Consider the following 56,912-nt stretch of genomic DNA (forward strand, 5'->3'; position numbering starts at 1 on the left):
CTGATGGCGCCGAGCTTGCCCTCGATGCCGCGGATGCCGAAGCCACCCGGGATCAGCACGCCGTGCACGTCGCCGAGTGCGGCGGCCGCACCCTGCTCGGTCTCGCAGTCGTCGGAGGCGACCCAGCGGATCTCGACCTTCGAGTGGTGGGCGAACCCACCGGCGCGCAGCGCCTCGGCCACCGACAGGTACGCGTCGGACAGGTCGATGTACTTGCCCACCAAGGCGATTCGCACCGTCTCCTTGGGCTCGTGCACGCGGCGCAGCAGGTCGTCCCACTCCGACCAGTCCACGTCGCGGAACGGCAGGTTGAGCCGGCGCACCACGTAGGCGTCGAGTTCCTCGCGGTGCAGCACCTTGGGGATGTCGTAGATCGACGGGGCGTCCGGCGTCGAGATGACGCCGTCGATGTCGACGTCGCACATCAGCGCGATCTTGTTCTTCAGCGGCTCCGGCACATCGCGGTCGCAGCGCAGGATCAGCGCGTCCGGCGTGATACCGATGCTGCGCAGCGCGGCCACCGAGTGCTGGGTGGGCTTGGTCTTCAGCTCGCCCGACGGGGCCAGGTACGGCACCAGCGATACGTGCAGGAAGAAGACGTTCTCCCGGCCGACGTCGTGGCGGACCTGGCGGGCCGCCTCCAGGAACGGCTGCGACTCGATATCGCCTACGGTGCCGCCGATTTCGGTGATCACCACGTCGGGGCGCTTGCCCTGGGCATCGGGCAGCGCCATCTCGAGGATGCGGCTCTTGATCTCGTCGGTGATGTGCGGGATCACCTGGACGGTGTCGCCGAGGTAGTCGCCGCGACGCTCCTTGGCGATGACCTCGGAGTACACCTGGCCGGTGGTGACGTTCGCCGACCGCGACAGGTTGCGGTCCAGGAAGCGCTCGTAGTGGCCGATGTCCAGGTCGGTCTCGGCGCCGTCCTCGGTGACGAACACCTCGCCGTGCTGGAACGGGTTCATGGTGCCGGGGTCGACGTTGAGGTACGGGTCCAGCTTCTGCATCGTCACGTGCAGACCACGCGCGGTGAGCAATTGGCCAAGACTGCTGGCGGTCAGACCCTTACCGAGCGAGGAAGCGACCCCGCCGCTGACAAAAATGTGCTTCGTCGCGGCCTGTGGGTGCCTGCGTAGCGATGCCAAGAACGACCTCCGTGGTGATGGGGCAACGTAGCGGTTGAGCTACCTGGGGCCTGCCGACCCACGGAATTTCACCCTATCACCGACCGGCCCGAGCTGGGACTGACGCGCCGGTGACGGTCACCACGGCGCACTGCGGCGCGAATTACTGCAGGACCGTCACCGAGCTGGCGCCACGACCGATACCGAGCTGCGCCGGATGGCCGCCGGCGATGAGTTGCTGCAGCGACAGGACCGTGGTGATCCGGCCGGCCTGGCTGTTGACGTCGTCGACGGTGCCGACCGCGCCGGACAGACCGGCATCCGAACGCACGACGGCGACGGCCGCGGTGCCCGACGCGCAGCCGTCCCGGCCGGCCACGAGCGTGCCCGCACCGTGCGGCGCCAGGCCCGAGGCCAGGCGGGCCACCGTCGCCCCGCGATTGCCGGCGTCATCGCCCAGGGCGCCGCCGGTGACGATCAGTGCGCTGTCCGCGACCCCGATGCGCTGCGAGCCGTAGGTGACGAACCCGGTGTCGCGCAGCGTCGCGAGCACGGTGTCGCGCTGCATGTCGTCGACGGGCAGGACCGCCGGGTTGCGGTCGCGCAGCAGCGTGATGCCCAGCAGGTCACCGGCCTGCGAGCCCTGGTCGACGGTCCGGGTGCTCAGCTGACGTCCGGCCGGCACGATCGGCGAGTTCACCACCGACAGCAGCTTCTCCGAGGCGTTGGCGTCCACGAACTGCTGCGTCAGCGCGATGGTCCCCGTCACCGAACCCCCGGCGGCCGCAATCAGTTTCGCGGCCGCGTCGACGTCGTCGGTGGCGGCGTCCGGGGTGCGGAACACCACGACAGATTTCCCCGCCAGCGCGTCACGCACCATGCGCGGCGACATCTGGGCATCGAACTCGCCTGCCGCACTGAGCTTCTGGTTCAGTGCGTTCTTCTCGTCGGTGAGGGCGTTGATCTGGTTCTGCAACTCGTGTTTGTCGTCACGCAGTCCGGACAGCAGCGTGTTGGACAGCAGACCGGAACCGAGCATCACCCCGATGGCCAGCGCCAGGAACACCGCGGCCAGTGAGATCGCATGCGAGCGTAGGGAAATCATCGCCGGAGCTAGCTCACCAATCCCTGGGCCCACAGCAGGAAGCGGTTCCAGTAGTCGGTCACCAGGTGCAGGACGGTGGCGTCGGCGCGCGCGACGTACAGCGCCACGATGACGGCGACCAGCATCGCCAGGACCAGCAGTGCGATGGCGCCGCCGGAGACGCGGCTGCGGTACAGCGTCGCAACGGCTTTCGCGTCGACCAGCTTCTCCCCCACCTTCAGGCGGGTCAGGAACGTCGACGGGGTGCTGGACTGCCGTGTGCGGTCGAAGAACTCTTCGATGTTGGCGCGGTGGCCGGCGGTGACGATCAGCGCGGCGCCGTGGTGGTCGACGAGCAGCAGCGCCAGGTCCGCGGCCGAGCCGGCGGCCGGGAACGTCATGGCACCGACGCCCAGATCCTGAATGCGCTCAAGACCTTTCGCGTGGCCGTCGGCGTCGGCCGGCAGCACCACCTGGGCACCGGACCGCAGCACATCGGCGCTCATCTCCTCGGGATCGCCGACGATCAGCGCGGGACGGTAGCCGGCCTTGCGCAGCGTGTCGGCGCCGGCGCCGACACCGACGAGCACCGGCTGGTACTCCTTGATGAACGGCTTGATGGCCTTCAGGTCAGCCTCGGCGCTCGGGTCGTCGGTGACCACCACGACGTGCCGGCGGTTCACGTCGACGTCGATGTCCGGGATGCCCATGCCGTCGATCAGCAGCGGGCTCTCACTGCGGATGAACTCGATCGTGTTGCCGGCGAACGCCTCCAGGTGCGCCACGAGGCCACTCTTGGCCTCGTGCATCATCTCGTGGATCTGCTCGTCGTTGCGCTCGTTGCCGAGGACCAGACGGCGATCGCCGTTGTAGATGCCGCCGTTGTGCAGCCGCACCTTGGCGCCGTCCTTGACCTTCTTGAAGACCTCTGGGCCGGTCTCGTCGATCAACGTAACCCCGTTGGCGACAAGCACTTCCGGCCCCAGGTTCGGGTAGCGGCCGGAGATCGACGACGAGGCGTTCACCACGGCGGCGACCTCGGCCTCCACCAGCGCGTCGGCGGTGATGCGGTCGAGGTCGAGTGCATCGAGAACGACGATGTCCCCCGGGCCGACGCGTCGCAGCAGTCGGTCGATGTCACGGTCAACGCGGGCGGTTCCAGTCACGCCCGGCTTCGGTCCGGCATTTCGGGTGAGCAGCGCTGCCATCTTCATGCGTCGATTCTGTCGATGAACCCTCAAGTAGAGGTGGAGGCGCGCCGTAACAACAGCCTCAGAAGTTTTCTTTTGTCACATCCGTAACAGCCGAATGGTCTCAATCTCGCTTCGCCGCATAGTGCCGGGCGGCCTTGGCACGGTTGCCGCACGTGGTCATCGAGTGCCAGCGCCGGGCGCCGTTCTTCGACGTGTCGTAGAACCACAGCACGCAGTGCGGGTGCGCGCACTGCTTGATCCGGCCGGCCGATTCCGCCAGCAGCTGCAGCAGGTTGTCGGCCGCGAGCCAACCGGGCAGCCATTCGGATCGGGGCACGTCCACATCGTCGTGCGGCCCGGACTCCGCGAGGGACCGCCGGATACGGCCATGGTCCAGGACAGCGTTCAACTCGTCGGCCGCGCCGTCGGTGACCACCTGCAGGATGGCTTCGCGCGCCCGCAGCAGGGCCGCGCGGGTCTTCTCATCGGATTCACAACGATCGTCGAGACCGTTGGCCACCAACCAACATCGGAGTCCCGCCACGTCGGTCAGGAGATCCCGGGGCCCCTCCGCCGACATCCACCGGGTGTTCAGCAGATCCAGCGCGAGAGGTTCGCCGACGTGCGGGCGCGGATCACGCATAGCTGAGATTAACCGCCTCTCCTGCATCGACAGCCTCCCGACAGTCCACTAACCATCTATTTTCATTTTGGTGGTTGACACGTTGCGCCTCCGATTCTAACCTTCAAATGTCAGATCAACAGTTACAACGGAGGAACCGATGACCACCGCCATCACCCCCAAGCTCGCCCCCGGCCACGTCGGGCTCAACGTCACCGACCTGTCGCGATCCGTCGACTTCTACCGGCGTGCTTTGGGTTTCGAACAGCTCGGCATCAGCGACGAGGGCGACCACCGCTTCGCCTTCCTGGGTTCCGAGGGCACCCTGCGGCTGACGTTGTGGCAGCAGAGCGACGGCGCGTTCTCCACCCGCAGCCCGGGTCTGCACCACCTGTCGTTCCAGGTCGACACCATCGAGCAGGTTCAGACGGTGGAGGCCGCACTCAAAGAGCTGGGCGTGACGTTCGCCCACGACGGCGTGGTGGCACACGGCGAGGGCGCGGCCTCGGGCGGCATCTTCTTCACCGACCCCGACGGCATCCGGCTGGAGATCTACGCTCCGAGCGGCGCCGAGACCGCTCCGGCACCGAGCGGCGCCGCCCCCACCTGCGGATTCTTCTGAGCCGCGCCATGACTGCCTACCACGCCGGTGAGCTGGAAGTGCAGCGGCGCATGGGCCAGGCGGAGATCGCTGTCCGCGTCGGCCGGATGATCCGTACGGAGATTCCGGCCGCCGCGGCGGCCTTCCTGGCCGAGCAGCCCATGGTGGTCCTCGCCGCGACAGACGACGCGGGCCGCGTCTGGGCCAGTTTGGTCACCGGCCCCGCCGGGTTCGTGCACGCCGACGACGACCACACCATCGTGGTCGACGCCCTGCCCGTGCCTGGCGATCCGCTGCACGATGTCGTACGCCGGCCGGGCCAGCAGGTCGGCATGATCGCGATCGAACCGCAGACCCGGCGCCGCATGCGGGTCAACGGCGTCGCCCAACCGACCGATGACGGGCTCCGTATCCACCCCGACCAGGTGTACTCGAACTGCCCGAAGTACATCTCGCGCAGGTACATCGACGGTGTCGCCGAGGAGACGCATCGTCCGGAAGTCCGTCACGCCGACGTCCTCGATGAGCGTCTGCAGCGCGTAGTCGCCCGCACCGACACCTTCTTCATCGGGTCGGCCGATCCGGACGGGAACGCCGATGCGTCGCACCGCGGCGGCAATCCCGGCTTCCTGCAGGTGCTTTCGCCGAACCGGCTGCGCTGGCCGGACTACCGAGGCAATTCGATGTTCATGACGCTGGGCAACATCAGCGCCAACCCGCGCGCCGGACTGCTGATCCCCGACTGGCAGACCGGGACCACGCTGCAGCTGACCGGCACCGCCGAGATCATCTGGGACGACGGCCCGCAATGTTCGGTGGAATTCACCGTGGATGAGGTGATCGAGCTGACAGACGTCAGTCCACTCAGATGGGGACAGGCCGAGCTGTCGCCCGCCAACCCCTAAGGCGCCGCATGCTCCTGCTGCGCCGCCTCGAGCAGCTCGCGAGCATGCGCACGACCACTGTCGGTGTCGCCGAGTCCGGCCAGCATGCGGGCCAACTCAGCGACCCGGTCCTCGTCCTCGAGGCGCACCACGCGGCTCGACTTCGGGCCGCTCTCCACCACCAGGTGCACGTCGCCGTAGGCCGCGACCTGCGGCAGGTGCGTCACGACGATGACCTGGTGGGTACGGGCCAGCCGGGCCAGGCGCTTGCCGATCTGCACGGCGGCGCGGCCACCGACACCGGCGTCGACCTCGTCGAACACCATGGTGGTGCCTTCGGCGGACGCCGACAGCACCACTTCCAGGGCGAGCATCACGCGCGACAACTCGCCACCGGACGCACTCTTGGCCAGCGGCAGCACGTCCGAACCGCTGTGCGGCGTGAAACCGAACTCGACGGCGTCGACGCCGTCGTGCCCGGCATGCACGAGGGTGCCGTCGGGCAAGGTCAGCGGCGCGCTGTCGTCGGCGCGCGCCTCCAGCGGTGACACCGTGATGCTGAATCCGGCGCCGCCCATCGCCAGACCGGCGAGCTCCGCGGTCACCGCCTTCGCCAGGGACTTCGACGCCTTGGTGCGGGCCTTGGTGACCTCGGCGGCGGCCAGCACCACCTTGTCGTGCCGTTCGTCGACCTGTTTCTGCAGTTCGGCCAGGGCTTCTTCCGAGACGTCGAGCTGCGACAGCCGCTGCCGGGCGTCGGCCGCCCACTGCAGTACCCCGTCGATGTCCGCGGCGTACTTGCGGGTGAGGTTGCGCAGCTCAGCCTGGCGCGCCAGCTTGGATTCCAGAGTGCTTGCGTCGCTGGGCAATTCGGAAAGATAGTCACCGAGTTCACCGGACACGTCACCGATCACCGCAAGCGCCTCGGCCAGGCGATCGCCGAGGGCACGCAGCACGGCGTCGTCCGTCGCCGACAACACCGACTTGGCCTGCGCCGCGGCATCGAGTGCCGACGTGGCGTCGTCCGACGGGCCATCGCCGAGTTCGCCGGACAGCGCCGCGCGGGCCGTCTGCGCGGCGTCCCGCAGCGCATCCAGCTCGGACAGCCGGCGGATGTCGGCGACCAACGCGTCGTCCTCGCCGGCTTCCGGCGCCACCGCGTCGATCTCCCCCAGCCCGAACTGCAGCCGGTCCGCCTCCATGGCGAGATCCCGCGCCCGGTTGCGGCGGTCGATCAAATCTCGTCGGGCAGTGAGCCATTCGTCCCGCAGCTTGCGGTATTTGGCCAGCAGCCCGGTCACGTCGACGTAGCGGTCCAGCGCGCCGCGCTGCTCGTCGGGACGCATGAGTCGCAGCTGATCATTCTGCCCGTGCAAGGCAAGCAATTCCGTGGTGAACGTGGCCAGCGATTTCGCCGGCACACTCCGGCCACCCAGGTATGCGCGCGACGGCCCGTCCTTGCTCACCGAACGCGCGGCGATGACGCTGCCGTCGTCATCGCGGTCGGCGCCGGAGGCCTCGAGAATCTCATCGACCCGCTCGGACACCCCGTCGCCGAGTTCGGTTGTGGTGAAACGGCCTTCGACGACAGCGCGGGCCGAACCCGAACGCACCCGGCTGGGGTCGGCGCGCGCGCCCCCCAACAGGTGCAGGCTGGTGACCACCATGGTCTTACCGGTACCGGTCTCGCCGGTCAGCACAGTCAGACCACGGCCGAATTCGGCAGTGGCCGCACTGATGGCGCCGAGCGCCTCGATGCGAATCTCGGTCAGCATTACTGGCCGCGCCACCCTTTCACCGGCAACCGGAATTTGCGCACCAAACGGTCGGAGAACGGGGCGCTGTCGAGTCGAACCCATTTCAGCGAGACTTCGCAGCGGGTGACCTCCAGCCGGCCACCGGCCGGGACCACCATCTGGCGGCGGCCGTCGCAGAACACCATGGCGTCATTGTTGCCCGCTTCGACCTCGATCGCGATCGATGCGTCGGGGCTGGTCACCATGGGACGGGCGAACAGGGCGTGAGCGTTGTTGGGTACCACCAGGATTGCTTCGAGGTCGGGCCACAGAATCGGGCCGCCCGCGGAGAAGGCATAGGCGGTGGATCCAGTGGGGGCCGACACCAGCACGCCGTCGCAGCCGAACGCCGAGACCGGACGGCCGTCGACCTCGAGCACCACGTTCAGCACACCGAACCGGCTGCTCTTCTCCAGGCTGGCTTCGTTGAGCGCCCAGCCGCGCTGCACGATCTCACCGTCGACGCGGACCCCGATGTCGAGCGTCATCCGCTCTTCGACCCGGTAGTCCTTGTTGATGATGCGCTCGAGCACATGGTCGATGGCCTCGGCCTCGGCCTCCGCCAGGAACCCGATGTGTCCGAGGTTGACCCCGACCACGGGGATCTCGGCATTGCGGGCCAGCTCGGCTGCCCGCAGGAAGGTGCCGTCACCGCCGAGCACCAGGACCAGTTCACAGCCCTCGGCCGCATGGCTGTCGGGATCGACGACCGTGATGTCGACGCCCATCGCGCGCATGTGGTCCGGGGCCAGGTGCAGAGCCCCCCGGTCGACGGCTTCGGCGGCGAGCACGCGCAAACCGATTCCGTTGTCGCCCAGTACTTTTTCGACACGGGTTGCGGTTTCGGTGGCTTCGTCGCGGCCGGTGTGGATCACCAGCAGGACGGTGCGTTCGCGCGTCACTGCGGCCCCTCGGCGACCGCGCGGCCGACGGCTGCGACGAGCGCGTCGCCCTGCAGCGGTTGATCGGTCGTGGCCCGCAGCCGCAGGAAGTACTCGACGTTGCCCGACGGGCCGGGCAGTGGGCTGGCGGTGACGTCGACCGCATGCCAGCCGAGTTCCGCGGCGCGCCGCGCGACCGTCAGCACCGCATCGGCGCGCAATTCCGGGTCGGAAACCACACCACCGGCTCCAACTCGATCCTTGCCCACCTCGAACTGCGGCTTCACCATGGGAACGATATCGGCTAGGGCCGACGCACATGCGGTCAGTGCCGGTAGGACCGTGGCCAACGAGATGAACGACAGATCGGCCACGACCAGGTCGACCGGGCCACCGATGGCCTCGGCCGTCAGCTCCCGCACGTTCGTCCGCTCCATGACGATGACGCGATCATCAGAGCGCAACGACCAGGCCAACTGGCCGTAGCCGACGTCGGCCGCGACTATCTCGCGGGCTCCGCGGTCCAGCAGTACCTCGGTGAATCCGCCGGTGGACGCACCGGCGTCCAGGCAGCGTCGTCCCTCGGGTGAGACGCCGAACGCGTCGAGCGCCCCGATCAGCTTGTGCGCGCCACGGGACACCCAGCTGCGCTCGGTGGATTCGGCGACCAGGAGATTGGCCGCGGGAGTCACCGCCGTCGAGGCTTTCGATGCCCGCATACCGTCGATGGTCACGCGGCCGGCCTCGATCAGTTCGGCGGCTTGTTGACGAGACCGGGCGAGCCCCCGCCGGACGAGTTCGGCATCAACACGTGCGCGTCGCGTCACGTGCCCGTCACCCCTTCTCGACCGATTCCAGGGCCCGGACCAGCAGATTGTGGGCGTGGTCCAAACCCGCCGCGACAGCCTCGAGGTCCGGTGTCTCGTCGCCCTCGCCGGACAAATCCGGGAGATGGGACAGCAGGACCGCGATGTCCTCGCGGATCTGGTCAGGATCGGTACTCATAGCGATGTTCACGCTAGCGGATCGGTGCCGTCGAGCAGCGACCACCGATCCAATGCCGCGCGTGCCGTGTCGTCCCCGGCCGCGATGCGCACCCGACCCGAGACGGCGCCGGACCATACGGCACCGGCCGTCGCGCGGACCACCGACAGTTCGTCGTCAACGGGTTCGCCGGTGGCGTGGACGGTGACCTCGTTGCCGGACATCTCGACCCGCCACGCGGGGTGCGGCCCGACTCGCAAGGCATCCGCAGGCGCCGCCAGCGAGCGCAGGTCGGGCGCCAGGTAGTCGGGACGCTCGCCGGGGACGGCGTGCACCATGTCGGCGGCGGTGTTCACCCCGGTCAGCACCATCAGGCTGGGCAGTCCGGCGGCATTCGCCCCTGCGATATCGGTGTCGAGCCGGTCGCCGACGACCAACGGGGTTCCATACTGACCGCGGGCCAGGGCGTCGTTCATCAACGTGGGCTGCGGCTTACCGGCGACCTGCGGCACCTGTTCGGTGGCGGTCTGCAGTGCGGCGACCATCGAGCCGTTCCCCGGGAGCAGCCCCCGCTCCGACGGCAGCGTCTTGTCGCTGTTGGCCGCCACCCACAGGCCACCGGCCCGGATGGTCAGCGCCGCTTCGGCGAGGTCGGCCCACCCGGTCTGGGGCGAATGCCCCTGGACCACCGCGACCGGCCCGTCGGTGAACTGCCGTACCGGCTGCAGGCCGGCATTGGCGACCTCAGCGGCCAGCGCATCCGTACCGATGACCAGAACCTTGGCGCCCGCGGGTAGCTGTAGCGCGAGCAGGTGCGCCGCACTCTGGGCGCTGGTCACCACGTCGTCGGCATGCGCGCAGAAGCCGAGCGCGTCGAGGTGGTCCGCCACCTCTGCCGGGCTTCGCGACGCATTGTTGGTCACATAAAGCTTGCGCGACGTGACCGCGGCAAGGGCGTCGACCGCACCTTCGGTGGCCTCATGACCACGGAAGACAGTGCCGTCGAGGTCCAGGAGCAAGCAGTCGTGCAGCTGAGCCAGCGTCGTCACGTCAGCCCAATTCGGCGACGCGGTCCTCGGCGTCCGTGACGCCTTCCAGGTCCGCGGCTGCTGCATGCAGGAACCACTGGAGTGCGTCGTCCTTGCGGTCCAGAGCCAACAGCGTCTCGGCATATACATAGAACAGGCGAGCTGCCGTCTGGCCCGTCCGGGTGGAATCCAGCGGCGGGTTGGACAGCAGTGCCAGCGCCTGCGCCGGCTGGCCGAGATCGCAGCGTGCACCAGCCAGGACGATCTTCAGTTCGTCGGCGTCGTCACCGGTGAGCTGTTCGGCTTCGGGGCTGCGACCCAACTCGATGGCGCGCTCCGGACGGCCGACACCTCGCTCACAGTCGGCGATGAGGGCCAGCAGCGGAGACTTGCTGCCCATCCGTCGGGCGGCACGCAGCTCGGAAAGGGCCTGCGCCCAGTCACCACAGTGGTATGCCGCGATGCCGACGGCCTCCCGGATCGCCGCGATCCGCGACGCCCGGTTCCGCGCGGCACGCGCGTGCTCGAGGGCGGCTTCCGGATCTTCTTCCAGCAGGTCGCCGGCCATGACGAGGTGCTTGGCCACATAGTCCGCGGTCGCCTTGTCGAGCGTCGTCAGTTCACGACGGACCTCGGGCGAGAGCTGCTTGGCTTCGACATCGTCGGGCAGCCGGGGGCCGGCCGGGCGATCGGACGGCGTCACGCCATCACGGGACTGCGGCGGCCGGCCGTTCCGATCTGAACCGGGGCGCCTGGGGGCCTGCGCGCGGTCACGCTGCGGCCGCTGCCCGCGTCGTGCGTCGCCGTCGTCTCTGCGCGAGGGGCGGCGATCGCCGCCCTGCCTGTTGTCGACCACTGGAACCTTTCCTACGAAATCTCAGGTCAGAATACGGCCCGACCTGTCACTGGCCGAACTTTGCTCGCGAAACCCGCCCTCCAGACACCGGCGCCGAAGCAATCGGACACCGGCAGCGGGCCATTTCCGAGCCGAGAAATGGAAATTCCTCAAATAGAATCACCCCCCACATAAATGTGGGGGGTGATTCCTAATTTGTGTTCGGCGGTGTCCTACTTTTCCGCCCGTGCAGGGCAGTATCATCGGCGCTGGCAGGCTTAGCTTCCGGGTTCGGGATGGGACCGGGCGTTTCCCTGCCGCTGTTGCCGCCGTAACTCTATTCATTTTACGCCTCCACCAGCGTTAACCCTGTGGGTTGTTTGGTGGTGGGGTGTGGTCTGTGTGATTCTTCGGTGTGGATTGTGGTTGCGAGGCACGTTGGTGTGCAATGTTCTTGTTTACACACGTTGGTTTTTTTGGGTGTGTGTAAGTTTTCGGCCGGTTAGTGCCAGTTCCCTAAACTTATTGCTAAGTGTGCAGGTCTGGTCTATCGATCCCGTGGTCTGCGGGGGGCCTTATCCCTCTAAAAGGGTGAGAAACCTGGTCTTGGAAGAGGTTTCCCGCTTAGATGCTTTCAGCGGTTATCCTGTCCGAACGTAGCTATCCAGCGGTGCCCCTGGTGGGACAACTGGTAGACCAGAGGTTCGTCCGTCCCGGTCCTCTCGTACTAGGGACAGGTTTCCTCAAGTTTCTGACGCGCGCGGCGGATAGAGACCGAACTGTCTCACGACGTTCTAAACCCAGCTCGCGTGCCGCTTTAATGGGCGAACAGCCCAACCCTTGGGACCTGCTCCAGCCCCAGGATGCGACGAGCCGACATCGAGGTGCCAAACCATCCCGTCGATATGGACTCTTGGGGAAGATCAGCCTGTTATCCCCGGGGTACCTTTTATCCGTTGAGCGACACCCCTTCCACTCGGGGGTGCCGGATCACTAGTCCCGACTTTCGTCCCTGCTCGACATGTACGTCTCGCAGTCAAGCTCCCTTGTGCACTTACACTCAACACCTGATTGCCGTCCAGGTTGAGGGAACCTTTGGGCGCCTCCGTTACATTTTAGGAGGCAACCGCCCCAGTTAAACTACCCACCAGGCACTGTCCCTGGACCGGATAGACGGTCCGAGGTTAGAAGCCCAATACGATCAGAGTGGTATTTCAACAACGACTCCACACACACTGGCGTGTGCGCTTCACAGTCTCCCACCTATCCTACACAAACCGTACCGAACTCCAATACCAAGTTGTAGTGAAGGTCCCGGGGTCTTTTCGTCCTGCCGCGCGTAACGAGCATCTTTACTCGTAGTGCAATTTCGCCGAGTCTATGGTTGAGACAGTTGAGAAGTCGTTACGCCATTCGTGCAGGTCGGAACTTACCCGACAAGGAATTTCGCTACCTTAGGATGGTTATAGTTACCACCGCCGTTTACTGGGGCTTAAATTCTCCGCTTCACCCCCGAAGGAGTTAACAGGTCCTCTTAACCTTCCAGCACCGGGCAGGCGTCAGTCCGTATACATCGTCTTGCGACTTCGCACGGACCTGTGTTTTTAGTAAACAGTCGCTTCTCACTGGTTTGTGCCACCCCCTCCCGCTGCCGGCAGCAAGTGCCTTGACGGTATGGAGGTCCCCCTTCTCCCGAAGTTACGGGGGCATTTTGCCGAGTTCCTTAACCATAGTTAACTCGTACGCCTTAGTATTCTCTACCTGACCACCTGTGTTGGTTTGGGGTACGGGCCATGTGTGCACTCGCTAGAGGCTTTTCTTGGCAGCATAGGATCACCGAATTCGCCTCACTCGGCTATGCATCACCTCTCAGACATGTGAACGACGGATTTGCCTATCGTTCGTCCTACAGGCTTACCCCGGTATTACCACTGACCGGTACGGCTACCTTCCTGCGTCACCCCATCGCTTGACTACTACCCACCAGGGTCCCACGCAGCCGGCAACACGTGATCCCCGAAAGGATCATCACGTGCCATTTGGATGGTTAGCACAATGGATTCATCACGGACGCACACACACGGGTACGGGAATATCAACCCGTTGTCCATCGACTACGCCTGTCGGCCTCGCCTTAGGTCCCGACTCACCCTGGGCGGACTGGCCTGCCCCAGGAACCCTTGGTCTTTCGGCGGGCAAGGTTCTCACTTGCCTATTCGCTACTCATGCCTGCATTCTCACTCCCACACCCTCCACAACTCGATCACTCGGCTGCTTCACCGGATGCAGGACGCTCCCCTACCCATCCTTGCGGATGCCGCGACTTCGGCGGTGTGCTTGAGCCCCGCTACATTATCGGCGCACAATCACTTGACCAGTGAGCTATTACGCACTCTTTCAAGGGTGGCTGCTTCTAAGCCAACCTCCTGGTTGTCTTCGCGACTGCACATCCTTTTCCACTTAGCACACGCTTAGGGGCCTTAGTCGGCGATCTGGGCTGTTTCCCTCTCGACGCACGGAGCTTATCCCCCGCCGTCTCACTGCCACGCTTTTGTCTTACCGGCATTCGGAGTTTGGCTGACGTCAGTAACCTGGTGAGGCCCATCGGCCATCCAGTAGCTCTACCTCCGGCAAGAAACACGCAACGCTGCACCTAAATGCATTTCGGGGAGAACCAGCTATCACGGAGTTTGATTGGCCTTTCACCCCTACCCACAGCTCATCCCCTCAGTCTTCAACCTAAGTGGGTTCGGGCCTCCACGCGGTCTTACCCGCGCTTCACCCTGGCCATGGGTAGATCACTCCGCTTCGGGTCCAGAACATGCCACTACACCACTTGCGTGGATACGCCCTATTCAGACTCGCTTTCGCTACGGCTACCCCCCACGGGTTAACCTCGCGACATGTCCCTGACTCGCAGGCTCATTCTTCAAAAGGCACGCCATCACCCCACAATGAGGGCTCTGACGGATTGTAGGCACACGGTTTCAGGTACTATTTCACTCCCCTCCCGGGGTACTTTTCACCATTCCCTCACGGTACTAATCCGCTATCGGTCATCAGAAGGTATTTAGGCTTACCGAGTGGTCTCGGCAGATTCACAGCAGATTTCACGGGCCCGCTGCTACTCGGGAACACCATCAAGGCAGACATCGGGTTTTCACGTACGGGACTCTCACCCTCTACGGCAGGCCATCCCAAGCCACTTCCGTTAACCACGACATTTTCTTACTGCCCTCCAGCCAGGTAGAACTGGAAAGATAGGTCCCACAACCCCGCACACACAACCCCTACCCGGTATCACATGCATACGGTTTAGCCTCATCCGCTTTCGCTCGCCACTACTCACGGAATCACAATTGTTTTCTCTTCCTACGGGTACTGAGATGTTTCACTTCCCCGCGTTACCTCCCACACCCTATATATTCAGGTGCGGGTAACACGACATCACTCGTGCTGGGTTTCCCCATTCGGACATCCTCGGATCAACGCTCGGTTGGCAACTCCCCGAGGCTTATCGCAGCCTCCTACGTCCTTCATCGGCCTCTGATGCCAAGGCATCCACCATGCGCCCTTAAACACTTACGCACAAAAACCAATTGAAAACAAGAATCAAAATTGCACATCAACAACACACAGACGGAAAAACCAACGACCCGAAAGCCGCCGGCCACCATTTCTGCGCGCGTTAGATGCTCGCAACCACTATCCACGAATCAAACACCACACCCCACCACCAAAACCGGTGAGGCAACAACAACCCCCACCCCGCAACCGGGGCGTCTCCCACCCCCACATGAGGAGGGGAGCGAACGGGCCTGTTGTCTCAGGACCCAACAGTGTGTCTGGCAATTCTTTCGATCAACGTGTCATCCCAGCTGATCAGCGTTTGTTGTCATATGCACCCGCCGGGCAAGCCCACTACAGGCGCCGGCGACAATCCCAACCATGAACCCCGGCACTGTTGCCGGCATGGGGGAAACCCTGGATCAGGGCATGTAAATGGTGCTCCTTAGAAAGGAGGTGATCCAGCCGCACCTTCCGGTACGGCTACCTTGTTACGACTTCGTCCCAATCGCCGATCCCACCTTCGACGGCTCCCTCCACAAGGGTTAGGCCACCGGCTTCGGGTGTTACCGACTTTCATGACGTGACGGGCGGTGTGTACAAGGCCCGGGAACGTATTCACCGCAGCGTTGCTGATCTGCGATTACTAGCGACTCCGACTTCACGGGGTCGAGTTGCAGACCCCGATCCGAACTGAGACCGGCTTTGAAAGGATTCGCTCCACCTCACGGCATCGCAGCCCTTTGTACCGGCCATTGTAGCATGTGTGAAGCCCTGGACATAAGGGGCATGATGACTTGACGTCATCCCCACCTTCCTCCGAGTTGACCCCGGCAGTCTCCTACGAGTCCCCGGCATAACCCGCTGGCAACATAGGACAAGGGTTGCGCTCGTTGCGGGACTTAACCCAACATCTCACGACACGAGCTGACGACAGCCATGCACCACCTGCACACAGGCCACAAGGGAACCGACATCTCTGCCGGCGTCCTGTGCATGTCAAACCCAGGTAAGGTTCTTCGCGTTGCATCGAATTAATCCACATGCTCCGCCGCTTGTGCGGGCCCCCGTCAATTCCTTTGAGTTTTAGCCTTGCGGCCGTACTCCCCAGGCGGGGTACTTAATGCGTTAGCTACGGCACGGATCCCAAGGAAGGAACCCACACCTAGTACCCACCGTTTACGGCGTGGACTACCAGGGTATCTAATCCTGTTCGCTCCCCACGCTTTCGCTCCTCAGCGTCAGTTACTGCCCAGAGACCCGCCTTCGCCACCGGTGTTCCTCCTGATATCTGCGCATTCCACCGCTACACCAGGAATTCCAGTCTCCCCTGCAGTACTCTAGTCTGCCCGTATCGCCCGCACGCCCACAGTTAAGCTGTGAGTTTTCACGAACAACGCGACAAACCACCTACGAGCTCTTTACGCCCAGTAATTCCGGACAACGCTCGCACCCTACGTATTACCGCGGCTGCTGGCACGTAGTTGGCCGGTGCTTCTTCTCCAGGTACCGTCACTTGCGCTTCGTCCCTGGTGAAAGAGGTTTACAACCCGAAGGCCGTCATCCCTCACGCGGCGTCGCTGCATCAGGCTTGCGCCCATTGTGCAATATTCCCCACTGCTGCCTCCCGTAGGAGTCTGGGCCGTATCTCAGTCCCAGTGTGGCCGGTCACCCTCTCAGGCCGGCTACCCGTCGTCGCCTTGGTAGGCCATTACCCCACCAACAAGCTGATAGGCCGCGGGCCCATCCCACACCGCAAAAGCTTTCCACCACACACCATGAAGCGCGTGGTCCTATTCGGTATTAGACCCAGTTTCCCAGGCTTATCCCAAAGTGCAGGGCAGATCACCCACGTGTTACTCACCCGTTCGCCACTCGAGTACCCCGAAGGGCCTTTCCGTTCGACTTGCATGTGTTAAGCACGCCGCCAGCGTTCGTCCTGAGCCAGGATCAAACTCTCCAAACAAAAACTCCCCATCCACAGACAGGGCAGAATCCAGTTCAGAACAATCTGACCTAAACAAAAGACACCAAAAACTGGCATCAAAAAAACAACCACACCCCACAAACGGGAAAACACGAGGTGCAGTCAAAAAACAACAAACAAAAACCACCAAACACACTATTGAGTTCTCAAACAACACGCCCGGCCTGACCGCGCAACAAACCCGCGGCTAAAAGCCGCGGTCCGTAGTGCGGGCAGTGAGGAACTCCCAACTTAATGGGTGTTACTCTCGGATTTGGTCTTCGCTCTCCGGCGCTTGTCCGTGTCGCTCTGACCTGGAATAAGTTACGGCAGGGCTAACAGCGAGTCAAATCGCCAGGTCAGCGGAGCGTTTCCCCTGGTCAGAGGGGCCGTCATCCTTGGCCGGACCCGCCAACCCGCCGTACCCCGGCGATGTGGCGCTTGCCACGCCGCAACACCAGCCAGCGTTCACCGAGAAAGTCCGTCGGCTGTGGTACCCACTCGTCGCTTTCGACGCGCGCGTTGTTCACGTAGACGCCGCCTTCTGCCACCGTCCGGCGCGCTTCCCCACGACTCTTGGACAGCCCCGTCGCAACCAACAGGTCGGTGATCCCATCCGGACCACCTGGCGTCAGCTCGGCGACCTGGCCATTACTGGCCTCGGTCAGCGCCGCCGAGAGCGTCGACTCGTCGAGATCCGCGAGCTCGGCGCGTCCGAACAGCGCCTGACTGGCCAGTTCGACAGCGTCGGTCGCCGCCTGGCCGTGCACCAACGTGGTCAATTCCCGGGCCAGCCGGCGTTGCGCCGCGCGCTCGTGGGGCCGCTCCGCGGTGGCGGTCGCGAGTTCACCGAGCTCATCGGCGGACAGGAAGGTGAACCAGCGCAGGTAGCCCACGACATCGGCGTCGGCCGCGTTCACGAAGTACTGGTACCAGGCATAGGGGCTGGTCAGCTCGGGGTCGAGCCACAGATTGCCGCCGCCGGTCGACTTGCCGAACTTCTTGCCGTCGGCCGAGGTGACCAGCGGAACCGTCAGCGCATGCGCGGTCGCACCCAGTTTCTGGCGCACCAGCCGGACGCCCGCGATGATGTTCCCCCACTGGTCAGAACCACCGACCTGCAGGCTGCAGCCGTGCTTCTTGTACAGCTCGACGAAGTCGTTGGCCTGCAGGAGCATGTAGCTGAACTCGGTGTACGAGATCCCGTCGCCTTCGAGGCGCCGCTTGATGGTGTCGCGATCGAGCATGACGTTGACCGAGAAGTGTTTGCCCAGGTCACGAAGGAATTCGATGGCCGACATCGGCCCGGTCCAGGACAGGTTGTTCTCGACGATCGCACCGTTGCCCGAATCGTTGAACTCGACGAACCGCTCGAGCTGGCCGCGGATACGTTCGGCCCAGTCCGCGACGGTGTCGGTGGTGTTCATCGTCCGCTCACCGTTGTCGCGGGGATCGCCGATCATGCCGGTGGCACCACCGGCCAGCACGATCGGCCGGTGTCCGGCCTGCTGGAATCGCCGCAGCGTGAGCAGCGGAACCAGGTGTCCCGCGTGCAGGCTGGGTGCGGTCGGGTCGAAGCCGGCATAGAGAGTGAGCGGTCCATCGGTGGTCGCGGCGGCGAGCGCTTCACGGTCGGTCGATTGCGCGATCAGGCCGCGCCAGTCCAGTTCATCGAGAATGCCAGTACTCACGACGTCGATCTTCCCCTATCGCAGGTCACCGACCGCCATCAGTCGCTCTCCCCCGGTGCGGGAGCCCGGGGACTGCGCCGGTAGTTCGACACCTCGGGGGTACCCGGCAACCAGAACCGCCAGGCCCGGTCGGCGGCCTGACTGACCCCCACGCGCGGCCCGGCGCTGCCCTCCTGTGGCGGGTTGAGTTCGATCCGGACCGGCGATTGCCGATCAAAAAGGTCAATACCGTTGTCCGCCAACGTTATTCCGAGCGCTTCGCACAGGTTGCCCGGGCCCCGGGCGTATGCGACGGGCATGATGCCGGCGCGCCGTCGGCCCGCGGCGACACCACAACCGTCGACCACGCGGGCCGCACGGAGCAACACGGCACCCGCCACCCCGTCGGTGCAACACACGACGTTGGCGCACACATGGATTCCGTGACTGCGGTACGTGTACAAGTACCCGGCCGGCCCGAACATCACCGCACTCCGGGGCGTCGGCCCGCGGTACGAGTGCGCAGCCGCATCCGGCCACGGCCCCGACGGCGGACCGCCATAGGCCTCGACTTCCACGACGGTGGCGACCACGTCCCGGCCGTACAACGTGGCACCGAGCAGCCGCCGAGCCGCGGTGACCGGATCGACGGCGAGTGACTCGGGGCTCATGGCCTGCCATTCTGCCCGGTCCACCGCCTGCCATTGACATGCCCACGCCACGAGCGGATTATTCACCATATGATGAGTTCATCGAATGGTGAATTACTGGATCAGCGCTCTGACGTGGCGATTCGGATCGAGAACCTGACGGTTGTCCGCGGCAAACGGCGCGCGGTCGACGACGTGTCCCTGCAGGTCCGGCGCGGCAGCATCACGGGATTGCTCGGTCCGTCCGGCTGCGGCAAGACCACCCTGATGCGTGCCATCGTCGGCACCCAGATCATCACGAGCGGCACGGTCACGGTCCTCGGGAAGCCGGGCGGATCGGCAGATCTGCGTCGGCGCGTGGGATATGTGACCCAGGAGCCGACGGTGTACAACGATCTGCGCGTCATCGACAACGTGCGCTATTTCGCCGCATTGACAGGCGCCGGCAAGACCGCCGCCGACGAGGCGATAGCCGCCGTCGGTCTCCAGGATCACCGAACTACGTTGTGCGGCAACATGTCCGGCGGACAGCGGACGCGCGCATCGTTGGCCTGTGCGCTGGTGTCCAAACCTGACCTGCTGGTGCTCGATGAACCCACCGTCGGGCTGGACCCGGTACTGCGCGTCGACCTCTGGGAGCAGTTCGATCAGCTGGCCCGCGGCGGCACCACCCTGCTGGTGTCCAGCCATGTGATGGACGAGGCCGACCACTGCGGCGAACTGCTGCTGATGCGCGAGGGCCGTCTGCTCGGACACACCACGCCCACCCAACTACGAGAGGACACCGGATGTTCATCGCTGGAGGAAGCGTTCCTGACCATCATCCGGCGCAGCACCGCGGCCAGAGCCGGCTGACGCTGCAGCCCTACCTGGCCACGACGGCCCGCATCCTGCGTCAGCTCGCCGCCGATCATCGCAGCATGGCGATGATCCTGGTGGTGCCGAGCGCCGTCATCACCTTGATGTACTTCATGTTCGACGATCTGCCGCACCGTCCTGGCACGCTGTCGCCGTTCAACAACGCCTGTCTGATCCTGCTCGGCGTCTTCCCGCTGATCGTGATGTTCCTGATCACCTCGATAACCATGCAGCGCGAAAGGGTTTCGGGCACATTGGAACGGATCCTCACCACTCCCCTGCGCCGGCTGGATCTGCTGGCCGCCTACGGATCGGCATTCTCGGTGGCCGCCGCCGCCCAGGCGACGCTGGCCTGCCTGGTGTCGTTCTGGTTCCTCGGGTTCGACACCGCGGGCAGCCCCGCCCTGGTCTTCCTGATCGCGATCATCAACGCGGTGCTGGGCGTCGGTCTGGGTCTGCTGTGCAGTGCCTTCGCACGCACCGAGTTCCAGGCCGTACAGTTCATGCCGGTGGTGATCGTCCCGCAGTTGCTGTTGTGCGGCATCATCGTTCCCCGCGAAATGCTGCCCGACTGGTTACGGTGGATCAGTGACGCACTGCCCGCGACCTACGCGCTCGAGGCCCTCCAACAGGTGGCCGACCACGCCGACATCACCAGCACCACGATGCGCGACATCGTCATCGTGATCGCGTTCGCAGTCGTCACCATGTGCCTGGCCGCCGCGACCCTGCGCCGCCGGACCCCATGACCGCGACACAGCCGCGGCCGCGCCGCAAACCGCCCGGCCGGCCCAGCGGAACGTCGGACACCAAGGAGACGATCCTGGCGTGTGCGCGGGACCTGTTCGCCCGCAACGGTTTCAACAACACATCGGTGCGGGCGATCGCGTCCGCCGCCGGTGTCGACGCGGCGCTGGTGCATCACTACTTCGGAACGAAGCAGCAGCTCTTCGCCGCCGCGGTGCACATTCCCATCGACCCGCAGATGGTGCTCGGTCCGTTGCGGGACACCCCTGTCGACGAACTCGGCCGCACCTTGCCGTCGCTGTTGTTCCCGATCTGGGACTCCGAGCTCGGCGTCGGGTTCATCGCGGCGCTGCGCTCGATGCTCGCGGGCGACGATGTCAACCTGATCCGCATCTTCCTGGAAGACGTCATCACCGCCGAAGTCGGTGCGCGCGTTGACAATCCACCCGGCACGGGACGAATCCGCGTGCAGTTCGTCGCTTCCCAGTTGATCGGCGTCGTGATGGCCCGCTACATCCTGCAGCTGGAACCGTTCAGATCGCTTCCGGTGCACCAGATCGCGGAGACGATCGCGCCGAACCTGCAGCGCTACCTCACCGGCGAGCTGCCGGCGCTGGACTAACGCCGGGCGGCGGCGAGCAGTCGCTGGTGCTCGGCGTCGTCAGTGACGTCGACCGCCTCGTCGATGAGCAGCACCGGTACCCCGCCGTCGATGCGGTACGCCCTGCGCAACCGCGGGTTGTACAGGCATTCGTCTCCGACCAGCAGCAACTCACCGCGGTCCTGCGGGCACACCAAAATCGCGCGCAATGCTTCGTCGATCACCGCGCGTCAGCCACCCAACGGAATCTGCGAGCCACCGGTACCCGGCACCAGACCGGGCGGCAGGCCACCCGGGCCACCGATGACGATAGGGTTCTGCGGCTTCGCGCCGGCGGCGCGGGCCTGATTGCGCTTCTGGAACTTCACCGTGTCCTGCAGCGCGTGGATCAGCGGCACCTGGTTGGGACGCTGGTCGAGCGCCGCCTCGATATCGGCGAGGTTGCCCCGCGACGGCCCGAAGCCCTGGGCACGCAGCTTGAGCGACGTGTGCAGCAGCTTCGCGAGGTCGCCGCCACTGGCGCCGATGTCGTACTCGGCATCGAGGTCGTCGAGGATGTCGGCGTGTGCCGCGGCAGGAGTGAGCAGCATCCCGGCAGCCACGGCTCCCGCCAGAATCGCGCCGGCAACACCACGCCGCCCGCGGCTGGTGTGTGACGTCATGCGTTCTCCATTCGATATCTGCGCCCGACGGCGTGAACCCCGACTGACAAACCGCAGCCTAACAGCGACGACCGGTACCGGCAGGCTGTCACGACAGACTGCTCGCTCCGGTCAGCTCGGCATGGGCAGCCGCGGTGAACGGCACAAACGCGTCGCTGTCGACGTCGAACTGCCACGAGTTGTCCGTCGATTCCGGCACGCCGGCGGCACGCAACTCGGCGAGCACCGGCCGGTAGGAGGCGTTCAGCTTCAGCTCCGGCACCACATGGATGAGGTCCGGCTCCACCCCGACCGGCAGATCGGCCAACGCCTCACGGAGCTCGGCCGGCAGGACACTGCCACCCGGACGCAGGCTCAAGGCCGTCACCGCCAGCTCCCGATCACCGACCGGCACCCGGTAGGTGACGGCGATGTCGACGGCGTCGAGGCGGCCCAGCGCATTGCCGACCTCCTTGCCGAACACGGCGCCGCGCGGGGTGCGGATGACCGAACGGCGGTTGTCGACCATCCAGTAGTCACCGTCGTCGTCCCGGCGGAACAGAAACTCGGTGGACACCCAGGTGTCCCCCGGCGCGAAGACACCGCGCTTGACCGCGGCAGTCGGGTCGACGGGGCCACGCGGCTTGGCCAGCAGGACGCCCACCTCGTTGGGCTCGGCGCGCACCACGAAACCGTCGTCGCCCTCGAGGATCAGGTCGTCGTCGACGTCGTAAGCGGCCAACGCGATCTGACCGCCACCCGGCAGTGGCCGGCCCTCGCTGCCGATCTTGGCACCCGACACGTTGGCCAGCACGGCCTGACCGTCGGTGGTCGTGAAGAACTCCAGGACGTGTGCGGGCTGGAACGCCTCTTCGACACGGCGCCACAACCCGGCCGGCATCCCCGAGCCGATGAACAGGCGTACCGGGTGGGTTCCGTTGATCACGAACGACGGGTCGTCGATGACGTCGCGCAGCATCGCCCAGGTGTAGGACACCACGGTGACGCCGTACTGCCGCAGTTCGTGCACGAAGCGCTCGGGCCGCAGACCCCGGGACAGCGCGATGCGCGCACCGCCGACGACCGCGCCGCCGAGCGAGACCAGCAGGCCCGACTGGTGGTGCAGCGGGGTGAGGCAGTAGACGGTGTCGCCGCGGCCCAGGTTCGCTGCCGATGCGGTGCCGAATGCCGAGAGCGCCCAGCGGAAGTTGGTGATCTGCCGGGCCACCAGCTCGCCGCCGACGTTGGCGAACGCGACGTAGGCGAGGTCCTGCGCGTAACCCGGGTTGGGCCGGTACCAGCCGGGCAGCTCGACGACGTCGGGGTCGATCTGCTCCATGTCGATGACGTCGGCGTCGTCGGACACGTGCAGGTCACGGTTCTCGCCGCCGCCGAGCACCAGGACGCGGGTCCGCAGCTGTCGCGCGGCATCCAGGTTGGCCGGGTCGGAGATGATGTCGGTGACGCCGCCGAGGCGGGCCGCTACGGCCAGGTCGGCGTCGGGCGGCATCAGCACGGCCACTGCGCCGAGGCGCGACAGCGCCGCGATGGCGACGAGCGCGCTGGGCCGGGTCTCCATCAGCACGCCGACCCGAACGCCTTGTCGGACACCGACTTCGATCAGACCGCGCACGACGTTGTTGATGCGGCGGTCCACGGCCTCATAGGTGTGCACGCGGCCGTCGAACAGCAGGAACTCACCGTCCGGCGCGCCCTGGGCCTGCTCGCAGATGATGCGGCCCAACGAGATTCGCGTGTGGTCGTTGATCTGGCCGAGACGGGCCAGCCGCGGCAGGGTCCGGACGGTCTCGATGGCCAGCGCGCGCGTCGACTTGCCGGCCGTCACCACGGCGTCGGCCGCGGTGTTGGCCAGGCTGAATGCCATCTCCGTCGCGGCGGCGGCACCGTGTGCCACGCGGATGGCCAACGGCACCGACTCGCGCGGCAGTTCGGACTGCAGCGGCATCGGCACCACGTCGGCCGGCATCGGTCCGCCGGCGTCGAGCCACTTGACCCACGACGCGACCGTCGGCCAGCTCTGGCTGGCGGCCTTGGAACCCACGACGAGACCGAAATGCCCGACACGGATGAGGTATTCGTAGACGTCGGCCTCCGGTGCGGCGCGCTTGATGCCGCGCACCGCGGCGGGCTGACCGATGTCGTCGACCTCGCCGACCACGGCGAGGACCGGGCAGGTGATGTCGGACAGCGTCACCAGATTGCCGTGGATGGCGAACCCGCCGGTCATCATGCGGTTGTGCGCGATGAACTGCTTGAGCAGCTCTGCGATGGCCGGGCCGGACCAGGCGATCCAGCCCTCGCTGGCCAGGAACCGGCGCTGCTGCTCACGCGGCAACAGCGCTTCACGGTCGTGCAGCTGGCGCAGGAAGTCGAGGCGCGACTGCGCGGTCTTGATCGGGTCCAGCATCTGGAAACCGTTGCGCGCCAACCACCCCGGGATGTTCAGGCGGCTGAAGACATGGTCGGCCATGAAGTCGGCGACGCCGGATGCCAGGTTCGCCGGCATGTTCATCGGCAGTGCGGCCAGGGTGTCCACGGGAGACCCGAAGGCGATGATGCTGGCCAGATCACGGGACTGCCGGTACGCGGCGGTCTGATAGGCGAACATGCCGCCCTGCGAATAGCCGGCCAGATGGACGTCTTTGCCCGTGGTCGCCTTGACGGTGTCGATGGCCGCGCTGAGCCCCACCACGTGGTCGGCGAGGTTGCGGTCCATGCCGCCCTCGACCTGATCGGGCGAGCCGAAGTCGATGACCCACGGGTCCAGGCCCGCGGCGTGCAGGATGCCGACGGCGCCGTCGTCGCGCGTCACGTCCCACATGTCGGCGGACATCATCATCGGATGCACCATCAGTACCGGCGAACCGGCCGGCGCCGCACCCGGACGCGCGTCGGGCGGGAAGTAGCGCCGCAGGCGGTACATCGGCACGCTCTCGACGATCTGGAACGGCGACGGCACGGCGCCGGTCTCCAGCCCGCCGTAGCGCAGCACTTCCAGGCCGTTTTGCGCGGTAGCTACCAACCGCTCCACCGGCCCGGTGATCACCGAAAAATCCACCACCGGGTACTCCCTTTTGGTCAAATAAGTACAAATCCCCCTGATTACGACGCCATCATGGCACAACGCGCTGGTTACCTCGTGGTTACGGCGTGGCAGGGGCACCCGCGACCGACGCCTAGAATCTGCGCCTGATGGCGCATCTATTGGGGGCCGAAGCCCTGCATCTGGAATTTCCGACCCGTGTGGTTTTCGATTCGCTGACGGTCGGGATCGAGGAGGGCGACCGAATCGGCATCGTCGGCCGTAACGGCGACGGCAAATCCAGTTTGCTGGCAATGCTGGGCGGCCGGCTCAAGCCCGACTCCGGGCGGGTGACGGTACGCGGCGGCGTCCGGATCGGGATGCTCGACCAGGCCGACACCCTCGACCACACCGACACCGTCGGGCACGCCGTCGTCGGCGACGTTCCCGAGCACGAGTGGGCGGGTGATCCCCGCGGCCGCGACGTCATCGCCGGGCTCCTCGGCGACCTCGACTGGAATGCGGTGATCGGCACGCTCTCGGGTGGGCAACGCCGCCGCGTGGCGCTCGCCCGCCTGCTCGCCGGCGACCACGACGTCCTGATCCTCGACGAGCCCACCAACCACCTCGACGTCGAGGCGATCACCTGGCTGGCAGCGCATCTCAAGAAGCGCTGGGCCGCCAATGCCGGCGGCCTGCTCGTCGTCACCCACGACCGGTGGTTCCTCGACGAGGTCTGCACCGCCACATGGGAGGTGCACGACCGCATCGTCGAGCCGTTCGAGGGCGGCTACGCGGCGTACATCCTGCAGCGCGTCGAACGGGACCGGCAGGCGGCCGCCAGTGAGGCACGGCGGCAGAACCTGGCCCGCAAGGAGCTCGCGTGGCTGCGCCGCGGTGCACCCGCACGGACGTCGAAGCCGAAGTTCCGCATCGACGCCGCCAACGCGCTGATCGCCGACGTGCCCGAGATCCGCGACAAGGTGGCGCTGCAGTCGCTGGCGGTGACCCGGCTGGGCAAGCAGGTCGTCGACATTCTGGACGCGTCGGTGACCTACGGAGACCGGCAGGTGCTGCAGGACGTCGAGTGGCGGATCGCCCCCGGCGAGCGCACGGGCATCCTCGGCGTCAACGGCGCCGGCAAGTCGACGCTGCTCGGACTGATCGACGGCTCGGTCGAGCCGACCGAGGGCCGGGTCAAACACGGCAAGACGGTGCAGATTGCCACGCTGACCCAGGGCGTGGACAAGCTGGCCGAGCATCTCGACGAACCCGTACGTGTGGTGCTCAGTCGGCTGGCCACGACGTACACGTTCGGATCCGGTTCCAAGGCACAGGAACTCAGCCCGAGTCAGCTGCTGGAGCGCCTCGGCTTCGCCAGCGCGCAGCTGTCCACGCCGGTGCAGGATCTGTCCGGTGGGCAGCAGCGCCGGCTACAGCTGCTCCTGATCCTGCTCGAACAGCCCAACGTGCTGATCCTCGACGAGCCGACCAACGACCTGGACACCGACATGCTGGCGGCCATGGAGGACCTGTTGGACTCGTGGCCCGGCACGCTGATCGTCGTCAGCCACGACCGGTACTTCCTCGAGCGCGTCACCGATCAGCAGTTCGGCATCCTCGGTGGCCGGTTGCGGCACCTGCCCGGCGGGGTCGACGAGTACCTGCGCCTGCGGGCGACGCACGCAGCCCAAACCGGTACCGCCACAGCCAAACCGGCCGCGGCGGCACCTGAGGGGCTGTCGGGTGCCGAGCTGCGTGCGGCGCAGAAGGAACTGACCGCCATCGAACGGCGGCTGGAGAAGCTCGCCGGCCAGATCGACACCGCACACCAGCGTCTCGCCGCGCACGACCAGGGCGACTACGAAGGGCTGCAACGTCTTACCGGCTCGCTGCGCGAGCTCGAAGGCGAAGTGACCGAGCTGGAGGAACGCTGGATGGAACTGTCCGAGGAAGTTCAGTAGCTGAACGTGGTGGCCGGCTCGTCGCCGATCCACTGCCACAGCGGGACGGTGCCGCCGAGGTCGGCGTTGGTCAGAATATTCTCTGCGTCAAGGGCTTTGGCGTTGAAACAGATGGGACAGATCAGGAACCTGCCGCCGGCGGCTTGGTAACGGGCCATGAGATCCGGCAGCGGAGGGCAGCCGTCGCAGGCGACGCCGAGCGCGAATCCGGGCTGGCCCAGCCGCACGGCTTCCTTGGCCAGGAACATCATGGTCGGGTGTCCCTGTTCGGCCGCGCCGACCGCCATCAGCAGGGCGATGGTGACCTTCTCGGCGTCCTCAAGACCGGTGGTGAGGCTGATCGCCACTTTGGAGCTCATGAGCGGTTCTCCTTCGGTTCGGGCTGAAATCCTGAGCACAGCAAGTCGATTGAATGGATGCGCTCATCGGCGGCGGCGAACAGGCGCTGCTCGACGATCTTGACGGCGGTCGGGTCACCGGGTGGCGAGGTGCGGACCCGCCAGCTCAACGCGACGCGGTCCCCCACGCGGCCGACGGAGGCGTCGACCAGTTCGAAGGTGTCGGCGCCGAACCAGTGCCGGAAGCGGCCGACGGTGTCGTCGGCCCCGGTCACGTCGACCAGACCCGGCGGGATCAGGGCGCGGAAATGTACGTCGGGATCAAGGCATTCGGCCAGCGCGGCGAAATCCTGGCCGGCGAAGGCCTCCAGGAAGGCGCCCGCCACGGCCCATCCCGTGCCGGTGTCGTGGTCCATGTATCGGTTCTACGACCCGCAGGCACCCTGACACATCGGGTGAATACCCGATCTATTCGGCCGCGCTGACCAGCCCGTGGCGCATGGCGAACATCGCGGCGGCACCGCGGGTCGACACCCCGATCTTGGTGTAGATGTGTTCGACATGGGTGCCGACGGTGCGCGGCGTGATCGAAAGGTGTTGCGCGATCTGCCGATTCGACGACCCACGGACCAGTAGCTCGAGCACTTCGAGTTCGCGGCCGGTCAGGCCGGCGACGAGCCGGGGGCGGCGACCCGGTCGGCAGCCTGCGGCGGTGAGTACCGCGGCGACGGCGTCGGCGTCGAGCCGTCCCGCGGTCACCTCGGCGTGCATGGCCGCGGTGCGGTCGGCGGGCGCGAACGCCGTCCGGTGCGGGCGATCCTCGCCGAGCGCCTGGTAGACCACCGCGGCGGCCAGCAGCCGGGCGGGCGCGGGAATCGCCGTGCCGGTCAGGCCGCGGGGATATCCGCTGCCGTCCATGCGTTCGTGGCCGGCCGCGGCGATCGCGCCGATCTCGCACAGCCGCGGTTGGCGGCACAGCACGCGTTCGGTGAGATACGGGACCGTGCGGACGCGTTCGCGCTCGGCAATGGTCAAGGGGCCGGGCTTGTTCCAGATGCCCGTCGACACGCCGATGGCCCCGATCCGGTGCACCAGCGCCGCACGCTCGGCGAGGGCGACGTCGTCCGCACCGAGGCCGGCAACTGTGGCCGCTGCCGCGGCGAGTTCGGCGACGCGGCGTGAATAGCCCAGGAACCAGAGCGATTTCAGGTCGGCGTAGTCGGCGAAGACCCGCAGCACCGCAGTCAACTCCGCCTCCGGAACGGTGCGATCCAGCGGTGTGCAGCCCCGGATCACCGAACCCCAGGCGTCGACGGTGTCGAGTCCCCCGAAGATCTCGTCCGGACGGCTGCAACACAGGTCGACGAGTTCCGGGTCGAACTCGGTCCCCCGGCGGCTGCGCAGCATTTCCAGCGCCGCTTCGGCGCCGCCGGCGCGGTGGTGCACCTCGGCGTCGTCCGCGACGTGGACGACGCGCATCACCGGTTGGATATCCGCACCCCGGGCCCGCCCCGGCACGCCTTTGCCGTCCCAGCGCTCGAAGGCGTCCAGCAGTGCGGCGCGTACCTCGGGCGGCAGGTCCAGGCGGTCGGCGATGTCGCTGGCCGTCTGACAGTGGCTGACAAAGAGTTTCGGCATATCGGCGACACCCTGGGCCAGGAAGCGGCCGACCATGGTGATGCGCTGCAGCGCCGGCTGCCCCTGCGCGAGGTGTCCGAGCAGAAACCGCGCCATGCCGGGACCGGCCTTGTCCACCTGGTAGCTGTCGGCACGCATCTGGAGGTCGTCGGCGAACCAGTGCGCCAGCTCGTGCGAGTCGGCGACGCATCCCATCCAGGCCAGCAGTGACACGTAGAAAGCCGCGGCCTGCTGTTCGGGCGCCATCCCCGCCGCGGCGGCGAGGCGCGTCGCGATGACCGTCTGGCGCAACACGTGTTCCTGCGGCTGCCCCAGACCGAGATCGGTGGCCAGCGACAGCGCGGCGATGAGCTCCGCCAGGCGCACTTCGGGCGTCTGGGTACCGGCCATCGGCTCAGTATTGCGCCAGTTCCCTGGCGATGGTGGCCTTCCTGAGCAGAAACCTGCCTTCGTCCAACTTCTTTCGGCGCAACCAGCCGGTGACCTCGGCGTTGCACTTGCTCGCGTTGCACGACCGGCAGGCGGGCACCACATTGTCGAGCGTGTACCGCCCGCCGCGGGAGATGGGCTGCACGCAATCCTTCTGCAGATCGGCGTCGTCGGCGCCGCAGTAGGCGCAGCCGCCCCAGATCTCTTGCAGGACAGCCCACTGCTGCGTCGTCAGGTCATGCTCGACCTTCGCCATCCGACGTTTGCGTCGTCTGGCGTAGACCGCGGCGCGGCTGCGAGCTGGCACCGCCCGAGCCTACGGCCGCCGACGGCCTCAGCCCTGCAGGCGGGCCCGCAGACGGTCGGCGGTGTCGCGTACGGTGACGAGCTGCTCGGCAACCCTCGCCGGCGACGTGCCGCCGCGGGCGTCACGCGACTCGACCGAACCGGCGATCGTCAGAACCTCGCGCACCTCGGCGGTGAGTCCCGGATGGATTCCGGCGAGTTCGTCGGCGGCGAGTTCTTCCAGCCCGACTCCCCTGGCCTCGGCGGCCTTGACCGCCGCCCCCGCCGCTTCATGCGCGACGCGGAACGGAATGCCCTGGCGCACCATCCATTCCGCGATGTCGGTGGCCAGGGTGTAGCCGAGCGGCGCCAGCGCGGCCATCCGGTCGGTGTCGAAGGTCAGGGTGCCGACCAGGCCGGCCATCGCGGGCAGCAACAGTTGGAGCTGGGCGACGGAGTCGAAGACCGGCTCCTTGTCCTCCTGCAGATCCCGGTTGTAGGCCAGCGGCTGTGCCTTGAGGGTGGCCAGCAGGCCGGCCAGGTTGCCGATCAGGCGGCCGGACTTGCCGCGTGCCAGCTCGGCGATGTCGGGATTCTTCTTCTGCGGCATGATCGAACTGCCGGTCGACCACGAGTCGTGCAGCTTGACGTAGCCGAATTCCGTTGTGCTCCAGAGGATGATGTCCTCGGACAGCCGGGACAGATCCACGGCGATCATCGCGAACACGAACGCCGCCTCGGCGGCGAAGTCACGCGAAGAAGTGGCGTCGATCGAATTGTCCGCAGCCGCAGCGAACCCCAGATCTGCCGCGATGGCATCGGGGTCCAGGCCCAGCGAGCTGCCTGCGAGCGCGCCGGATCCGTACGGCGACACCGCCGCCCGCTTGTCCAGGTCGAGCAGCCGGTCGGCGTCGCGCAGCAGCGGGTGCGCGTGCGCGAGAAGGTGGTGGGCCAACAGCACGGGCTGCGCCGACTGCAGGTGCGTCTTGCCGGGCATGATCGCCGTGGGGTGCGCCGCGGCCTGGCCGGCCAGCGCGGCCGCCACGTCGAGCACGCCGTTGCCGACGGTCTTGATGGCGTCGCGCAGCCACATACGGAACAGCGTCGCCACCTGGTCGTTGCGGGACCGGCCGGCGCGCAGCCGGCCACCGAGGTCCTCACCGACTCGGTCGATCAGGCCGCGCTCCAGCGCGCCGTGCACGTCCTCGTCCGTCGGCAGCGGCCCGAAGGAACCGTCGGCGACGTCGTTGCCGAGGCTGTCCAGGCCGGCCAACAGACCGTCACGCTGCTCGTCGGTGAGCAACCCGGCGTTGTGCAGCACGCGGGCGTGCGCCTTGGACGCGGTGACGTCATATGGCGCCAGCGCCCAGTCGAAGTGCGTCGACTTGCTCAGTGCGGCAAGCGCATCAGACGGGCCGGAGGCGAACCGGCCACCCCACAGCGAACCCTCGTTGGTCCCACCGGTGCTCATTAACGTGCCCCTCGTCGAGTGCGAGCGGCCGCTTTTGTACAGCTGAACACGGTGTGTCGGTGTACAAACACGGCCGCTCGCGGGAGATTTACAAACCCAGATCGCGCTTGGCGGAGATCTTGGAGCTCAGGCCGTGCAGCTGGACGAAGCCCTTGGCGGCGCTCTGGTCGAAGCTGTCGCCCTCGTCGTACGTGGCGAGGTTGAAGTCGTAGAGCGACTCACCCGAGCGACGTCCGTTGACGGTGATGTGACCGCCGTGCAGGACCAGGCGGATGTCGCCGGAGACGTGCTGCTGGGTGTGCTCGACGAACGCCTCCAGCGAGGCCTTCAGCGGGCTGTACCAGAGACCGTCGTAGGTCAGCTCGCCCCACTTGCGGTCGACGCCGCGCTTGTAGCGGCCCAGCTCGCGCTCCAGGGTGACGTGCTCGAGCTCGGTGTGTGCGGTGATCAGCACCATGGCGCCCGGGGCCTCGTAGATCTCGCGGGACTTGATGCCGACGAGGCGGTCCTCGACGACGTCGAGGCGGCCGACGCCCTGCGCACCGGCGCGGGAGTTCAGCTCCTGGATGATCTGCAGCACGCTCAGCGGGCGGCCGTCGATCGCGACGGGGCGGCCCTTGTCGAAGCTGATGATCAGCTCGTCGGGGGTGTTGAAGTGGACCGTCGGGTCCTCGGTGTAGTCGTAGACGTCCTTGGTCGGGGCGTTCCACAGGTCCTCGAGGAAACCGGTCTCGACGGCGCGGCCCCACACGTTCTGGTCGATGGAGAACGGCGACTTCTTGGTGACGTTGATCGGGATGTCGTTCTCCTGCGCGAAGGCGATGGCCTTCTCGCGGGTCCAGGCGTAGTCGCGGACCGGGGCGATGACCTCCAGCTCGGGCGCCAGGGTGTTGAAGCCGACCTCGAAGCGGACCTGGTCGTTGCCCTTGCCGGTGCAGCCGTGCGCGACGACGGTGCCGCCGTGTCTGCGGGCGGCCTCGACGAGATGCTTGACGATCAGCGGCCGCGAGATGGCCGACACCAGCGGGTACCGGTCCATGTACAGCGCGTTGGCCTTGATGGTCGGCAGGCAGTACTCGTCGGCGAACTCGTCACGCGCGTCGACCACGACGGCCTCGACGGCGCCGCAGTCGATGGCACGCTGACGCACCACCTCCATGTCCTCGCCGCCCTGGCCCAGGTCGATGGCCACGGCAACGACCTCTTTGCCGGTCTCCTTGCCGATCCAGCTGATCGCGACCGAAGTGTCCAGACCGCCGGAATACGCCAGGATGACGCGCTCGGACATGTGTCAATCTCCTTGTTCTCGTACTGCTACAGGTTCTCGAAGGTGGCGGCGAGCTCGGCGCCGCTCATCGGTTCGCGGGCGACAACCAAAAGGGTGTCATCACCGGCGATCGTGCCCACAACATAAGGCAGAGCCGCCCGATCTATTGCACTGGCCAGGTACTGCGCGGCCCCAGGTGGCGTACGTAACACCGCCAGGTTGGCGCTGGCGTCCGTGGACACCAGCAGCTCGCCGAGCAGACGGGACAGCCGCTCGGTGCCGCCCGATACGCCTTTGACGGGGCTGCCGTCTTCGGGGACGACGTAGACGCCGGTGCCGCCGTCGGCGCCACGCAGCTTGACCGCACCGAGTTCCTCCAGGTCCCGCGACAGCGTGGCCTGGGTGACGTCGATGCCTTCCGCGGCGAGCAGGGCCGCGAGTTCGGTCTGACTGCGCACCGGGTTCGACGACAGCAGCGCCACGATGCGCGACTGCCGTCCGGCCCGGGTCGATGCTGTCATCGCGCGTTGCGCTCCAGCAGCCAGACCAGCATCGCCTTCTGGGCGTGCAGACGGTTCTCGGCCTCGTCGAACACCGCGCTCTGCGGGCCGTCGATCACCTCGTCGGTGATCTCGTCGCCACGGTGTGCCGGCAGGCAGTGCAGCACGACGGCGTCGGCTGCCGCCCGGCCGAGCAACGCGGTGTTGATCTGGAACGGACGGAACGGCCGCACGCGGTCCAGGCCGTCGTTCTCCTGGCCCATCGAAGTCCAGGTATCGGTGACGAGGATGTCGGCGCCGTCGGCCGCGGCCTGCGGGTCGGTGGTGACGGTGACGGTCGCGCCCGTCTCGGCCGCACGCTTCTTGGCGGCCTCGACGAACTGCGGGTCGGGCTCGAAGCCCTTCGGCGCGGCGATGGTCACGTTGATACCCGCGGTGACTCCGCCGACCATCAGTGAGTGCGCCATGTTGTTGGCGCCGTCGCCGAGGTAGCTCATGTTGAGCCCGGCCAGCTTGCCCTTGCGCTCGGCGATGGTCTGCAGATCGGCCAGTACCTGGCAGGGGTGGAATTCGTCGGACAGCGCGTTGATGATCGGGACGGTGGCACCCGACGCCATGGCCGTGAGGCGTTCCTGCGCGAACGTGCGCCAGACGATGCCGTCGACGTAGCGCGACAGCACCGCACCGGTGTCCTCGAGGGTCTCCTCGCGGCCCAATTGGGTGCTGCGACCGTCGACGACGACCGCGTGCCCGCCGAGTTGGGCGATGCCCATCTCGAACGAGAAGCGGGTGCGGGTGGAGTTCTTCTCGAAGATGACGGCGATGCCCCGCGGCCCTTCCAGTGGCCGACGGCTGAACGGCGCCTTCTTGAGTTCGGCGGCCAGCGCCAGGACCTCGGCCTGCTCCTCGGGAGTCAGGTCGTCGTCACGGAGGAAATGGCGGATCACTGGGACTCCCCTGCTGCGGTGTCGAGAACGGTGGGTAGAGCGGTCAGGAACGCGTCGATCTGCGCGTCGGTGATGACCAGCGGCGGTGCGAGGCGCACGACGTCGGCGGCCGCCGCGTTGACGAGGAAACCCGCTGTGCGCGCGGCATTTTCGACGGCCTTGGCCTGCGGCGCGGTCAGGACGACGCCGAGGAGCAGCCCGCGGCCCCGCACGTGATCGACGAGCGGGTGGCCCAGCTCCTCGATGCCGTGCGCCAGCGTCTTGCCCGCGGCGTCGGCGCGGTGCACCAGATCGTCGTCGGCCAGGGTCTTGACGACCGCCAGGCCCGCGGCGGTGCACACCGGGTTACCGCCGAAGGTGCTGCCGTGCATGCCCGGCTGCAGTAGATCGGCTGCCGGACCGATGGCGATGCAGGCGCCGATGGGCAGGCCGCCGCCGAGGCCCTTTGCCAGCGTGACGACGTCGGGGGTGATGCCGTCGTGCTGGTGGGCATAGAAGGCGCCGGTCCGGCCGATGCCGGTCTGCACCTCGTCGAGCACCAGCAGCGCACCATGTTTCGCGGTGAGCTCGCGCGCCTTGACCAGATAGCCGGCCGGCGGGGTGACGACACCACCCTCGCCCATGATCGGTTCGAGGAACACCGCAGCGGTCTCGTCGGTGATGGCGGCTTCGAGCGCCTCGGCGTCACCGTAGGGCACGTGCGTGACGTCGCCGGGCAACGGCAGGAACGGCTCCTGCTTACCGGGCTGGCCGGTCAGCGCCAGCGATCCCATGGTGCGGCCGTGGAACGCGCCTTGCGCCGCAACGATCTTGGTGCGGCCAGTGAGCCTCGTGATCTTGAAGGCGGCTTCGTTGGCTTCGGCGCCGGAGTTGCAGAAGAACACCCGGGCCGGGGCACCCAACTGCGCCACGAGGGCCTCGGCGAGCGCGATACCCGGTTCGGTGGCATACAGATTCGAGGTGTGCCCCAACGTGTTGAGCTGGGTGGTGACGGCCTCGATCACCGCGGGATGCCGGTGGCCCAGCACGTTCACCGCGATGCCGGCCAGGAAGTCGACGTAGCTCTTGCCGTCGGCGTCGGTGACCACGGCACCGTCGCCGCTGACCAGGGCGACCGGCGGCGTGCCGTAGTTGTTGGTCATCACTGCTTGCCAACGGGCTTGCATTGCTTCGGTTTCCTTCATGCGGGTGATACGACCTTGGTTCCGGTGCCCTCGTTGGTGAACAGTTCGACGAGGACGCAGTGTTCGACACGGCCGTCGATGACGTGCGCGCTCGGGACGCCGTTCTCCACGGCCCGCAGGCATGCCTCGATCTTGGGCACCATGCCGGATTCGAGCTTCGGGAGCAGTTGTGCCAGTGCGGCCGTGTCTATTTCGGTGACCAGCGAGTTGCGGTCCGGCCAGTCGGTGTACAGGCCTTCGACGTCGGTGAGCATCAGCAGCTTCTCGGCGCCGAGCGCCTCGGCCACGGCAGCCGCCGCGGTGTCGGCGTTGATGTTGTGCACCACGCCGTCGGCGTCGGGAGCAATGGTGGACACCACCGGAATCCGGCCCGCATCGATGAGATCCAGGATGGCGTCGGCGTTGACGTGCTCGACATCGCCGACCAGTCCGATGTCGGTGGGCACGCCGTCGACCGTCACGCTGCGCCGCACCGCGGTGAACAGCTGCGCGTCCTCACCGGTGATGCCGACAGCGTACGGGCCGTGGGCGTTGATCAGCCCGACCAGTTCGCGACCGACCTGCCCGAACAACACCATGCGCGCAACCTCGAGCACCTCTGGCGTGGTGACCCGGAAGCCGCCCTTGAAATCACCTTCGATACCAAGGCGTTTCAACATGGCGCTGATCTGCGGCCCGCCCCCGTGCACGACGACGGGCTGGATGCCACAGTTGCGCAGGAACGCCATGTCGGCGGCGAAGGCCGCCTTGAGGGTGTCGTCGGTCATGGCATTGCCGCCGTACTTGACGACGACGATCTTGCCGTGCAGCTGCTTGAGCCACGGCAGGGCTTCGGCGAGGACCGCAGCTTTGACCGCGGTGGTGAGCCCGGCGGTGCTCATGAGCTGTACGCCGAGTTCTCTTCGACGTAGGCGTGCGACAGGTCGGTGGTCCGGATCGTCGCCTCGTGCTCGCCGATCTTCAGATCGACGATGACCTCGATATCGGCACCCGACAGGTCGACGTCGCGGGCACCCGGCGCACCGGCGCCGTCGATGCACACCGCGGAACCGTTGAACGACACGCTGATCCGGTCGGCGACGAGTTCGATGGGCGCGATGCCGATCGCGGCCAGGACCCGGCCCCAGTTGGGGTCGGACCCGAACAGCGCGGTCTTCACGAGGCTGTCGCGCGCGAGGGCCCGCGCGCCCACGAGGGCGTCGTCCTCACTGGCCGCGCCCTTGACGGTGATCGCGATGCGCTTGGTGACACCTTCGGCGTCGGCCTGCAGTTGCGCGCACAGGTCGTCGCAGACGGCCAGGACGGCCTCGTCCAATTCGCTTTGGCTGGGCCGGATTTCGCTGGCGCCGGAGCTCAGCAGCAGGACGGTGTCGTTGGTGGAGCAGCTGCCGTCGATGTCGAGCCGGTCGAACGTCTTGCCGGCGGCGTTCTTCAGCGCCAGCTTGAGGGCCTCGGCGTCCGCGACGGCGTCGGTGGTGATGACCACCAGCATGGTCGCGAGTGACGGCGCCATCATGCCGGCGCCCTTGGCCATGGCGCCGACGGTCCACTTGCCCGGATGGTGCAGCGCAACCTGTTTCGGCACCGTGTCGGTGGTCATGATGGCCCGCGCGGCCTCGTCACCGCCGGAGAGGCCACCGGCCATCTCGTGCACGATCTCGGTGACACCGGCGAGCACCTTGTCCATCGGCAGCCGGTCACCGATCAGGCCCGTCGAGCACACCGCGACCTCGATGGCCCCGGTCTCGGTGCCCCAGTCGCTCAGCGCGGCGGCGACGGCCTCGGCGGTCTGGTGGGTGTCCTGGAATCCGCCCGGACCGGTACATGCGTTGGCGCCACCGGAATTCAGGATCACGGTCCGCAGCCGGCCGGATTTGAGTACCTGCTCGCTCCACTGCACGGGAGCGGCCCGCACCTTGTTGCGGGTGAACACGCCCGCGGCCGACAGATCGGGTCCCTCGTTGAACACCAGCGCCAGGTCCGGTTTCCCGGACGCCTTGATACCGGCGGCGATTCCGGCGGCCCGGAAGCCTTCCGGCGCGGTGACGCCCTGGTTGCGATGCAGGGACGGGGTGTCGGTCACGGTGCTACTCCCACGGTGGATAGTCCTTCGGTTTCCGGCCAGCCGAGCGCGATGTTCATGGACTGTACTGCCGCGCCGCCGGTGCCCTTGGTCAGGTTGTCGATGACGCACAGCGCCACCAGGGTCTTGGCATCCTCGTCGACCGCGACCGCGATCTGCGCGGCGTTGCTGCCCACCACCGAACCCGTCTTGGGCAGTTGACCTTCCGGCAACAGGTGGATGAACGGCTCACTGGCGTAGGCCTTTTCGTACGCCGCCCGGATTTCCTCGACAGATGCGGTGGTGCGTGCGGTGCAGGTCGCCAGGATGCCGCGCGACGTCGGGATCAGCACCGGGGTGAACGACACCGTCACGTCCTTGTCGGTGACGGCCCGCAGGCCCTGGGCGATCTCCGGGGTGTGCCGGTGCGCACCGCCGACGTTGTAGGCACGGGCCGAGCCGATGACCTCGGCGGCCGACAGGTCGACCTTGCCCGACTTGCCCGCGCCCGAGGTACCGCTCACCGCGACAACGGTGACGTTGGGCTCGACGAGCCCAGCGGCGACGGCGGGGACGAGCGCCAGCAGCGCCGACGTCGGGTAGCAGCCCGGTACCGCGACGCGTTTGGTGCCCAGGAGCTTGTCGCGGCCGCCGGGCAGCTCGGGCAGACCGTAGGGCCAGCTGCCGGCGTGCTCGGAGCCGTAGAACTTCTCCCACGCGGCGGCGTCGGTGAGCCGGAAGTCGGCGCCACAGTCGACGATCAGGGTGTCGGGGCCGAGTTGCTGTGCGAGCGCGGCCGAATGACCGTGCGGCAGGCCCAGGAACACGACGTCGTGCCCGGCGAGGACGTCGACCTCGGTGGGCTGCAGCACCTGCTGCGCGATCGGCAGCAGGTGCGGGTGGTGGTCACCGACCGTGGTGCCGGCATTGCCCGCGGCGGTCAGCGCGCCGATGGTGAGGCGACCATCGGCATAGGCCGGATGGCCCAGCAGAAGCCGCAGAATCTCGCCGCCGGCATACCCACTGGCGCCGGCCACCGCCACAGAAGTCATACGAGCGATTCTGCATGTTTATGCATCAACTTGCAAACCAATTACTGCGCCTTCTGGAGTCACGCAACGTGTTGTCGCGGATGACGCCCGGTGAAAGCGACCAAGCGATCAAGAGCCTCGGCATCGGTGGTTACCGGTACCTGAGGGTCGAACCCCGCAGTACGCCGACTGTCCGGGGTGATGATGCGCTGTGCAAGCGAGAGCACGAAGTCGGCGTGTGCGGCGGCGACAGCCAGCGGGCGTGCCAGTGCCTGCGCGAAGTCCCAACCGTGCACCACCAACTCGACCGACAGCACTCCCAACGCCAGGTGCGCAGGCATGACCCTGCCGGCGAACATCGCGTCGCCTTCCGTGCCCCGAGCGCGCCAGGCGTCGATCACCGAATTCGTGGTCTGCGAGATGCGTGTCCCGATGCCCGCGTTCTGCGTGACGAAAACCTGCGCCCCAGTCGCCTCGCCCACCATTGTCACAGTTCCCGCCAGATGATCCGCCAGCGCGGCCACATCGAATCCCGGGCAGGGCGTCGGCAATCGCACACTCTCGCCGACGGCGGCGGCCAGCACCGGGAGAATCGCAGCCAATGCCATTTCAGCGCTCGACAATTCGTTCATGCCGGTGATTCTCGCCGTGCATCGCGAAGCGCGGCATAAGTAATCTGACTGCCGGCCGCGGCGGACAACGCTTGCCAACCTGGCCAGATCACTTGGAAGACCGTCACGCCCGCCGCACGCCAAACGACGGTCACCGTGCGGATACCGCGATTCGGTCCGGGTTGATGTCCTGACGTGGTGACGGCATATCGGGCGTATCAGGTGACCGGACAGCGGCAATTCACCCTCGTGGAACGGGAACTTCGGGAGCCGGACCATGGGCAGGTCCGCATCCGCGTGTTGGCCTGCGGGGTGTGCCACAGCGACGTGCTCGCCGTGGAGGGGCAGCGAACCGACCCGCAGGAACCGGTGGTGCCGGGACATGAGGTGATCGGCATCATCGACGCTGTCGGCACCGGCGTCGATCCACGCTGGCAGGCCGGTGACCGCGTCGGAGTGGGGTTTCTCGGCGGGCAGTGCGGGCAGTGCGACTTCTGCCGCCGCGGAGACTTCGTCAACTGCAGTGATCAACCACAGCCGGGTACCACCACAGACGGCGGCTATGCCGAGATCATGTACGCCCGGTCCACCGGATTGGTCCGTGTCCCAGACGGTTTCGACGCGCTCACCGCAGCCCCGCTGCTCTGCGCGGGTGTCACAGTGTTCAACGCGATACGCGCCGCTGGGCCACCGCTGAACAGCTTGGTGGCGATCCAAGGCATCGGCGGGCTCGGCCATCTCGGCATCCAGTACGCAAAGAAGATGGGATTCCAGGTCGCCGCCGTCGCGCGCGGCACCGGGAAGGAGGAGCTGGCAAAGACATTGGGCGCCGACCATTTCATCGACAGCTCGACCGAACATGTCGCATCGACGCTCAACGCACTCGGCGGTGCCGCCGCCGTCATCGCGACGGCGTCGAGCGGACCGTCGATGGCAGGGTTGGTCGCCGGACTGCGGCCCCGCGGACGTTTGGTCGTTGTCGGGGCATCCCCCGAGCCGCTGCCTGTTCACACATCCGACCTGATCTTCGGGGGCCGCAGCATCCTCGGCAGTCTGACCGGTTCTGCGATCGACAACGAAGACAACCTGGCGTTCAGCCTCACGCACCAGATCGCGCCGCTCGTAGAGCCCATGCCTTTCACCGAAGCACCCCGTGCGTATGACCGGATGATGTCCGGCCGCGCCCGGTTCCGCGTGGTGCTCGACGTCGCCACCCCCGCCTGATCCGTTTCTGTCGCAAAGGAGTCACATTCATGGTCGCCACATACCGGAGCGTCGAGGTCACCGAACCCGGTGGTGCAATCACACTCACGGACCGGCTGGTGCACGAACCCGGCGACGGCGAGGTGTTGGTCCGCGTCGAAGCCTGCGGCGTGTGCCATTCGGACTCTCAGATCGCCGCGGGCCACCTGCCCGACACGGTCTTTCCGGTGACGCCCGGTCATGAGGTCGCCGGTCACATCGTGGCGGTCGGGCCCGGAGTGCTCGACTGGCAGATCGGCGACCGCGTCGCAGTCGGCTGGTTCGGGTATTACTGCGGGAGCTGTTCCCGCTGTCGCCGCGGTGATTTCGTGCACTGCACGCGCTCGAAGGTGACCGGGGCCGGGTTTCCGGGCGGCTATGCCGAGATGCTGCTCGTGCACCAGTCCGGACTGGCACGGATCCCCGACGCCCTCACCGCCGTCGAAGCCGCACCACTCGCGTGCGCCGGAGTGACGATGTTCAATTCGCTGCGCCACAGTGGTGCACGCCCAGGCGACGTGGTCGCCGTCTTGGGCATCGGCGGACTGGGTCACCTGGGCGTGCAGTTCGCCGCACACATGGGATTCCGGACCGTGGCCATCGCACGCGGCGCCGAAAAGGCCGATATGGCTTATCAATTGGGCGCTCACCATTACATCGATTCGACCGCCGCCGACGTGGCCGCCGAACTGCGCAAGCTCGGTGGCGCGCGGGTGGTGGCGGCGACGGCCACCAATCGGACCGCGATCAGCGTTGCGGGCGACGGCCTCGCGCCACACGGTGAGGTACTCACGCTTGCCGTGCTCGCCGAACCACTCGACATAACTCCGCTACAACTGATCAACGCCTCAGGCACCATTCATGGACATCCTGCCGGTACCGCAGCGGATACCGAAGACACCCTGGAATTCGCTGCCCTGCATGGCATTCGGCCGTGGGTTGAACCGATGCCGCTGCGGGATGCGGCCGCCGGTTACGACCGGATGATGCGCAATGAAGCGCGCTTTCGGGTGGTCCTGACGATGACCGACGCCGGGTAGTCGGTAGCGGCGGTGCCTCGCGTGGTTGCGCGGGCACCGCCCGCACCGGGCAATGCGCTCAGGCCAATAGTCCCAGTAGCTGGTTGAAGCACTCCGACATCGAAGGGTGCGTGTAGATCTCGTCGCGCAGTGCACGCGCGGTGATACCGTGCCGCATCGCCAGTGCGACGATGTTGATCACTTCCTGGGCGTCATGACACCACAGTGTGGCGCCGAGAATCTTGCCGGTGGTGGCATCGACGACGACCTTCATCATTCCTTCGGTCTGTTCGACGATACGTGCACGGGCCACGGTTGCGAGATTTGCGACCGGACTTGCGGCGACGAGGACGTCGTGACCCGCAATGCGCGCCTGCGACTCGGTCAATCCCACCCGGGCCAGCGGCGGGGTGAGGAAGAGACACGTAGGCACTGCCGTTCGCTGCGACGCCCGCCGCGGTTCATCGACCCCGGATAGCTGGTCGGCGACGATGCGGTAGTCATCGAGTGAGATATAGGTGAATTGGGGTCCCCCAGTGACATCACCGACGGCGAAGATGTGCGGCACGGTGGTTCGACGGTAGTCATCGACGACCACTGCACCCCTGTCGGTCGTCTCGACTCCCGCCCGGTCGAGGCGCAATGCAGCCGTGTTCGGGGTGCGCCCGAGCGCGACGAGAACAGTGTCGGCGTCGACACTCACCGGTCGTCCATCGCTCAGGTACCGAACACGAGCCATCGGCGCGGCTCCGGGACGGAGGATCGTCTGCACGTCGACGACATCGGCGCCGGTTTGGATATCTACGCCGCGCGCGAACAGCAGTGAACGCGCCATGTCCGCGATCTCAGGCTCCTCGCTTGCGAGCACTGCCGGATTCCTCTCGAGGACCGTGACCGAGCAGCCGAACGCGGCATACATCGACGCGAATTCGAGGCCGATGAATCCACCACCGAGAACGACGAGGCGTTCCGGGCGAGCCGCCTGATGCAACAGCTCGACGTTGGTGACGGCCACCGGACAAGCAGCCAGGCCGGGTATCTCCGCGGTGCCGGCGCGCGCCCCGGTTCCGATGACGATCTGACGAGCGCTCACCGTCACGGCACCTGCATCACAACTGACCTGCACCGTGTTGGCATCTACGAACATGGCGGTGCCGATCAGCACCGTGACCGACGGAATGCTTTCCAGTGCAGCGAGGTTGGCCGCACGAAGCCCCGCGGTCAACCGCTCTGTTGCGGCAACCGCTGCGGCATAAGCCAGTTCACCCGGGAGGTTTGTCGCGGCGTTCTTCTCGCCCTGATGGACCATCGACTTCGTCGGCACGCAACCGGTGTTGATGCAGGTGCCGCCGAACATCTGCGCCGCCTGCTCGACCAGGACCACCCGTTGGCCTGTCCGGCCGACGTCACCGGCCAGCGTCTTGCCACCCTTACCGAAACCGATGACGAGCAGATCGGCTTCGATCGCCGTGCTCTCCACGACGTCGGTTCCAGCTTCGTTCGCCATCACAGGGTCAACACCACCTTGCCGGTCCTGACGCGGTAGGACTGCGCCTGCCCGGCCTGTTCCAGCGGGAAGGTGGCCGCGATCGTCGGGACCAGCGCCCCGCGGCCGGCAAGCTCTGCCAGCGCAGTCATGCCCAGCCGGTCGGCCTCGACGAACAGTCCGGCCGGCCGGATACCTCGCGCGACAGCGTCGGCGACGACCTCCGGCAGAGACTGCGGCAGCGACGAGACCAGCGTGCCGCCGGGTTTGAGCACCTGCAGCGCCTTGCGCTGATAGTCGTTACCAATGAGGTCGAACACCACATCCACATCGCTGAGCACCGTCGCGAAATCGGTTGTGGTGTAGTCGATCACCTCATCGGCGCCGAGGCCGGTCACTATCTCGACGTTATCGGGTGACGCCAGTCCGATGACATACGCGCCGAATGCCTTGGCGATCTGCACCGCCAGATGTCCCACCCCGCCGGCCGGGGCGGTGATCAGCACCCGGGTGCCCTCTCCGATGCCGGCGGTGTCCACCAGTGCCTGGTAGGCCGTCAACCCGGCCAGCGGCAACGCGGCGGCCTGAACATGGTCGAGGTTCGCCGGTTTCGGCACGAACACCCGAGTCGGAGCGACGACATAGTCGGCATAGGCGCCGTGCCCCAGAGGGAATGGCAACAGGCCGAACACCTCGTCACCGGGCCGGTAGAGGGTGACGCCGAAACCCACGGCTTCGACAGTGCCGGACACATCCCAGCCCAGGACGAACGGTGTCGCCCCGACGAGTACCCCGCTCTGACGGTTCACCCCGTCAACCGGGTTCACACCGGCGGCGTGCACCCGGACCAGAATCTGCCCAATTCCTGGTGTAGGACGGTCGATCTCGACCACGTGTAGCACCTCGGGCCCGCCGAGTTCGTCCTGGCTGACAGCTCTCATGGCGCTCATCCCAGGAACCGGTTGACGTCGTGCGCGAAATCCGCGATGTGCTGGAACAGGAATCCGTGGCCGGCGTCGCTGTAGAGCACCACCTTGGCATCCGGCAGTTGCTGCGACATCGCGTAGGTCGCATAGGAATTGATCATCACGTCATGGGCACCGTTGACGACCAGCACCGGCAGCTTCAGTTCGGCCAGCCGCAGGTAGTAACCACCGAACGCGGCGATGGCACTCAACTGGGCCCGATAGGTGTCCCCTTGCACCGCGGCCTGGGACTGCAGCAACCGAGTGTCCAAGCGCCGCAATGAAGCCAGTCCGGCGGCACGACCCTGATCGGTTTCGGGGAAGAACAGGTACAGGTAGTCCTCATCGTCGTTGACGGGGTGGCCGAGAATCTCCCCCACCCGGGGCCCGGGGGCCGGCTGGTCCGGCACTCCTGCCGGCGTGCTGCCCGCGACCACCAGCCGACGCACCAATTCCGGTGCACGCAACGCAATGCCCTGGGCGACAATGCCACCCAACGACCATCCCAGCACGTCGACCTCGGTCAGCCCGAGCGCCCGGATGAACGCGATACCGCCGTCTGCAAGCCCGTCGATGGTGGTCGGCGCGGCACCGCTGGAGAGGCTGGTCCCCCGATTGTCGAAGACGATGACCTCACGTTCGGCGGCCAGCGCATCGAGCAGTTGTGGATCCCAATGGTCGACAGTTCCGCGCAGGCGCATGCACAGCACCAGCGGGACTCCGCCGGTCCTCCCGAATCGGCGGTAGTGGAAACGTTCGCCGTCAGGGCCCCCGACGAAGCGATCCTCTGCTTGATCGGACAAATATGTCATGGGCATTCCCTTCAGTTGACGGTGATATCGGTCAGTTCGATGGACACCACGAGTTGCTCCGGTAGCGGGTGGTTGTCGGCGTCGCGGACGTAGATCATCCGGGTGCGTGGGATGACCAGACCGCCGATCTCATCGAAATCCGAAACGTAGTGAGCGCCCGGGGATCCCCCGGCAATGTCGACCTGGTAGTCGCGACGTCGAATCAGTCCGTCGGAATCGATGTACAGGATCTGGTGGGGACTGTGGGTGGCGATCGCGTCGGGGTAGTCGACGTGCAGGGTGCGCCATTGCTGGCCGTCCTCGGTCCAGGATTCGCCCTCTGCGGTACGCACACCGGGAAAGGTGAGATTGAACGGCTCGGCCGTGTAGGTCCACATGGCGTACCCCGTGAAGTACGCCAATTGCAATGTGCTCCAAGGTGTTTCGAGAGTATGCCCGGCGAACGATGCTCTGGGATCGTCGAGCATCTCGACGATGTCCCCGGCTGTTGTCTCGATACCGACCCGTTGCGGCGTGTAGGCGGTCTTCAAATCGGGCGCAGTGAAAGGCGACAGCGAGGTGCGTTGGTCTTTGATCCAGACCGTGATCTCACCGTCGTCGACGATGCCAGGTACGGCCTTGATGTCCCAGATGGCGCCCCCGAACCGTTTGCGCGCGGTGACCGAGGTCAACTCCCGCCAACGGTCGACGCCGCCGTAGGCATTCAGCACAGAGGTGAGCAGGTCGGTCATGAATTCTCCTTAGCGGCCGAGGAATTGGCGGACGTGCTGGCCGAACTCGACCGGATACTGGTCGAGGAATCCGTGGTCTGCATCGGGATAGATGCGCAGTTGGGCGCCGCGGATCCTCTCGGCCAACAAGTAACTGTTCTTGGTCGACATCATGGTGTCGTTGTCGCCGTTGGCGACAAGCGTCGGTTGGGTGATGGCCGAAAGCCGTTCCAGCTTCGACGATTCCGGTATGCCCCAAGTCATCAGCGCCTGGTACTGCGCGTCACGACAGGCCAGAGTGGTTTCGGCGTCACGGTCGGTGTCTCGAGCGTGGGTGCGCGCCAGGTACTCCCAACCGCGCTGGACGCTCTTCTCGGAGCCGGAAAAGAAGAGCGCGATGAATCCTTCGGCGGTGATCTCGTCGGCACAGGCGTAGGCGTAGACGTCCTCGGACCACCTGTGCAGATCGGGAGCACCCTGCGGCGCCGTGCCGGCGAGCACCAGCCGGCGCGGCAATCGCGGACGCACCAGCGCGATCTCCTGGGCGATGTGACCGCCGAGTGAAAAACCGAGCAGATCAACGGATTTCAGGCCGAGCGCGTCGATGAACCGGAGGGCGCCGCGCGCCATGTCCGCGATGTTGTCGGGTGTGGCGCCAGTGGAGCCTCCGACGCCGCACAGGTCGACGGTGATCACCTCACGGTCGGCCGCGAGCACGTCCAGGAATGCTGGGTCCCAGTAATCGAGATTGCCGCGAAAATGCTGAAGCAGCACCAGCGGCGGCACCGTGGCCGAAGGACCACCGAAGCGCCGGTAGGCGAACCGTTCACCGTCGACCTCGATGTCCAGGTTGGCGGCGTGCGCAGCGCCCACCGCGGTGGAGGCTTCCGTCATGTGGTGTCTCCCTGCTGTCGTCGTTGTCACCAGCCTGCGTTCTCGGCCCGGCTCCCGGTATCCGTCAATTGACTACGGGGGTATGCGGACGAGGGCCCGCGTGGCGCGATGGTCGTTTGACTGATGGCCGCGTCTGACAGCTGAGGCCAGACTGGCACCCATGCCATTCATCGAGGGCTCCGACGGGGCGCAGCTGTACTACAAGGACTGGGGATCCGGGCCGGCGGTGGTCTTCAGTCATGGCTGGCCGCTCAGCGCCGACGCGTGGGATGTGGAACTGAAACTCCTCGCCGACAACGGTTTCCGTGCCATCGCCCACGACCGTCGGGGGCACGGCCGGTCCGAGCAGACGTGGTCTGGCAACGATATGGACACCTACGCCGCAGACCTGGCGGCGCTGATCAACGGACTCCGATTGTCCGACGTCGTCGTTGTGGGGCATTCCACCGGAGGTGGCGAGGTGGTGCGGTACGCGGCACGCCACGGCGCCGGTCGGGTGCGCAAGGTGATCACGGTCGGCGCGGTGCCACCGGTGATGGTGGCATCAGCAGAAAACCCCGAGGGCACACCGCTGTCGGTGTTCGACGACATCCGGGCCCGCGTACTGGACAACCGATCCGGGTACTGGCGGGAACTCGCGGTGGCGTTCTACGGTTTCAACCGAGACGGTGCCACCGTCTCCCAGGGACTGATCGACCATTTCTGGCTCCAGGGCATGCAGGCGGGACTCGCATCGGCGTACGACTGCGTCAAGGCGTTCTCGGAAACCGACCTGACCGCGGATCTGCGGGCCCTCGAAGCGCCGATCCTGATCGCCCACGGCGACGACGATCAGATCGTCCCGATCCACGATGCGGCGTCGAAATCGATCGAGCTGGTGCGGTACGGCACCCTACGGGTGTATCCGGGCGCCCCCCACGGTATTCACGGCGACTACCAGCAACAGCTGAATCGCGATCTGCTGGACTTCATTCGGAGTTGAGCGAGTCGATGAGTGCCACGTCACGGGTAGGTACAGCGATGCCGTCGTGCCGACGGAAGACCACCAGTGCATGCTCGCCGGTGGATTTCTCGATGAACCGGTAGCCGCTGCGCTTGGTGGTGACCCGGTGTTTGCGACCCCACTGCCCCATCGCGGCGAGCACTGTCACCAGATCATGTCCGGCGTCGGTGAGCACGTAGCGACTGCGCGTGCGCTCGCCGGGCTCCCGATAATCCTCGACCTCCAGGATGCCGGCGGCCACCAACTCGGCCAGCCGCGCGCTGAGTACATCGGAGGCCACCCCGAGCTGCTCGCGGAATTCGGAGAACCGGGACCGCCCCAGCAATGCCTCGCGGGCGATCAGGATGGCCCACCGCTGCCCCAGCACCGCCATCGTGCGGGCTATCGGGCAGGCGTCGTCGGACCACGGGTCGGTGCGCATCCTCACACCATACCTAGGTTGGCAATGCCAATTCAGGCTGCTAGCTTGGCAACGGTGATAATCGGTCGGTCAACCGAGTTGTCAAGCGTCACCGACACGCTCGCCGCGATCTCCACAAGTGGCGCAGCGCTTGTCGTCGACGGTGAGGCCGGTATCGGCAAGTCCACGTTGCTATCGGCGATCGCCGACTGGGCGGTGGCCAACGGCTACAGCAGGCTGGGCTGTTCGGGCCTGCAGAGCCAGAGCGAAGTGGGTTTCGCCGGCATCCACGAACTCATCCACCCGGTGCTCGACCACACCCCGGCATTACCACCCCGCCAGCGCACGGCCCTGCTGACCGCTTTTGGCCTGGCCGAAGGCCCGACGCCAGATCGGCTGATGGTCAGCCTGGCGGTACTCGGACTCCTCGAAGAATCGGCGAGCCGACGCCGAATCGTCCTGATCATCGATGACGTCCAGTGGCTGGACCAGTCTTCGCTGGAGGTTCTGGCGTTCGTGGCGCGCCGGCTCAGTAATGCACCGCTGATGATGTTGTGCGCCGAACGTACGGGGCTCGATGGCGCCACCGCATATCTGGACGGTCTGCCTCGATTGTCATTGGGTCCCTTGGCTCCCGAACATGCCCGTCAACTGTTGAGCACCACCGCCCAGGACGCAGACGCCCTGCTCCAGCAACGGGTACTCGAGCAGGCAGGCGGCAACCCGCTGGCAGTCATCGAACTGTCCGGCGCCCTGAGCGAGCGCGGCAGCAGCGCCACCTTCTCCGGTGAGCCGCTGCCCACGACCCGCCGGGTCGAACGAGCTTTCCTGTCCCAGCTCGACGATCTGACCGACAACGGCCGCCTGCTGCTGCTATTGATCTCGGCCAGTGATGGCCAGCTACGTGACATCGACGTCGCAGCTGATCTTCTCGGCCTGGTACTCACCGATGAATTGGCCCCGCTGGAGCGGGCGGGCCTGATCAGGGCGGGCGGCGACCGGATCCACGTCCGCCATCCGTTGATCCGATCGACGGTCTATGGCGCAGCTCCGCTGTCCACGAGGACAGTCGTCCACCGGGCACTCGCCGACGCGACGGTGGACCTGGTCCGCGCGGCATGGCACCGCGCGGAAGCCACATTCGGCACCGATGAGCAAGTTGCCACAGCTTTGGAAGGCGCCGCGCGGCACGCCCATGCGCGCGGCGCCGGCGCCGAATCCGCCGCGGCCCTGCGCCGGGCGGCCGTGCTGTCCCCAGAACCGTCTTCTCGGGTGCGCCGGTTGACCGAAGCGGCCGAGATCGCCCGCAGCTCCGGACTGACCGCCGAGTCCATCAGCATTCTCGGCGAAGCCGAGAATCTCGGTGCCAAGCATTGCAGCGCAGAGCAATTGGCCATCACCCGATTCGTCCTCAATGCGACCGCTGCGCTATCGGGCCAGTCGGCGACCGAACTCGTGGCGCTCGCCGGCAAGTTCACGGACGGCGACGCCGCACAGCGTCGGTTGCTGTGGGCTGCAGCCATCGAGTGCCGCATGCACGGCCTCGCCGAGGAGCCCCGTCGCGACATCGTCGCGGCCATCAGCCGCCTCGATCGCGGCGCGGACGATCCGGCGGTATGCATGGCAATGGCGTTGCTGGACGACACCGGCGCGGGTCAGGCCCTACGCACCCGTCTGCCCCGGTTCGTAAACGAGGTTGCCGACGACCCCTTGCTGTTGATGGCGCTCGGGTTCGCCGCCGAGGCGGTCGCCGACCGCACGCATGCCATGCAGTGCTGGAAGCTGGTCCAGAGCAGGTCCAGGACCTCAGGGTCAGCCGCCGACGAATGCGAGAGTCAGCGCGGCGCGTCGCACCTGCTGTTGCAAGAGGGCCGAATCCAGGCCGCGGCCATCGCGGCCGAGAATGCGCTGCGGCTGGCCCGGGACATCAAGCTACCGATGACCGCGGCCTCGGCGGCGGCCACCCTGGCCCGGGTGCAGGTATGGCAGGGCCGGTTCGACCAGGCCCACGAGACCATAGCCACCGCGCGTCGACTGCTGGCTCCCGATCCCGCGATCCTGTGGCATGACGACGCGCACTGGGCAGCGGGCCTGTTGTCACTGTTTACCGCCGATCCGGCCGAGGCATTGGGACACCTACTGAAAATGTCCGGGCACAGGACATCCCAGCGGTGGGCCGTCGCCGATCTCGCCGAGGCCGCGGCCGGCAGCGACCGAGCCGAACTGGTGCGACCGCTGCTCGCGGAGATCGAGGATCAGGCGCGACAGCTGGGGACCGGCCTGGAGTTGATGCTCGCGCATCGCGCACACGCGCTGTTGGCCCAGACCGATGATGCGGCACAGGACCATTTTCTGGCAGCTCTGACCGCCGGAGATGACGCGGATGCCGAACTCGAAACGGCCCGAACGCATCTGGCATATGGGCAATGGCTGCGCAGACAGCGCCGGATCACCGAGGCGCGCACCCATCTGTCGTCGGCGCTGGCCGTATTCGACGCCGCCGGCGCGGCACCGTTCGTCGATCGGGCCGCCGCCGAGCTGCGTGCGGCAGGCGTGGCCACCCCTGCCGGGACTCCGCGTCAGGGCCCGGCTTCCGACCTGACCTCCCAAGAACTTCAGATCGCTCAGTTGGCCGCCGCAGGGCTGACCAACAGGGAGATCGCCGACCGCATCTACGTTTCACACCGAACCGTTGCGGCCCACCTTTACAAGATGTTCCCCAAGCTCGGCATCACCAACCGCAATCAACTGCACACCGTGTTGGGCCAACAACAATGATCTGACCGATGCCTACGATGCGCACGCAGCTCCGGCGAGCGGCCCCAAAATGCACGCCGCAGGCGGCGTGTCTGCGTACAAACACGCCCGCTCGCGGGAAGTTGAACTAGCGGCGGTGCTCGGCGCCGAGGCGCTCGGTGGCCAGGGCCACGGCGGCGTCGCGGGCCGCGCTGGCCTCGTCCTCGGTGAGCGTCCGGTCGGGCGCCCGGAACCGCAGGGCCAGGGTCAGGGACTTGCGACCCTCCCCGATCTGCGGGCCGGTGTAGACGTCGAACAGCCGTGCGTCCTCCAGCAGGTCGCCGGCGCCTTCACGCACGACGTCGACCACGGCCTGGGCGGCCACATCGTCGGCGACGATCAGGCTGACGTCCTGGAAGACCGCCGGGTACGGCGACACCGACGGCACGATGGCGCGCTCGACGACCGGGATGGCATCCAGGTTCAGCTCGACGGCGCACGTGCCCTTCGGCAGGCCGGTGCGCTCGATGACGGCCGGGTGCAACTGGCCGGCGTAGCCGACAACGGTGTCACCGACGAGCACCTCGGCGCAGCGTCCCGGGTGCCACGGCAGTTCCTGTGCCGCGCGCAGCGTCACGTCGACGCCGCAGGCCCGGGCGATGATCTGCACGGTCTCCAGGGCGTCGGTGGCCTCGACCGCACGACCCGGGCCCCACGGGCCCGCCGGCTCACGCAGGCCCGTCAGGACGGCGGCGACGTGCAGCGGCTGGTACGGCAGCGCCTCGTCGATCGCGGCCAGTTCGGCGTCGGTCGGACGCCGGTCCACCGGGATGGGCGCGAGCGCCTTGGTGTGCGGCGTGGCCTGGACGACCTGCTCGATACCGAACAGGGCGACGTCGGCCGCACCGCGAGACACGTTGCGTACCAACGCCTCCAGCAGGCCGGGCAGCAGCGTGGTGGCCAGCGCGGGCCGGTCGGCCTCGAGCGGGTTGAGCACCGAGATGGTGGCGCGGCGCGGGTCGTCGGCCGGCAGGCCCCAGGCGTCCAGCACGCCGGCGGGCAGGAACGGTGTCGGCAACACCTCGACGAAACCGCCCAGCGCCAACGACTTACCGATGGCACGACGGCGCTGCTGCGCCGCCGTCAGACCGCGGCCGGCGGGCGCCTGCGGCAGCACCGACGGGATGGCATCGAGCCCTTCGAGCCGCAGCACCTCCTCGACCAGATCGGCGGGCTGCTTCATATCGGGCCGCCAGCTCGGCGGCACGACGGTGGCGGTCGCGCCGGACACCGTGACGTGCGCGCCGATCTGCATGAGGCGGCGGGCCGTGGTGCCGTCCGGGTAGCTGACGCCGGCGACGCGGTCGGGCAGGTCGACGGAGATGGTCACCGGCGGCTGCGACCAGTCCGGCGCGGTGTGCTCGGCACGCCAGTCGGTGAGCGTGGGTTCGACGGTGCCACCGGCGATCTCGGCCAGCAGCGCGGCGCAACGGTCCAGCGCGGCGCGGGAGATCGCCGGGTCGACGCTGCGCTCGTAGCGGCGGCTGGCCTCGCTCACGAGGTGCAGGCGGCGCTGGGTGCGCGACACCGCGGCCGGGTCCCAGACCGCCGCTTCCAGCAGCACGTCGGTGGTGGTGTCGCGGACCTCGGTGGTACCGGCGCCCATCACGCCGCCGATGGCCGCGGTGGCCACGTCGTCGACGATCAGCACGTCGCCCGGATCCAGTTTGCGCTCGACATCATCGAGGGTGACGACGGTCTCCCCCGGCTTCGCGAAGCGCACGTCGAAGCCACCGGTGATCAGCTTGCGATCGTGGGCGTGCATCGGGTGGCCGAGCTCGAGCATCACGTAGTTGGTGACGTCGACGGCCGGTGAGATGGCGCGGATGCCGGACAGCAGCAGGCGGCGCTGCAGCCACCACGGCGACACCGCGGCCGGGTCGATGCCGACGACCGGACGCAGCCCGAAACGCTGCACGCCGGTGCCCGGCTGGACCGTCAGCGGCCAGGCCTCGCCCTCGGCGGGCAGGGGCGGCACGTCGGCGGGGTCGACGAAATCCAGGTCGAAGGCGCAGGCGATCTCGCGTGCCATGCCGCGGATGGAGAGGCAGTAGCCGCGGTCCGGGGTGATGGCGAGGTCGAACACCACGTCGTCCAGCCCCAGCACCTCGGCGCCCGACGCACCGGGCTCGGCGGTGCCCGGGGGCAGCACGATGATGCCGGAATGGTCGGAGCCGAAGTTCAATTCGGCCGCCGAGCAGATCATGCCGTCGGACACCCGGCCGTAGGTCTTGCGCGTGGCGATCTTGAAGTCACCGGGCAGCACGGTGCCCGGGAGCGCCGCGACCACGAGGTCGCCGACAGCGAAGTTCCGTGCCCCGCAGACGATGTCGCGCGGCTCGGCTTCACCCACGTCGACCTTGCAGGCGCGGATGGGCTTCTTGAACTCGGTCAGTTCCTCGATCTCGACGACGCGGCCGACCGTCAGCGGACCGGTGACCGGCCCGGCGGCGATGACGTCCTCGACCTCGTGGCCGATCCGGATGAAGGCCTGTTCCAGTTCCTCCGGCGACACGTCCCAGCCGGGAGCCCCGGCCTGGACCGCTTCCCGCAGCCAGCTGTAGGGAATACGCATCAGGCACCCACCCCGAACGGCAGGGAGAAGCGCACGTCGCCCTCCACCATGTCGCGCATGTCGGGAATTCCGTTGCGGAACTGCAGGGTTCGCTCCAATCCCATGCCGAAGGCGAATCCGGAGTATTCGTCGGGGTCGATGCCGCAGGCCCGCAGCACGTTCGGGTTGACCATGCCGCAGCCGCCCCACTCCACCCAACCGGGGCCGCCCTTCTTGTCCGGGAACCAGACGTCGACCTCGGCCGACGGCTCGGTGAACGGGAAGAAGTGCGGACGGAACCGGGTGCGGCCCTCGGGGCCGAACTGGGCGCGCGCGAGGGCATCCAGGGTCCCGCGCAGGTTGGCCATGGTCAGGCCCTTGTCGACGGCCAGCCCCTCGACCTGGTGGAACACCGGGGTGTGGGTGGCGTCGAGTTCGTCGGTGCGGAAGGTGCGGCCGATCGACACGATGTAGACGGGCAGTTCGCGTTCCAGCAGGGCCCGGATCTGCACCGGCGACGTGTGGGTGCGCAGCACCTGTCGCGAGCCGTCGGGCGCGATGTGGAAGGTGTCCTGCTCGCTGCGCGCGGGGTGGTCCGGCGGGAAGTTCAGCGCGTCGAAGTTGAACTGTTCGGTCTCGACCTCGGGACCTTCGGCCAGTTCCCAGCCCATCGCCACGAAGGTGTCGGCGACGTTCTCGGCCAGGATCGTGATGGGGTGCCGGGCACCGATGGGCTGCCGCGTCGTCGGCAGCGTCACGTCGATGCGCTCGGCCACCAGGGCGGCGGCATCGCGCTCGGCGCGCAGCACCACGATGCGGTCGTCGTACGCCTGCTGCGCGGCGCTGCGCGCGACGTTGACGCGCTTGCCGGCGTCGGCCCGGTCCTCCTTGGCCAAACTGCCCAGTGCCTGACGGGCCAGCGCGATGGGCGATTTGTCGCCGAGGTGCTCGGTCTTGGCGCGAGCCAGAGCGTCCAGGTCAGCGGCCTGGTCGAAGGCGAGACGAGCGGCCTCGACCGCCGCGGTCAATGCTGCTTCCGATAGTTCTTCACCCTGCTCAGCCACCCGGAGATCATAGCGACGAGCGTCGCGCCCACCGCACTCGCCGGGACCGGCAGACCCTAGGCTTCGGCGAGCTCCCCGTCATCGGGTTCGGTTCCGGCGTCCTTGCGCGGCCTGATCCAGTACATCGCGAGGTCCTCGGGCACGCCCGATGTCTTCGGGCCGAACAGCTGCTTGCGCACCTTCTTGGGCGTCACGCCGAGGGCGTCCAGGTACTGCTGGTCGATCCGGTCGAGCGTGGACTGCGAGATGATCAGCCCGCCCTTGGTGGCCCGCTCCATGACGCGCGCCGCGATGTTGACGTCGACACCGAGCAGGTCCGACCCGATGCGCTGCGGCCGCCCGGTGTGAATGCCGGCCCGCATCTTGGGGTGATAGCCGTCGATCTCGACTTCCTTCAGGGCATCGAGCGCGCGGATGACCGACCGCAGCGCGGTCACCGGATTGCTGAACACGGCCATGGACCCGTCGCCCATGCGTTTGACGATGTGGCCGCCCGATTCCAGCAGCGGCGGTTCGAACACCTGGGCCACGCGACGCAGCAGCCGGAGCGTGGTCTCGTCGCCGACGCTCAGCGACCATTTGGAGAAGCCGACGAGATCGGTGAAGACGATGGTCACCTCGGGGTTCGCGGGCCGGCCCGACACACGTTCGGTCAGGGCCTGCCACACCTGCAGGCCGGCGAGACTCACCTCGTGGGACGCCCCGCCGCGTGGCAGAAGCCGATCGGCGGCGCGGGCCGCGGCGCTGGGGCCACCGACACCGGCCACCGACAGCGGATCACCGAAATCGGGGTCGCCGGGCAGGGCACGACGTGCCCGCCTGATGAATCCGATTACAGCCGGACTGTGATTGGTGTTCTGCAACCACCCCAACGGTCCACTTGATCCTGGCCCCGCGTGTGACGCCGGGCCGATCTCTCCCACACCGTCGGATCGTTCTTCGAACGATTCGACTTCCACGACGCCACCCTAGGTGGCGGCCCGCGGCACCGGCAACGACCGTGGCCGCGCGTCGGAAAACTGGCTGGTCACTGAGTTATGGCGACCCGATGGACGCTCTGTAACGGTCCCGGCAACACCATCGTCAAATCGTGGACAACATACGTTGTCACGATTATCGTGGCGACACAGAACCCTCGGTATCAACGTTGAGCGAGGACACCATGACCCCACGGACGACACCCGCCGCCGAACCCCTCGGGCCGGATTCGCTGACCTGGAAGTACTTCGGCGACTTGCGCACCGGCATCCTCGGCGTGTGGATCGGCGCGATCCAGAATATGTATCCCGAACTGGGGGCCGGCGTGGAGGATCATTCGATCCTGCTGCGGGAGCCGTTGCAGCGGGTCGCGCGCTCGGTGTACCCGATCATGGGAGTGGTCTACGACGGTGACCGCGCCGCCGACACGGGCGCCCAGATCCGCGGCTATCACGAGACCATCAAGGGCGTCGACCACGACGGCCGCCGCTACCACGCGCTCAATCCCGAGACGTTCTACTGGGCGCACGCGACGTTCTTCATGCTGATCCTCAAGACCGCCGAGTACTTCTGCGGCGGGTTGACCGAGGCCGAGAAACGCCAGCTGTTCGACGAGCACGTGCAGTGGTACCGCATGTACGGCATGAGCATGCGGCCGGTCCCGGAGACCTGGGAGGACTTCCAAACCTATTGGGAACACAAGTGTTCCGAAGAGCTGGAGATCAACCGGGCCACGCTCGACATCTTCACCATCCGAATCCCCAAGCCGTGGTTCGTGCTGATGCCCACCCCGGTGTGGGACCAGATGTTCAGGCCTCTCGTGGCCGGGCAGCGCTGGGTTGCGGCCGGTGTGTTCGACCCCGCCGTCCGGGAACGGGCCGGCATGCGCTGGACACCCGGCGATGAAGTGGTGCTGCGGCTGCTGGGCAAGGCCGTCGAGCTCGCCTTCCTCGCCGTCCCCGATGAAATCCGTTTGCACCCAAGAGCATTGGCGGCGTATCGCCGGGCCGCCGGGCGCGTGCCGGCCGACGCGCCACTGGTCGAGGCGCCGGGATTCATGGCCCCGCCGAAAGACCGCTGGGGCCTGCCGATGCATTATGTCCCACGTCACAAGTCGTTGATGGAGCGCGCCGGGTCACTGGTGCACACCACGTTCTCGTTGGCCGGTCTGCGTCCCGCGCGGAACCGTTCAGTGTCCGGAAAGGCTGCCTGAATAGATGCTTGATTGGTCCGACGTCGATATTGCCGTGCGCGACGCCGTTCGCGAGTTCGTGGACAAGGAAATCCGGCCGCACCTCGACGAACTCGAGGGCGGCGACATGGAGCCCTACCCGATCATCCGAAAACTGTTCGCCACCTTCGGAATCGACGTCATGGCACGGGAGGCGCTGGAGCGACGGCTGTCCCGGCTGCGGTCCGGTGAGGCCTCGGACGGCAAGCCCCGGGCGTCCGGCGGGATGTTCGGCGGCGGACCCGACCAGGCCGGCATGGGCATGGTGCTGATCAGCGAATTGTGCCGGGTCAGTTCGGGTCTGGTGACGGGCGTGGGCGTCAGCCTGGGTCTGACGGTGCCCACCATCCAGAGCCGCGGCACGTTGGCCCAGCAGGAGCGTTGGCTGCCCGGACTGGTGACCTACGAGAAGGTCGGCGCCTGGGCCATCACCGAACCCGATTCGGGCTCAGATGCTTTCGGTGGCATGAAGTCCTACGTCGTGCGTGACGGCGACGACTACATCCTCAACGGCCAGAAGACCTTCATCACCAACGGTCCCGACGCCGACGTCGTCGTCGTCTACGCCAAGCTGGACGAGGGTGACGGGGCCGACAAGCGCGACCGCAAGGTACTGACCTTCGTGCTCGACCGCGGCATGGAGGGCTTCGTCCAGTCGAAGCCGTTCCGCAAGATGGGTATTCACTCCTCGCGTACCGGCGAGCTGTTCTTCAACAACGTGCGGCTGGGCCGCGACCGGCTGCTCGGCGAGACCGAGGAGAACAAGGCCGGCGACGGCCGCGACAGCGCCCGGTCGAGCTTCTCGGCCGAACGCGTCGGCGTGGTGTCCATGTCGCTGGGCATCATCGAGGAATGTCTGCGGCTGTGCATCGACTACGCCAAGACCCGCACGTTGTGGGGCAAGGAGATCGGGCAGTTCCAGCTGATCCAGCTCAAGCTGGCCAGCATGGAGGTGGCGCGAATGAACGTGCGCAACATGCTGTTCCGCGTCATCGAGTCCGGCCAGGCCGGCCGCCAGATTCCGCTGGCCGAGGCGTCGGCGATGAAGTGGTACTGCTCGCAGGCCGCCACCGACGTCGCGATGGACGCGATCCAGTTGTTCGGTGGCAACGGCTACATGACCGAGTACCGCGTCGAGCAGCTGGCGCGTGACGCCAAGTCGCTGATGATCTACGCCGGCAGCAACGAGGTGCAGATCACGCACGTCGCCAAGGGGCTGCTCGCCTGAGGCCGGATCAGGAGTGGGCCCGGGA

At 66.8% G+C, this 56,912-nt stretch carries 50 protein-coding genes and 3 rRNA genes (2 of these 53 only partly in view); 12 read left to right on the forward strand and 41 right to left on the reverse strand.

The features are described from left to right. The 4 genes from ACZ5IQ_RS17200 to ACZ5IQ_RS17215 form a co-directional block, all read right to left on the reverse strand. On the reverse strand, positions 1–1,148 hold the 5' portion of the coding sequence (locus tag ACZ5IQ_RS17200; RefSeq protein WP_212814180.1) for a CTP synthase. 619 nt of this gene lie to the left of the window's left edge; 1,148 of the gene's 1,767 nt are visible here — the first part of the coding sequence; the start codon lies at positions 1,146–1,148; its stop codon lies beyond the left edge, outside the window. Between the two features lie 142 nt (positions 1,149–1,290). Beyond that, on the reverse strand, positions 1,291–2,232 hold the full coding sequence (locus tag ACZ5IQ_RS17205) for a copper transporter (RefSeq protein ID WP_212814178.1): 942 nt from the start codon (positions 2,230–2,232) through the stop codon (positions 1,291–1,293). An 8-nt stretch (positions 2,233–2,240) separates the two neighbouring features. Continuing rightward, complete coding sequence (gene steA / locus ACZ5IQ_RS17210) at positions 2,241–3,425, reverse strand: putative cytokinetic ring protein SteA (RefSeq protein ID WP_212814175.1); 1,185 nt, start codon at positions 3,423–3,425, stop codon at positions 2,241–2,243. Between the two features lie 100 nt (positions 3,426–3,525). Continuing rightward, positions 3,526–4,047 carry a CGNR zinc finger domain-containing protein gene (locus tag ACZ5IQ_RS17215; RefSeq protein ID WP_212814174.1) on the reverse strand — a complete coding sequence of 174 codons (522 nt, stop codon included), beginning with the start codon at positions 4,045–4,047 and terminating at the stop codon, positions 3,526–3,528. A gap of 139 nt (positions 4,048–4,186) precedes the next feature. On the opposite strand from ACZ5IQ_RS17215, the gene ACZ5IQ_RS17220 reads away from it, so the two are divergent. Further along, positions 4,187–4,648 (forward strand): VOC family protein, encoded by a 462-nt coding sequence (locus tag ACZ5IQ_RS17220; protein WP_212814172.1) that lies wholly within the window; start codon positions 4,187–4,189, stop codon positions 4,646–4,648. Between the two features lie 8 nt (positions 4,649–4,656). Then, positions 4,657–5,532, forward strand: coding sequence for a pyridoxamine 5'-phosphate oxidase family protein (locus ACZ5IQ_RS17225; protein ID WP_406776119.1), 876 nt, complete (start codon positions 4,657–4,659; stop codon positions 5,530–5,532). Here the strand turns inward: ACZ5IQ_RS17225 and recN are convergent. The 11 genes from recN to ACZ5IQ_RS17280 form a co-directional block, all read right to left on the reverse strand. Beyond that, on the reverse strand, positions 5,529–7,286 hold the full coding sequence (gene recN, locus ACZ5IQ_RS17230; protein ID WP_212814770.1) for a DNA repair protein RecN: 1,758 nt from the start codon (positions 7,284–7,286) through the stop codon (positions 5,529–5,531). The genes ACZ5IQ_RS17225 and recN overlap by 4 nt on opposite strands. Beyond that, positions 7,286–8,209 (reverse strand): NAD kinase, encoded by a 924-nt coding sequence (locus tag ACZ5IQ_RS17235; RefSeq protein WP_020100018.1) that lies wholly within the window; start codon positions 8,207–8,209, stop codon positions 7,286–7,288. The genes recN and ACZ5IQ_RS17235 overlap by 1 nt, the downstream gene beginning before the upstream one ends. Beyond that, positions 8,206–9,015: a TlyA family RNA methyltransferase gene (locus tag ACZ5IQ_RS17240; protein WP_212814170.1), complete on the reverse strand. Its 810-nt coding sequence runs from the start codon at positions 9,013–9,015 to the stop codon at positions 8,206–8,208. Before ACZ5IQ_RS17240 ends, ACZ5IQ_RS17235 begins: the two co-directional genes overlap by 4 nt. Before the next feature lie 7 nt (positions 9,016–9,022). Next, positions 9,023–9,193, reverse strand: a complete 171-nt coding sequence (locus tag ACZ5IQ_RS17245; protein WP_090562517.1) for a hypothetical protein — start codon at positions 9,191–9,193, stop codon at positions 9,023–9,025. Positions 9,194–9,201: 8 nt separating this feature from the next. Then, positions 9,202–10,221, reverse strand: coding sequence for an HAD-IIA family hydrolase (locus ACZ5IQ_RS17250; RefSeq protein WP_212814168.1), 1,020 nt, complete (start codon positions 10,219–10,221; stop codon positions 9,202–9,204). 1 nt (position 10,222) lies between these two features. Further along, positions 10,223–11,056: a tetratricopeptide repeat protein gene (locus ACZ5IQ_RS17255; RefSeq protein WP_212814166.1), complete on the reverse strand. Its 834-nt coding sequence runs from the start codon at positions 11,054–11,056 to the stop codon at positions 10,223–10,225. Between the two features lie 199 nt (positions 11,057–11,255). Further along, positions 11,256–11,369 (reverse strand): 5S ribosomal RNA (rrf, locus tag ACZ5IQ_RS17260). Between the two features lie 148 nt (positions 11,370–11,517). After that, a 23S ribosomal RNA gene (locus ACZ5IQ_RS17265) occupies positions 11,518–14,623 on the reverse strand. A gap of 428 nt (positions 14,624–15,051) precedes the next feature. Continuing rightward, positions 15,052–16,568: ribosomal RNA gene (locus ACZ5IQ_RS17270) — 16S ribosomal RNA — on the reverse strand. The 16S, 23S and 5S rRNA genes sit together here, the layout of an rRNA operon. A 392-nt stretch (positions 16,569–16,960) precedes the next feature. Beyond that, a complete protein-coding gene (gene tyrS, locus ACZ5IQ_RS17275; protein ID WP_212814164.1) occupies positions 16,961–18,259 on the reverse strand; it encodes a tyrosine--tRNA ligase in 1,299 nt (432 codons plus the stop codon). 38 nt (positions 18,260–18,297) lie between these two features. After that, positions 18,298–18,909 carry a DNA-3-methyladenine glycosylase gene (locus tag ACZ5IQ_RS17280; protein ID WP_212814162.1) on the reverse strand — a complete coding sequence of 204 codons (612 nt, stop codon included), beginning with the start codon at positions 18,907–18,909 and terminating at the stop codon, positions 18,298–18,300. 69 nt (positions 18,910–18,978) lie between these two features. On the opposite strand from ACZ5IQ_RS17280, the gene ACZ5IQ_RS17285 reads away from it, so the two are divergent. The 3 genes from ACZ5IQ_RS17285 to ACZ5IQ_RS17295 are packed head-to-tail and all read left to right on the forward strand — an operon-like array spanning position 18,979 to position 21,115. After that, complete coding sequence (locus tag ACZ5IQ_RS17285; RefSeq protein WP_212814160.1) at positions 18,979–19,743, forward strand: ABC transporter ATP-binding protein; 765 nt, start codon at positions 18,979–18,981, stop codon at positions 19,741–19,743. Beyond that, a complete protein-coding gene (locus ACZ5IQ_RS17290) occupies positions 19,677–20,495 on the forward strand; it encodes an ABC transporter permease (RefSeq protein WP_244872874.1) in 819 nt (272 codons plus the stop codon). The genes ACZ5IQ_RS17285 and ACZ5IQ_RS17290 overlap by 67 nt, the downstream gene beginning before the upstream one ends. Then, entirely contained in the window at positions 20,492–21,115 is a 624-nt protein-coding gene (locus tag ACZ5IQ_RS17295; RefSeq protein WP_212814158.1) for a TetR/AcrR family transcriptional regulator, read from the forward strand. Before ACZ5IQ_RS17290 ends, ACZ5IQ_RS17295 begins: the two co-directional genes overlap by 4 nt. Here ACZ5IQ_RS17295 and ACZ5IQ_RS17300 read toward each other — a convergent pair. From ACZ5IQ_RS17300 to ACZ5IQ_RS17310, 3 genes are all read right to left on the reverse strand, one after another. Further along, positions 21,112–21,318 carry a Trm112 family protein gene (locus ACZ5IQ_RS17300; protein WP_212814156.1) on the reverse strand — a complete coding sequence of 69 codons (207 nt, stop codon included), beginning with the start codon at positions 21,316–21,318 and terminating at the stop codon, positions 21,112–21,114. The two genes, ACZ5IQ_RS17295 and ACZ5IQ_RS17300, sit on opposite strands and share 4 nt — an antisense overlap. A 6-nt stretch (positions 21,319–21,324) precedes the next feature. Then, on the reverse strand, positions 21,325–21,756 hold the full coding sequence (locus tag ACZ5IQ_RS17305; RefSeq protein ID WP_212814154.1) for a hypothetical protein: 432 nt from the start codon (positions 21,754–21,756) through the stop codon (positions 21,325–21,327). A gap of 88 nt (positions 21,757–21,844) precedes the next feature. Next, on the reverse strand, positions 21,845–24,817 hold the full coding sequence (locus ACZ5IQ_RS17310) for an acyl-CoA synthetase (RefSeq protein WP_212814152.1): 2,973 nt from the start codon (positions 24,815–24,817) through the stop codon (positions 21,845–21,847). A gap of 131 nt (positions 24,818–24,948) precedes the next feature. On the opposite strand from ACZ5IQ_RS17310, the gene ACZ5IQ_RS17315 reads away from it, so the two are divergent. Then, entirely contained in the window at positions 24,949–26,742 is a 1,794-nt protein-coding gene (locus tag ACZ5IQ_RS17315; RefSeq protein WP_212814150.1) for an ABC-F family ATP-binding cassette domain-containing protein, read from the forward strand. Here the strand turns inward: ACZ5IQ_RS17315 and ACZ5IQ_RS17320 are convergent. From ACZ5IQ_RS17320 to ACZ5IQ_RS17380, 13 genes are all read right to left on the reverse strand, one after another. Further along, a complete protein-coding gene (locus tag ACZ5IQ_RS17320; protein WP_212814148.1) occupies positions 26,736–27,101 on the reverse strand; it encodes a DsrE family protein in 366 nt (121 codons plus the stop codon). The genes ACZ5IQ_RS17315 and ACZ5IQ_RS17320 overlap by 7 nt on opposite strands. Next, a complete protein-coding gene (locus ACZ5IQ_RS17325) occupies positions 27,098–27,496 on the reverse strand; it encodes a nuclear transport factor 2 family protein (RefSeq protein WP_212814146.1) in 399 nt (132 codons plus the stop codon). The genes ACZ5IQ_RS17320 and ACZ5IQ_RS17325 overlap by 4 nt, the downstream gene beginning before the upstream one ends. A gap of 52 nt (positions 27,497–27,548) precedes the next feature. Beyond that, positions 27,549–29,108 carry an HD domain-containing phosphohydrolase gene (locus tag ACZ5IQ_RS17330; RefSeq protein WP_464480039.1) on the reverse strand — a complete coding sequence of 520 codons (1,560 nt, stop codon included), beginning with the start codon at positions 29,106–29,108 and terminating at the stop codon, positions 27,549–27,551. 4 nt (positions 29,109–29,112) lie between these two features. Beyond that, positions 29,113–29,403 (reverse strand): HNH endonuclease, encoded by a 291-nt coding sequence (locus ACZ5IQ_RS17335; RefSeq protein ID WP_371824575.1) that lies wholly within the window; start codon positions 29,401–29,403, stop codon positions 29,113–29,115. A 78-nt stretch (positions 29,404–29,481) separates the two neighbouring features. Beyond that, positions 29,482–30,903: an argininosuccinate lyase gene (gene argH / locus ACZ5IQ_RS17340; protein WP_464480040.1), complete on the reverse strand. Its 1,422-nt coding sequence runs from the start codon at positions 30,901–30,903 to the stop codon at positions 29,482–29,484. 88 nt (positions 30,904–30,991) lie between these two features. Then, positions 30,992–32,191: an argininosuccinate synthase gene (locus tag ACZ5IQ_RS17345; RefSeq protein WP_464480041.1), complete on the reverse strand. Its 1,200-nt coding sequence runs from the start codon at positions 32,189–32,191 to the stop codon at positions 30,992–30,994. Between the two features lie 26 nt (positions 32,192–32,217). Beyond that, positions 32,218–32,691 carry an arginine repressor gene (locus ACZ5IQ_RS17350; RefSeq protein ID WP_212814136.1) on the reverse strand — a complete coding sequence of 158 codons (474 nt, stop codon included), beginning with the start codon at positions 32,689–32,691 and terminating at the stop codon, positions 32,218–32,220. Further along, positions 32,688–33,617, reverse strand: a complete 930-nt coding sequence (argF, locus tag ACZ5IQ_RS17355) for an ornithine carbamoyltransferase (RefSeq protein WP_318987255.1) — start codon at positions 33,615–33,617, stop codon at positions 32,688–32,690. The genes ACZ5IQ_RS17350 and argF overlap by 4 nt, the downstream gene beginning before the upstream one ends. Next, positions 33,614–34,801: an acetylornithine transaminase gene (locus ACZ5IQ_RS17360; RefSeq protein WP_464480042.1), complete on the reverse strand. Its 1,188-nt coding sequence runs from the start codon at positions 34,799–34,801 to the stop codon at positions 33,614–33,616. Before ACZ5IQ_RS17360 ends, argF begins: the two co-directional genes overlap by 4 nt. Further along, positions 34,798–35,682, reverse strand: coding sequence for an acetylglutamate kinase (gene argB, locus ACZ5IQ_RS17365; RefSeq protein ID WP_212814130.1), 885 nt, complete (start codon positions 35,680–35,682; stop codon positions 34,798–34,800). The genes ACZ5IQ_RS17360 and argB overlap by 4 nt, the downstream gene beginning before the upstream one ends. Beyond that, positions 35,679–36,884 (reverse strand): bifunctional glutamate N-acetyltransferase/amino-acid acetyltransferase ArgJ, encoded by a 1,206-nt coding sequence (argJ, locus tag ACZ5IQ_RS17370; RefSeq protein WP_212814128.1) that lies wholly within the window; start codon positions 36,882–36,884, stop codon positions 35,679–35,681. The genes argB and argJ overlap by 4 nt, the downstream gene beginning before the upstream one ends. Beyond that, positions 36,881–37,915, reverse strand: coding sequence for an N-acetyl-gamma-glutamyl-phosphate reductase (gene argC, locus ACZ5IQ_RS17375; protein ID WP_212814126.1), 1,035 nt, complete (start codon positions 37,913–37,915; stop codon positions 36,881–36,883). Before argC ends, argJ begins: the two co-directional genes overlap by 4 nt. Before the next feature lie 59 nt (positions 37,916–37,974). Beyond that, the gene (locus ACZ5IQ_RS17380; RefSeq protein ID WP_464480043.1) at positions 37,975–38,526 is read right to left on the reverse strand and encodes a TIGR03086 family metal-binding protein; all 552 of its coding nucleotides are present in this window, start codon (positions 38,524–38,526) and stop codon (positions 37,975–37,977) included. A gap of 174 nt (positions 38,527–38,700) precedes the next feature. Here ACZ5IQ_RS17380 and ACZ5IQ_RS17385 point away from each other — a divergent pair, with 174 nt between their 5' ends. Continuing rightward, on the forward strand, positions 38,701–39,729 hold the full coding sequence (locus ACZ5IQ_RS17385) for a zinc-binding dehydrogenase (protein WP_061010623.1): 1,029 nt from the start codon (positions 38,701–38,703) through the stop codon (positions 39,727–39,729). 29 nt (positions 39,730–39,758) lie between these two features. Beyond that, a complete protein-coding gene (locus ACZ5IQ_RS17390; RefSeq protein WP_212814124.1) occupies positions 39,759–40,787 on the forward strand; it encodes an alcohol dehydrogenase in 1,029 nt (342 codons plus the stop codon). 58 nt (positions 40,788–40,845) lie between these two features. Here the strand turns inward: ACZ5IQ_RS17390 and ACZ5IQ_RS17395 are convergent, their stop codons facing one another. Genes ACZ5IQ_RS17395 through ACZ5IQ_RS17415 form a run of 5 tightly spaced genes read right to left on the reverse strand, consistent with a single transcriptional unit; the run spans position 40,846 to position 45,633 of the window. Further along, entirely contained in the window at positions 40,846–42,273 is a 1,428-nt protein-coding gene (locus tag ACZ5IQ_RS17395) for a dihydrolipoyl dehydrogenase family protein (RefSeq protein ID WP_212814122.1), read from the reverse strand. Continuing rightward, complete coding sequence (locus ACZ5IQ_RS17400; RefSeq protein WP_061007340.1) at positions 42,273–43,193, reverse strand: NADP-dependent oxidoreductase; 921 nt, start codon at positions 43,191–43,193, stop codon at positions 42,273–42,275. The genes ACZ5IQ_RS17395 and ACZ5IQ_RS17400 overlap by 1 nt, the downstream gene beginning before the upstream one ends. A gap of 5 nt (positions 43,194–43,198) precedes the next feature. After that, on the reverse strand, positions 43,199–44,029 hold the full coding sequence (locus tag ACZ5IQ_RS17405; protein WP_061007341.1) for an alpha/beta fold hydrolase: 831 nt from the start codon (positions 44,027–44,029) through the stop codon (positions 43,199–43,201). An 11-nt stretch (positions 44,030–44,040) separates the two neighbouring features. Beyond that, positions 44,041–44,760, reverse strand: a complete 720-nt coding sequence (locus tag ACZ5IQ_RS17410) for a hypothetical protein (RefSeq protein ID WP_061007335.1) — start codon at positions 44,758–44,760, stop codon at positions 44,041–44,043. A gap of 9 nt (positions 44,761–44,769) precedes the next feature. Continuing rightward, positions 44,770–45,633, reverse strand: a complete 864-nt coding sequence (locus tag ACZ5IQ_RS17415; RefSeq protein ID WP_464480044.1) for an alpha/beta fold hydrolase — start codon at positions 45,631–45,633, stop codon at positions 44,770–44,772. 160 nt (positions 45,634–45,793) lie between these two features. Between ACZ5IQ_RS17415 and ACZ5IQ_RS17420 the strand changes: the two genes are divergently transcribed. Continuing rightward, positions 45,794–46,615, forward strand: a complete 822-nt coding sequence (locus ACZ5IQ_RS17420) for an alpha/beta fold hydrolase (RefSeq protein WP_061007337.1) — start codon at positions 45,794–45,796, stop codon at positions 46,613–46,615. On the opposite strand, the gene ACZ5IQ_RS17425 is transcribed toward ACZ5IQ_RS17420, so the two are convergent. Beyond that, complete coding sequence (locus ACZ5IQ_RS17425) at positions 46,602–47,057, reverse strand: winged helix-turn-helix transcriptional regulator (protein ID WP_061007338.1); 456 nt, start codon at positions 47,055–47,057, stop codon at positions 46,602–46,604. The genes ACZ5IQ_RS17420 and ACZ5IQ_RS17425 overlap by 14 nt on opposite strands. Before the next feature lie 24 nt (positions 47,058–47,081). Here ACZ5IQ_RS17425 and ACZ5IQ_RS17430 point away from each other — a divergent pair, with 24 nt between their 5' ends. Next, positions 47,082–49,814 carry an ATP-binding protein gene (locus ACZ5IQ_RS17430; RefSeq protein ID WP_464481480.1) on the forward strand — a complete coding sequence of 911 codons (2,733 nt, stop codon included), beginning with the start codon at positions 47,082–47,084 and terminating at the stop codon, positions 49,812–49,814. A gap of 106 nt (positions 49,815–49,920) precedes the next feature. Here the strand turns inward: ACZ5IQ_RS17430 and pheT are convergent, their stop codons facing one another. From pheT to ACZ5IQ_RS17445, 3 genes are read right to left on the reverse strand one after another with little or no spacing between them, the layout of a single operon-like run. After that, positions 49,921–52,407, reverse strand: a complete 2,487-nt coding sequence (gene pheT / locus ACZ5IQ_RS17435) for a phenylalanine--tRNA ligase subunit beta (protein ID WP_406802541.1) — start codon at positions 52,405–52,407, stop codon at positions 49,921–49,923. Further along, positions 52,407–53,450, reverse strand: coding sequence for a phenylalanine--tRNA ligase subunit alpha (gene pheS, locus ACZ5IQ_RS17440; RefSeq protein WP_212814116.1), 1,044 nt, complete (start codon positions 53,448–53,450; stop codon positions 52,407–52,409). The genes pheT and pheS overlap by 1 nt, the downstream gene beginning before the upstream one ends. Positions 53,451–53,506: 56 nt before the next feature. Beyond that, positions 53,507–54,409 carry an adenylate/guanylate cyclase domain-containing protein gene (locus tag ACZ5IQ_RS17445; protein ID WP_212814114.1) on the reverse strand — a complete coding sequence of 301 codons (903 nt, stop codon included), beginning with the start codon at positions 54,407–54,409 and terminating at the stop codon, positions 53,507–53,509. 203 nt (positions 54,410–54,612) lie between these two features. On the opposite strand from ACZ5IQ_RS17445, the gene ACZ5IQ_RS17450 reads away from it, so the two are divergent. Continuing rightward, positions 54,613–55,641, forward strand: coding sequence for an oxygenase MpaB family protein (locus ACZ5IQ_RS17450; RefSeq protein ID WP_212814112.1), 1,029 nt, complete (start codon positions 54,613–54,615; stop codon positions 55,639–55,641). Positions 55,642–55,645: 4 nt separating this feature from the next. Then, complete coding sequence (locus ACZ5IQ_RS17455) at positions 55,646–56,887, forward strand: acyl-CoA dehydrogenase family protein (RefSeq protein ID WP_212814110.1); 1,242 nt, start codon at positions 55,646–55,648, stop codon at positions 56,885–56,887. 7 nt (positions 56,888–56,894) lie between these two features. Here the strand turns inward: ACZ5IQ_RS17455 and ACZ5IQ_RS17460 are convergent, their stop codons facing one another. Continuing rightward, positions 56,895–56,912, reverse strand: partial view of a TrmH family RNA methyltransferase gene (locus tag ACZ5IQ_RS17460; protein WP_212814108.1) — the 3' portion only. Its footprint extends 723 nt past the window's final position; 18 of the gene's 741 nt are visible here — the last part of the coding sequence; the start codon falls outside the window, past its right edge; its stop codon occupies positions 56,895–56,897.

Source organism: Mycobacterium toneyamaense, assembly GCF_055384815.1.

What these genes read in the sequence shown, in the direction of transcription:
- ACZ5IQ_RS17225 (WP_406776119.1), top strand. Translation starts at nt 4,657, where the DNA reads ATGACTGCCTACCACGCCGGTGAGCTGGAAGTGCAGCGGCGCATGGGC.
- ACZ5IQ_RS17205 (WP_212814178.1), bottom strand. Translation starts at nt 2,232, where the DNA reads ATGATTTCCCTACGCTCGCATGCGATCTCACTGGCCGCGGTGTTCCTG.
- ACZ5IQ_RS17290 (WP_244872874.1), top strand. Translation starts at nt 19,677, where the DNA reads ATGTTCATCGCTGGAGGAAGCGTTCCTGACCATCATCCGGCGCAGCAC.
- ACZ5IQ_RS17420 (WP_061007337.1), top strand. Translation starts at nt 45,794, where the DNA reads ATGCCATTCATCGAGGGCTCCGACGGGGCGCAGCTGTACTACAAGGAC.
- recN (WP_212814770.1), bottom strand. Translation starts at nt 7,286, where the DNA reads ATGCTGACCGAGATTCGCATCGAGGCGCTCGGCGCCATCAGTGCGGCC.
- ACZ5IQ_RS17360 (WP_464480042.1), bottom strand. Translation starts at nt 34,801, where the DNA reads ATGAAGGAAACCGAAGCAATGCAAGCCCGTTGGCAAGCAGTGATGACC.
- ACZ5IQ_RS17450 (WP_212814112.1), top strand. Translation starts at nt 54,613, where the DNA reads ATGACCCCACGGACGACACCCGCCGCCGAACCCCTCGGGCCGGATTCG.
- ACZ5IQ_RS17345 (WP_464480041.1), bottom strand. Translation starts at nt 32,191, where the DNA reads ATGTCCGAGCGCGTCATCCTGGCGTATTCCGGCGGTCTGGACACTTCG.
- ACZ5IQ_RS17390 (WP_212814124.1), top strand. Translation starts at nt 39,759, where the DNA reads ATGGTCGCCACATACCGGAGCGTCGAGGTCACCGAACCCGGTGGTGCA.
- ACZ5IQ_RS17295 (WP_212814158.1), top strand. Translation starts at nt 20,492, where the DNA reads ATGACCGCGACACAGCCGCGGCCGCGCCGCAAACCGCCCGGCCGGCCC.
- ACZ5IQ_RS17415 (WP_464480044.1), bottom strand. Translation starts at nt 45,633, where the DNA reads ATGACGGAAGCCTCCACCGCGGTGGGCGCTGCGCACGCCGCCAACCTG.
- ACZ5IQ_RS17305 (WP_212814154.1), bottom strand. Translation starts at nt 21,756, where the DNA reads ATGACGTCACACACCAGCCGCGGGCGGCGTGGTGTTGCCGGCGCGATT.
- ACZ5IQ_RS17430 (WP_464481480.1), top strand. Translation starts at nt 47,082, where the DNA reads ATGCCAATTCAGGCTGCTAGCTTGGCAACGGTGATAATCGGTCGGTCA.
- ACZ5IQ_RS17455 (WP_212814110.1), top strand. Translation starts at nt 55,646, where the DNA reads ATGCTTGATTGGTCCGACGTCGATATTGCCGTGCGCGACGCCGTTCGC.
- ACZ5IQ_RS17285 (WP_212814160.1), top strand. Translation starts at nt 18,979, where the DNA reads ATGATGAGTTCATCGAATGGTGAATTACTGGATCAGCGCTCTGACGTG.
- ACZ5IQ_RS17245 (WP_090562517.1), bottom strand. Translation starts at nt 9,193, where the DNA reads ATGAGTACCGATCCTGACCAGATCCGCGAGGACATCGCGGTCCTGCTG.
- ACZ5IQ_RS17350 (WP_212814136.1), bottom strand. Translation starts at nt 32,691, where the DNA reads ATGACAGCATCGACCCGGGCCGGACGGCAGTCGCGCATCGTGGCGCTG.
- argC (WP_212814126.1), bottom strand. Translation starts at nt 37,915, where the DNA reads ATGACTTCTGTGGCGGTGGCCGGCGCCAGTGGGTATGCCGGCGGCGAG.
- ACZ5IQ_RS17400 (WP_061007340.1), bottom strand. Translation starts at nt 43,193, where the DNA reads ATGAGAGCTGTCAGCCAGGACGAACTCGGCGGGCCCGAGGTGCTACAC.
- steA (WP_212814175.1), bottom strand. Translation starts at nt 3,425, where the DNA reads ATGAAGATGGCAGCGCTGCTCACCCGAAATGCCGGACCGAAGCCGGGC.
- ACZ5IQ_RS17280 (WP_212814162.1), bottom strand. Translation starts at nt 18,909, where the DNA reads ATGAGCCCCGAGTCACTCGCCGTCGATCCGGTCACCGCGGCTCGGCGG.
- ACZ5IQ_RS17215 (WP_212814174.1), bottom strand. Translation starts at nt 4,047, where the DNA reads ATGCGTGATCCGCGCCCGCACGTCGGCGAACCTCTCGCGCTGGATCTG.
- ACZ5IQ_RS17410 (WP_061007335.1), bottom strand. Translation starts at nt 44,760, where the DNA reads ATGACCGACCTGCTCACCTCTGTGCTGAATGCCTACGGCGGCGTCGAC.
- ACZ5IQ_RS17335 (WP_371824575.1), bottom strand. Translation starts at nt 29,403, where the DNA reads ATGGCGAAGGTCGAGCATGACCTGACGACGCAGCAGTGGGCTGTCCTG.
- ACZ5IQ_RS17405 (WP_061007341.1), bottom strand. Translation starts at nt 44,029, where the DNA reads ATGACATATTTGTCCGATCAAGCAGAGGATCGCTTCGTCGGGGGCCCT.
- ACZ5IQ_RS17320 (WP_212814148.1), bottom strand. Translation starts at nt 27,101, where the DNA reads ATGAGCTCCAAAGTGGCGATCAGCCTCACCACCGGTCTTGAGGACGCC.
- ACZ5IQ_RS17330 (WP_464480039.1), bottom strand. Translation starts at nt 29,108, where the DNA reads ATGGCCGGTACCCAGACGCCCGAAGTGCGCCTGGCGGAGCTCATCGCC.
- ACZ5IQ_RS17220 (WP_212814172.1), top strand. Translation starts at nt 4,187, where the DNA reads ATGACCACCGCCATCACCCCCAAGCTCGCCCCCGGCCACGTCGGGCTC.
- argH (WP_464480040.1), bottom strand. Translation starts at nt 30,903, where the DNA reads ATGAGCACCGGTGGGACCAACGAGGGTTCGCTGTGGGGTGGCCGGTTC.
- ACZ5IQ_RS17380 (WP_464480043.1), bottom strand. Translation starts at nt 38,526, where the DNA reads ATGAACGAATTGTCGAGCGCTGAAATGGCATTGGCTGCGATTCTCCCG.
- argB (WP_212814130.1), bottom strand. Translation starts at nt 35,682, where the DNA reads ATGAGCACCGCCGGGCTCACCACCGCGGTCAAAGCTGCGGTCCTCGCC.
- ACZ5IQ_RS17315 (WP_212814150.1), top strand. Translation starts at nt 24,949, where the DNA reads ATGGCGCATCTATTGGGGGCCGAAGCCCTGCATCTGGAATTTCCGACC.
- ACZ5IQ_RS17325 (WP_212814146.1), bottom strand. Translation starts at nt 27,496, where the DNA reads ATGGACCACGACACCGGCACGGGATGGGCCGTGGCGGGCGCCTTCCTG.
- ACZ5IQ_RS17395 (WP_212814122.1), bottom strand. Translation starts at nt 42,273, where the DNA reads ATGGCGAACGAAGCTGGAACCGACGTCGTGGAGAGCACGGCGATCGAA.
- ACZ5IQ_RS17425 (WP_061007338.1), bottom strand. Translation starts at nt 47,057, where the DNA reads ATGCGCACCGACCCGTGGTCCGACGACGCCTGCCCGATAGCCCGCACG.
- pheT (WP_406802541.1), bottom strand. Translation starts at nt 52,407, where the DNA reads ATGCGTATTCCCTACAGCTGGCTGCGGGAAGCGGTCCAGGCCGGGGCT.